The organism is Flavobacterium sp. S87F.05.LMB.W.Kidney.N, assembly GCF_004366435.1.
Lineage (GTDB): Bacteria > Bacteroidota > Bacteroidia > Flavobacteriales > Flavobacteriaceae > Flavobacterium.
The window spans coordinates 230,687-288,357 of sequence record NZ_SODX01000002.1; the positions used below are offsets into that span (position 1 = coordinate 230,687).

The following is a 57,671-nucleotide window of genomic DNA, read 5'->3' on the forward strand; positions in this document are numbered from 1 at the left end:
CCTCTTAATGAAACTTTTTCATTGTTGATCCCAGCTTTAATCATGGGAAATACAGTGATTTTTAAACCTGCGAAACATGGTGTTTTATGTATTACACCATTATTAGAAGCGTTTAGAAGCAGTTTCCCAAAAGGGGTAATTAATATTGTTTATGGCAGAGGACGTGAAGTGGCTTCTCCAATTATGAAATCTGGAAAAATTGATGTTTTGGCATTAATTGGAAATAGTAAATCGGCGATTGCATTACAAGATCAGCATCCAAACAAAAATAGACTACGTTTGATTTTAGGTTTAGAAGCTAAAAATCCAGCGATTATTTTACCAGATGCCGACTTAGATTTGGCAATCCAAGAATGTATTGCGGGAACTTTATCTTTTAACGGACAACGCTGTACGGCTTTAAAAGTATTATATGTTCACGAATCTGTTAGAGAAGAATTCAATAAACGCTTTTCTGAAAAAGTAGATAGTTTAATTTTTGGAAATCCTTGGGAAAAAGGAGTTTCTTTAACACCGCTTCCAGAAACCGAAAAACCAAGTTACATTCAGGGATTAATAGATGATGCAACTAGTAAAGGAGCGAAAATCATTAATGAAAAAGGAGGAAAGCATACTGATAATTATATTTTTCCAGCGGTTTTATTTCCAGTGAACAAGGAAATGCGCGTGTATCATGAAGAGCAATTTGGACCAGTTGTGCCGGTTCTTTCATTTAAAGATATTAAAGAGCCTTTAATTGATATGGCGGAATCTAACTACGGGCAGCAGGTGAGTTTGTTTGGTAAAGACATAAAAACACTTGCACCGCTTATTGATTCCCTGGTAAATTTAGTTTGCAGAGTAAACCTCAACAGTTCTTGCCAAAGAGGACCAGATGCATTTCCATTCACAGGTCGTAAAGATTCGGCTGTAGGAACATTAAGTATTCCAGATGCTTTGCGTTCTTTCTCAATTCGTACGTTTGTAGCTTCAAAAGATATCGATTATAATAATGAAATTCTGCAGGAATTGCTAAACAGCAAAGAATCAAATTTTATTAACACCGACTATATTTTGTAGTAATAAAGGTTATATATTAATTGTAGATACCGTCTGTTTCTTTTAGGGATAGACGGTTTTTTTTTTAATGTAAAATGTAAAATGTAAAATGTTAGATGTTAGATGTGAGATTTGAGATGTTAGAGCAGTCTTTTCACATCTAACATCTAACATCTCAAATCTCACATCTCACATCTAACATTTCACCATTAACAATTAATAATTAAATTTGTAACATTCGCAGAAAAGACACCACTAATCTGTTATCAAAAATTAATTTAAAAGATCTAAGAATAACTTATGGAAAAGAAAATATTGCAATTTGCAGTAATAGCATTTGTCTTTTTTGCCCAAAACAGCTTTGCCCAAGAGCTTTATATGCCAAGAAACATAAAAAAAGCTTACGCAGAAGGAACTCGTTCTAAAGACGGAAAACCAGGAAAAAACTATTGGCAGAATCACGGAAAATACAATATGGAAATTTCAGTTGATCCGAAAACTAAAATTGTAAGCGGAACAGAAACAATTATTTACGAGAACAATAGTAAAGACACTTTAAAAAACTTGGCTATTCGTTTTGTAAACAACCTTCATAAGCCATCTGCACCTCGCGGAAGCTCTGTAAGCGACGATTTTTTAAGCGACGGCTTGACTATCACTTCATTAAAAATAGAAAATGAAGTTTACAAAGAAGATGCAAGAAACTGGGGAACAGTTGGAAATGTAAAATTGAAAAAGGCAATTTTGCCACATTCAAAAACCATCCTAAATATTCAATGGAATTATCCTTTGTCTAAAGAAAGCGGAAGAGAAGGACAGATTGACGAAACTACATTTTTTGTAGCCTACAGCTATCCTCGTGTTTCGGTTTATGACGATTATAATGGCTGGGATAGGTTACCACATACAGACCGCCAAGAATTTTACAACGATTTTAATGATTACGTTTTCTCTGTAAAAGCTCCAAAAAACTATGTAGTCTACGCAACTGGAGATTTACTAAATCCAGATGAGGTTTTACAGCCAGAATTTGCCGCTCGATTAAAAAAATCCTACACGACAGATGAAATTCTGCATATTGCCAATGAACAAGAAATGAAAAGCGGTATTGTAACCAAACAATACGATTGGAATGTTTGGAAGTTTGAAGCCAAAAATATTTCAGATGTAACTTTTGGATTAAGCGATCATTACTTATGGGATGCCGGCAGTGTTGTAGTGGATAAAAAAACGAATCGCCGCGCAAGTGTTCAGGCAGCTTACGATATTAAAGGAACAGATTTCGTAAATTCAGTAAAAAACAATCAATATGCTTTAGATTGGTTTTCAAATAACTGGCCTGGAGTTCCATATCCGTTTTCTAAAATGACAGCCTTTCAAGGTTTCGCAGATATGGAATACCCAATGATGTGTAACGATTCGCAAATGGGAGATCCTGTTTTTGCACAATTGGTACAAGATCATGAAGTTGCACACACATATTTCCCGTTTTATATGGGGATCAACGAAACACGTTATGCTTTTATGGACGAAGGCTGGGCAACAACTTTTGAATATTTAATTGGAATTGCAGAACATGGTAAAGAAGCAGCAGACAAATTTTATCAGGACTTTAGAGTAAAAGGATACATAAATGATCGATCTACGGAAGAAGATCAGCCGATAATTTCAATGTCTACACAAGTTTCTGGAGCAGGTTACGGAAATAACTCTTATGGAAAAGCATCACTTTCATATTTAGCTTTAAAAGATATGCTGGGCGATGAATTGTTCAAAAAGGCGTTGCACGCTTATATGGATACTTGGAATGGAAAACACCCTATTCCGTGGGATTATTTTAATTCATTTAATACTGCAACAGGGAAAAATCTAAACTGGTTCTTCAACAATTGGTTCTTCACTAATAATTACCTTGATATTGCAGTAAAGAATATTTCTTCGGATAATAAAATAATTACAGTAGAAAACATTGGAGGTTTTGCTATTCCTTTTGATGCAATTATTACTTATGCGGATAATTCAAAAGCAGTATTGCATCAGACTCCTTCAGTTTGGGAAAAGAATCAAAAAACAGCTAAAATTATTTTAAAAAGTACAAAAAAAATTAAGCAGGTACAACTTGACGGAGGTATTTTTATGGATGCAACTCCAGAAAATAACATTTTGCAGATCAAATAATTAAACGTTTTTTAAATATATTACAACGCCTCTTTTCAATAGAAAAGAGGCGTTTTTTATTATTGAATTATTTAAGACAATGAAAAAAAAACAGAAAGTGTAAGAAAGTTTCTTTAAAATAAATTAGGTTTGCAAAAAATAAACCTACTAATTTAATGAAAAAGACCTTTATTCTAATTGTTTTGTTGAAGACTTGTCAGTTTTTCGGGCAGAATGATCAAAAAACCACATTTCAAAAGAATAAATACGAATTAGCCCTTTCGTATTATAAAAAAGCTGATTTTGCAAAAGCTATTGATTTATTTTCTTTAGTCGCAAAAATTAAACCTGACAATGAAATAGCGGAAGAAGCTATTAAAAAAGTGGACACCTTACGTGATGTTTTAAGAAAAAATATCTTAGACCATGCAATAGGAACTTGGAAGAAAACTGGAAGTCATCCAGTTTGGGCAACTACATCTGCTGGTTTCGATAATCAGACTGATTTTGATGAATTTCTTGAAATTAATGAAAATGAAATTTTGTTTTTCGAAATTGATAGAAAAACCAAACAAAAGAAAATTCTAAAAACTGAGAATTTAGTTTATAATGATCAGAAGAATACCGTATCATTATATTCAGAAATCATACTTTCAGACGGAACGATTTGGAATTGCAGTATTAACGAAAAATCAAATGTATTGCATGTAATCAACGTAGCTGTTAAAACAGAAGAAGGTATCGAAAAGATAAATGAGGATAACTTGGAAAGTTACTACGTTAAGATATAATAGAAAGGGAATCAATTGATTCCCTTTTATTTTTTACAAGAATTTAAAGCCAAGCGAAAAATTTGTAATTCCTGTTTTAATTTCACCATCAGAAGAATCGATATCTGTTAAGCCAGCAAGATATCGTACGTCAAAAGTCAATTTCCATACATCAACTCCAACTCCGCCAATTATACTATGATTGTTCTTTTCTAATGCTATAGAATTGAGGTTATTATTTTTACTAATATCCGAATAATTTTTCCAGTTATACCCAACAAAAAGCCTCACATTTCCAACTTTACCCAGTGGTACAAGCTTGTACCCGGCAATTAACGAAGCGTCTGTCCCAGCTAGTTTAAATTCGGTTTCACCAATGCCATCTTGATAAACACTGAAATTTGATTTCGAATAACCAAATTCGCCCTGACCATAAAAAAGTAAAAGATTTACTCGGGCAAATGCAGCAAAACCAATTCCTGTGTTGGTGTGATCTGAACTAAAATTTTTTGCATTTACAGAAGTTATATTAGTTGAAATCTGAGGTCCGATTTGTATTAATTGCGCAAATCCGTTGACACAAATACATAAAAAAGCAGCTAAAAAGAAATTTTTCATAACGGAAGATATTTGATGTTGGTACTATAAAAATAATGATAATTGATTTAAATTGAACGATTTGTCTGGTTTATTTTTGTTTAATTTTTGAAAGAATATTAACATTCATCTCTTTTTTGATTTTTCAAATTCATGATAAAATGCATTACTTTTGGTCAACTTCTAATGGACTAAAATGGAAATTAAAACAATAAATGCATTCGATACGTGGCAGATCAGACATGAGGTGATGTGGCCAGACCAGCCTTTTGAATTTGTGCAGCTCGAAGAAGATAATTTAGGATTGCATTATGGTGCTTACGAGAATGATAAATTACTTTCAATAGTGTCTTGTTTTATTACGGGAGAAGAGATGCAGTTTCGAAAATTAGCCACTTTAGCCGAATATCAAGGCAGAGGAATTGCATCGGCATTATTGAACCACATTTTTACGGCAGCGAGAGAAAAGGAAATAAAAAAAGTTTGGTGCAATGCAAGGGCAGAAAAAAAACAATTTTATGAAAAATTCGGTATGGTTGATACTGGAGAGCTTTTCACAAAGGCAGGACAGGAATTTGTAATTATGCAGATCGTCTTTTAAGTGATTGGTTTGTAGTGTTTTGACTGTGTTTTTGTTGTCTAAATATGTCCATTTTGATTTTATTTTAAAGTGAAAACGTTTTCGTTTACGATTACATGTTAAGACTTTCTTATTTTATTTTTTTTATTCCAATCTTTTATTACTTTCGCACCCAAATGAGAAAGTTAATAGTATTTTTAGTATTCATGAATATGCTTCTGTTCGGCGGAGGCCAATATCTTAATGCTAATACTTTTGGCTTACCTCAGCACCATAATCTTGAAAAGAAACACCGAGTTAAATTCACTAATCAAGATCGTGGATCTTCAACTATTGAAGATGCCGCAGATATTGATATTGAAGAGGAATTTCTAGGAAATGATGATGTTGATGGACTTACGAATAAATTTTTTGCATCGTCTTACAGTTTAGTAGACGACTTGTATCTGGCTTTGTCAGATCAATCTGCTGCAAATGATTCCAATCGTTTAAAAATTTCTACGCCTAACTTAGGGCATTCAAATCCTATATATATTACTCAGAGAGTATTAAGAATTTGATTTTAAAATATACATTGGTTGCCTAAGTTGCGATCCTGCATATCTTGCTGCTGTATATTTTTCTCTTACTTCCGCTTATATGACAATTAAGGTCAGACCAAGGCTTACTGATGTTTTATCCATCTTTAAGGAATCTTGTATTCCAAGCATTCAATCGCTTAATTTCCATTTAAAAATCATGAAAAGAATCATCTTGTTCGCGGGCTTTATGGCCGCGGTGTGCTTAACCAGTTGTACAGCAAAAAAAGAAGAAAAAGAAGAAGCGGAAAAGTTTACAGTAACTAATCCCGTAAAACTTGACACTTCATTTACAAAAGAATATGTTTCGCAGATCAAATCTGTACGAAACATTGAAATCCGCGCCCAGGAAAAAGGGTTTTTACAAAACATTTATGTTGATGAAGGACAGTTTGTAAAAAAAGGACAGCTGTTGTTTAAAATTATGCCAAACATGTATCAGTCTGAATTGCTTAAAGCTCAGGCAGAACAAAAATCAGTAGAAATTGAATTACAAAATTCAAAACTATTGGCAGATAAAAATATCGTTTCTAAAAACGAATTAAGTGTAGCTCAGGCAAAATTGCAGTCTGCAAAAGCTGAAGTTGCTCTTGCAAAACTTCATTTATCATTTACAGAAATCAGAGCTCCATTTGATGGAACAATCGATAGAATTCCATTAAAATTAGGAAGTTTAATTGATGAAGGCGAATTGCTGACAAGTCTTTCAGACAACAGTCAGATGTTTGCTTATTTCAACGTTTCTGAGCCAGAATATATCAGCTATGAAACAAATGTAAAAGATCGTGCAGATAATAAAGTGAATTTAGTTTTGGCTAACGGAGACATTTTTAAAGAAAAAGGAAATGTTGAAGTTATCGAAAGTGAGTTTAACAATGAAACAGGAAATATTGCTTTTAGAGCAAGATTCCCAAATTCTGGTAAATTACTTAGAAACGGTGAAACAGGACAAGTACAAATGCTGGTTCCTCTTAAAAATGCAATTGTAATTCCGCAAAAAGCGACTTACGAAATTCAGGATAAAAAATATGTTTTTGTTGTGGATAAAAATGATAAGGTAAGCTCTAGAGAAATCACTATTACAGGTGAAATCCCTGATTTATATGTGATTAAAAGCGGACTTAATGAAAATGATAAAATTTTACTTGAAGGTGTTCAGAAAGTAAAAGAGAATGATAAAATTAAATACGAATTTGAATCTCCTAAAAAGGTTATCAATAACCTGCGCTTAAAAGCAGAGTAAATTAGTGTTCAGTCGCAGTTTTAAGTATTCAGTTTATTTTGAAAGTACTAAAATTTGCAAGTAACTTATTGATTTCCTTTTAGTTTAATCATTAAAAAAAATAAAAATGTTTAATAAATTTATTCAAAGACCAGTATTGTCGATAGTGATATCGTTGATAATTGTCTTTTTAGGGATTTTGTCTGTATTGAATTTACCAATTACACAATTCCCTACCATTTCACCGCCAATGGTGAACGTTACCGCAGATTACCCGGGATCTAACGGTGAATTGATGGTAAAAGCTGTTGTTATTCCTTTAGAAAGAGCCTTAAATGGAGTTCCAGGAATGAAATATATGGCTTCTGACGCAGGAAATGATGGTGAAGCTACAATTAAAGTGGTGTTTAACTTAGGAACAGATCCGAATCAGGCAGCTATTAACGTTCAGAACCGTGTGGCTTCGGTTACTAATAAATTACCTCCATTAGTAATTAGAGAAGGTATCAAAATTACACGAGAAGTACCAAGTATGTTGATGTACGTGAACCTTTACAGTACAGACAAAAATACCGACATGAAGTTCTTGTATAACTATGCCGATATCAACGTTCTTTCAGAATTGAAAAGGGTAAATGGTATTGGTTCTGGAGATATCTTAGGAACACGTGAATATGCAATGCGTATCTGGTTGAAACCAGACCGTATGCTGGCTTATAAAATTTCTGCTGATGAGGTAATGGAAGCATTATCCAGTCAGAGTTTGGAGGCTTCCCCAGGTAAAACGGGGGAAAGCTCTGGTAAACGTTCTCAGGCATTTGAATATGTATTGAAATATTCTGGACGTTTTACAACAAAAGAGCAATACGAGAACATTGTAGTAAAAGCAAATCCAAACGGAGAGCTTTTGAGATTAAAAGATGTTGCTAAAGTAGAATTTGGAAGCTCGATGTACGATATCTATTCTAATTTGAATGGAAGACCATCTGCGGCTATTGTATTGAAACAATCTTTTGGAAGTAACGCGAATCAGGTTATTGAAGAAGTTAAAGCTAAACTGGAAAAAATCAAGCAAAGATTTCCTAAAGGAATGGATTATGAAATTTCGTATGACGTTTCTAAATTCCTTGATGCTTCTATCGAAAAAGTAATCCATACTTTGGTTGAAGCATTTATTCTGGTAGGTTTGGTAGTTTTCCTTTTCTTAGGAGACTGGCGTTCGACAGTTATTCCTGCAATTGCGGTACCAGTATCTTTGGTAGGAACCTTTGTGTTCATGACATTCTTCGATATTTCGTTGAACTTGATTACATTATTTGCTTTGGTATTGGCAATTGGAGTCGTCGTCGATGATGCGATTGTAGTTATCGAGGCCGTTCACGCCAAAATGGAAGAAGAACATCTTTCTCCATTTAAAGCAACCAAAAAAGCCATGCACGAGATTGCAGGAGCAATTATCGCAATTACATTCTTAATGGCTGCGGTATTCATTCCTGTTGCTTTTATGTCTGGTCCTGTTGGAGTATTTTACAGACAGTTCTCTGTAACTATGGCAACTGCAATTATCCTTTCTGGTATTGTGGCTTTGACATTGACACCGGCACTTTGTGCGATGATGTTAAAAAACAATCATGGTCAGCCTAAAAAGAAAACCCCTGCAAATAGATTTATAGATGCGTTTAACGATAAATTCAATTTAGCGCAAGGTAAATATCAAAATCTATTAGGTAAAATTGTTGACAGAAGAGTGGTTACTATTGTGGCACTTTTAGGTTTCTGTGCTGGAACATGGTTGATAAGCAGTTCTGTTCCTTCAGGATTTATTCCGAATGAGGATCAGGGAATGTTTTATGCCGTAATTCAGACTCCTCCAGGTTCGTCTTTAGAAAGAACTAATAATATTGCAGAGAGAGTTCAAAAAATTGCCGAAGATATTGATGGAGTAAAATCTGTTTCTTCTTTAGCAGGTTATGAGATTTTGTCTGAAGGTACAGGGGCCAACTCTGGAACTTGTTTGGTTAACTTGAAAGACTGGAGTGACAGAAAAGAATCTGTTGTTGAGATTATGCATGAAATGGAGGAAAAATGTAAAGATATTACAGGAGCGAATATCGAATTTTTCCAACCGCCTGCTGTACCAGGATATGGTGCTGCCGGAGGGTTTGAGCTTCGTTTGTTAGATAAAACAGGTTCTGTTGATTATAAGAGAATGGAACAAGTAAATAACGATTTTGTTGCTGAATTGAATAAACAACCGGAATTATCAAACGTATTTAGCTTTTACAGTTCTAGCTTCCCTCAATACATGATGAAAGTCGATAATGACTTGGCACAGCAAAAAGGTGTTTCTATCGAAAATGCCATGAATACTTTGTCAACTCTTGTGGGAAGTAACTACGAAATCAGTTTTATCAAATTTGGTATCAACTATAAAGTAATCGTTCAGGCTTCGCCAGAATATCGTGCACAGCCAGATGATATCTTAAAATTGTATGTAAAAAATGATCGTGATGAAATGGTACCTTTTTCTGCTTTTATGAAACTAGAAAAAGTGTATGGTCTTTCTGAAATTACACGTCATAATATGTATACCTCAACACAAATCAGTGGTTCACCAGCTGCGGGTTATAGTTCTGGTACAGCGATTAAAGTTATTCAGAAAATTGCGGCCGAAAAATTACCAAGAGGATATGACATTGACTGGGCAGGTATTTCTGCCGATGAGGTAGCTCAGGGAAATCAGGCAATTTGGGTATTCTTGATCTGTTTAGGATTCGTTTACTTAGTATTAGCTGCTCAATACGAAAGTTTTATCCTTCCATTATCGGTAATTCTTTCTTTGCCAGCGGGTATTTTTGGAGCTTTCCTTCTGTTAAAATTAACAGGATTAGAAAACAACATTTATGCTCAGGTTGCAATGGTAATGCTTATTGGTTTATTGGGTAAAAATGCGGTATTAATTGTAGAGTTTGCGATTCAGCGACACGCAGCAGGATTATCAGTTTTACAAGCATCAATGGAAGGAGCTAAAGCAAGGTTCCGTCCAATCTTGATGACTTCGTTTGCCTTTATTGCAGGTTTATTACCGCTTGCTTTTGCAACTGGTCCAGGTAAAATTGGTAACAGAACTATTGGTACAGCAGCTGCAGGAGGTATGCTTATAGGAACTATTTGTGGTGTATTCGTGATTCCTGGATTGTATTTCATATTCGCTAAGATTGCTGAGAAACACAAACTAGTAAAACATGAAGAAGAAAATCCATTAACAGAAGAAATTGATAACAATCATGTATAAATTCAAATCATATCAATATGGTATTGCATTAGGAATATGTCTTACGGTTGCAGGGTGTAAAGCCCCTGCACCTGAGGCAGCAATTACCACAAGCACACCAGTTCCTGAGTCATTTGGTACAACGGCTCAAGCTCAGGATGCAAACAATAATACGGCAGCGTTAAATTGGAAAGATTACTTTAAAGATCAAAATCTTATTGATTTAATTGATATTGCCCTGAAAAATAATCAGGAGCTGAATATCACTTTACAAGAAATTGAAATTGCTAAGAATGACATTCGAGTAAGAAAAGGACTTTTATTACCAACAGTTGGTGTTCGCGCCGGCGCTGGAATAGAAAAAGTAGGTAGATATACCAGCCAGGGTGCCGGTGATGCTACAACAGAAATTAAACCAGGTGTAGAAACACCAGATCCGCTGGGAGATTTTACGATTTCTGCTTATGCAAATTGGGAAGTAGATATCTGGAAAAAACTTCGTAATTCTAAAAAAGCAGCTTTAAACAGATATTTAGCTACTGTTGAAGGTAGAAACTTTGTTATTACAAACCTTATTGCAGAAGTTGCAGATTCTTATTATGAATTAATAGCTTTAGACAATCAGTTGGATATTGTAAAACAAACGATCAAATTGCAGACTAACGCTTTAGAAATTGTAAAAGTTCAGAAGCAGGCTGCAAGAGCAACAGAACTAGGAGTTAAGAAGTTTGAAGCAGAGGTTTTAACTTCACAGAGTATGGAGTTTGATATTTTGCAGCAGATAAAAGAAGCTGAAAACAAAATCAACTTTTTATTGGGAAGATATCCACAGGAGATTAAAAGAACAAGCAATACTAATTTCTTAAGTTTGCTTCCAGCTGCTGTAAGTTCTGGAATTCCATCTCAATTATTAGCTAATCGCCCAGATGTGAAACAAGCAGAATTGGAGTTAGTAGCTGCAAAATTAGATGTAAAAGTAGCGCGTGCTGAGTTTTATCCATCTTTGGATATTTCTGCTGCAATAGGTGTACAAGCTTTTAAACCATCTTATTTGCTTACAATGCCCGAATCTCTTTTATATTCTTTAGCGGGAGATCTTGTTGCACCATTGATTAATAGAAATGCAATTAAAGCGGAGTTTGCAAGTGCAAATGCAAGACAACTTCAAGCATTATATAATTACGATCGTACTGTTTTAAACGCTTATTTAGAAGTTTCAAATCAATTGTCTAAAATTGATAATCTTCAAAAAGGATATGATCTTAAATCGAAACAAGTAGAAGCTTTAAATACTTCTATTGACGTTTCTAACGATTTATTTAAATCTGCAAGAGTTGATTATTTCGAAGTTTTGATGACACAAAGAGATGCATTAGAAGCAAAACTAGAATTGGTTGATACTAAAAAAGAACAATTGAATGCTGCTGTCCATGTTTATAGAGACTTAGGCGGCGGTTGGAAATAATATTGCCAATTAATTTGTAGAAAAAAGGCCTTTTGGAAGTAAAATTCTGAAAGGCCTTTTTCTTTAAATTAAATTTGAATCTATTTACATTTCTAATTTTAATTTATTTTGGCATTGAAATCTTTGCTTTAAAACCTTTACCCGGTTCTGTATCAAAATCTATAGTTCCTTTAACAGCCTGAATGCGGCTTTCCATGTTTTGGAGACCATTTTTTATCATCTTAGTTTTTTCACAGCCTTTACCATTATCGGTATAGTTTATTAAGACTGATTTTGGGTCACTGTCAAATTTTATTACCACAAGGTTTGCCTCACTGTGTTTTTTCATATTGACCATCAATTCCTGTAAAATTCGGCTGATAGCGATCTTTTTTACATCATCTATAGTTTCCCAGTTTACACTTTCTAAATTAGTAACCATGATATTCCTTTCTCTGGTATTATAAGTAGAAAGCATTTCTTTTATACTTCTGGTAAAATCTACCCCGGTATCAATTTTATTGTTTTCTTTTGAAATTCCTCTCACGCGCCCGTAGATATCATCTAGTTTTTGTAATAGATTTTCTTTAGTATTTTCTTGAGATAAGGGTTGAGATTCGGCAAAAGCAATTACATGAAATACATCATTTGCCAATTCGTCGTGGATTTTTTTGGCAATTCTAGTTTCGGTATTGTATGAAGTTTTAAATTCTATAGCCTTGTTTTTATTTTTATAATAACGAATTAAAATTGCTATTAAAATCAGTAAAAAAACAAAAACGATAACAAATACAATTCGCATGTATTTGGCTCTTTGAAGAAATAATAAGTTTTCTGCTTTTTCTAAACGAAGTTTTTCGTTTTCATCTTTTTCTTTTTTAGAATCGTATTTAATTTTAGCAAACTTATTTTTAAAGTTATTTCTAATCTTAATAATACTGTCGTTTAGTGTAAAATATTTTTGCACATATTTAGTATCTTGAGAACTATGATTATTTGAAATTAGAATTTGAAGCGCTTCGAGTCTTTCGTCAACGCTGTTTAGTTTTGTGGCAATATTGTAAGCAGCAAGAGCATTTTCATCTGATTTTTGAAGGTCTTTTTTAGAATAGTAATCCGCAAGATGTAGATAACTTTCAATGCTTCCGTAAGTATCTTTAATTTCGTTTTTTAGATGGAGACCTTCATTCATTAAACGAAGTCCTTTTTCATCCAATCCTTTTTTTGAATAAGCATATCCTAAATTGTCTTGCATCCTGCCTTTTAGATATCCTTCAGATTTATTCTCTAAAAGTTTTTCTAAAATTGATTCTAGAAGATTAATTGCTTTATCATATTTTTTTTGGTGTATATAAAGTGCTGCAATATTATTTAGTGGGATTAGTTTTTCCTCCATATCTTTAGAATCTTTTATTGATTCTTTATAGTAAAAAATGGCATCATCATATAGAGAAAGTTCTTTGTCTGCGATCCCCAATGTATTATTTATGCAGCTTACATGGTTTTTATTTTTTATAGCATAAGGTAATGCCTCTGTTACTGTTTCTTTACTGCCATAATAGTCACCATTGATTTGCTGAATAGCAGCCATTTGAATAAGTATAAATGAGATATTGGCGCTGTCTTTTAAAGTTTCAAAAAGTAATTTTGATTTATTAAAATCATAAAAAGCGGTGTTGAAGTTTTGTTTTTGATAATCCTCATCTGCCTTATCTCTTAAACGAAGTGCCTCTTTCCGTACCGATTCAGTGTTAGGGTTGGCAGGCTTTTTTTCTTTACAAGAAAAAAAAGAAAGGAAGATAACAAAATAAAAAAACGGGGACCGTAACATATAAATTTACTTTCCCCGAAAATAGTAATAAATTAGACACTAAAAATATAATTTATTAAGCTTATGGCTTTACTGGAGGTCTAGGTACTTCACCAGGACCATCAGGATCTGCATCACCAGCTTGTAAAGGTTTAGTAACCTTTTCAATTTTCTTTTCTGTTTGAGTCTCGTATTCATCAGGAGTACAAGAAAATATCGTGAATATTAACGCAAAAGCGATAAACAGTATTAGTTTTTTCATTTTAATTTAATTTAGAAATTAGACATAGGTATTGCTGTCCAGAATTATCCAGAGTCTATTTATGACAATACCAAATTGATTTTGGGAAGTAGAGCGTGTAGGACTGTAAGATGTTATTTATACTTCCCGAATAGACTCGATCTTACGGTTTTTCCACACTGCTAATTAGAACTAGTTTATACATTTGTTTTAGTCTGCAGACAAAACTTGAACTAATTTCTATGGCAAAGTAAAGGCGTTTGTAGGCCACTGTAGATAAGGTATTCCCAGAATTCCCGCATTTCCCAGAGATTCCCGAGAATTCCTTAAATCAAAATACAAGGCATAGTAATTTAGGTTCGTTAGAACATGTTATTTCAATATAAAACCAATCTGACCTATATTATAATAGATGCAAAAAGTCCTGAAAAAGTTGCCTTGAATGATTAAAAAAAGATAGAAAATAGAGTATTGAAGAAATCAATAAATTGAGATTGATAGTTGAACAAGTAAAATCGTTGCAAAACAAGAAATAAATCATAGAATTACGTTTGGTTTTTGGGAAATGAAAATGAGGAGTCGAAAGAATATCCTAAAGAGGAAATCTTTTAAATTGTCAATTCTAAAATAATTAAGAAAGAAAGTGAAGCGGTCGCTTCGGTATATTCTGCACTTTTATGCTTGGTGCAGAAAAAAGATTAGAAAACAAAATTTCTAAATGAAGTTGGAAAGCATTTTTAAAAATAAAATGCGAAAAGAGATAAAAAAAATAATTTTTAAGGGAATAATTAAGGCGTTGAAAAAGTTTGTTTTTTGGCATATATTATCTGTTATTTATAGCTTAAAGATAAGAAAAAAATACCGATAAACCTAATGATTATCAATAAAATAACGATTTTTTTTGCTCAAAATCATGTTTTTTTTCTTGACTTTTTTAGTCGTCAATTATGAATTTTTGAGACACTTAAACTTGCCTTTTTCTTATAACTGAATTGTGATAAAATTATTTATATTTATAAAACATTACATTAGATTTAATTCTAGTAATTATCATTTAAAAAATATCTTTTATGAAAAAGCTTCTTATACTATTAATTGTTTTTTGCACATTCGGTTGTAAAAAATATGTTGTCTCGTTTGAACAGCCCACAAATATGAAACTTGATAACTTAAAGCTGGAAGTACTTCTTGATAAGCAGAAAGTTAAAGACATCACTTTAAAAGCATCAGATGCAATGCCTACTTATGAGACAGCGTCATTATCAGTATCTGATGATGGAAAACATCTGCTTCAAATAAAAGTAAAAGACACAACCTTTAGCTATGATATAAATTACCCTGAGGAAAAATATATTCTTGTAACGGCTCACTTAAAACAGAATGGTAAGATTCATATCGGAATCTTAAAACAAAATTATAAATATAGATTGCGTTGATTAATTCGATCATATTTAAATCAAAAAAAGCCTTTCACAGTTTAATTGCGAAAGGCTTTTGTGTTTTTTAAGATTAGGGGTTAAGATAAAAAATCTTTAAACCATAAACCTGAGTTTTTAATAGTCCGTTTTTGTGTTTCGAAATCAACGTGAATTAATCCGAATCTGGCATTGTAACCTTCAGCCCATTCAAAGTTATCCGTTAAACTCCACACAAAGTAACCTTCAACATTCAAACCTTCACTTTTAGCTTTTAAAATCTGTTCTAAATGATCTTGAATGTAATGTGTTCGTTTGATATCAAATACTTTTCCGTTTGTAACTGTATCTGGAAAAGCGGCACCGTTTTCAGTAATAATAATTTTTCTAATTCCTTCGTACTCGCTAAATTTCTTCAAAACATGATACAATGCAGGCGGATAAACTTCCCAGCCCATTTCGGTCGAAATCACATTTCTTTTCTCGGCGCTGACCAATTCGGCACCAATATACGGAATCAGCATGGCTGATTTTACGACTTCTCGGGTATAGCATTGCAGTCCGATGAAATCAAAATCGAAATCGAGATTGTTTAAATCGTCTTCAAGAATATAATTGTTGAGTTTTTTTAGCACAGGAAGATCTTTCTGCGGATATCCTAATCCTAAGATAGGTTCTATAAAAGTTCTGTTTAGTAAAGTATCGACACGTTTTGCGGCTTCGATATCTTTAGAACTTTCCGTTGCAGGTTCAATATGGGTGCATGAAAATGTAGTTCCGATGTTCGCATCAGGAACTCTATTTCGTAAGGTCTTCGCTCCTGCAGCCGTTGCCAAAGTAACGTGATGCATCGCTTTTAGATAATTTGTAATTCCTTTTTTTCCTGGTGCGTGAATTCCTAAAAAATAACCCGCTCCAGTAAAAACCGAAGGCTCGTTAATTACCATCCAGTTTTTTACACGATCGCCAAAATATTGTGCGCACACTTCAACATATTCTGAAAACCAAGAAACCGATTCGCGGTTTGTCCAGCCTCCTTTTACTTCGAGAGCGTGCGGTAAATCCCAGTGGTAAAGTGTAATCCACGGTTCGATTCCAGATGCAAGTAACGAATCGATAATTTTATTGTAGTAATCTATTCCAGCTTGATTTACAGGATGAATTCCAGTTGGCATAATTCTCGGCCAGCTGATCGAAAACCTAAAATTCGGAATATTTAATTCCTTAATCAGATTAATATCATCTTGATAAGAGTTATAAAAATCGCAGGCGGTTAGGGCATGATGTCCGTTTTTTATTTTCCCTTTTTGAGAAGTAAAAACGTCCCAGATAGAAGAACCTTTTCCGTCAGAATCATGTGCTCCTTCAATTTGGAAAGCGGCGGTAGAAACACCCCACAAGAAATCTTCACCAAATTGGTTTTTGTTCAAAAATGAGTTTTCAACTTTATTCATTCAATGGTACTTTCCTTTATTTTTAAATGATTTATTAATGAAGGAAAGAAGATTGCATAGCTCTTAAAAAAAGCCATTCTTTGAATGATACCAGGAATTTTAGGTTAAAGAATTTCATAACGATTAGTTTTATATCAAATTAATAAAACTAATGTGAATTTATTGTAAAGTGATTATTATCAAATAATTAAATAAAAAAAATGGGAAGATAGATTAATTTTCCCATCCACAAATTGTCAATCCAAGACCTTGTGCCTGTTTAAGCGTTTTTTTGACCATTCCATGACTGCAGGAACTTAAACCTCGACAATTTTCATTGAAATGATATTTTTTTGCAAAAACGGAGATGCAATAATTTGGTATGCAAAAACTGAAAATGGAGTCGACTTTTTTAATGGTCATGGAAGGCATCCAGAGAATAATCGTCCTTTAAAGCCTGTTACAAAGTATATTATATCAAAGTATGTAAAAAAATAAAATTTCGTTAAAATGCGATTTATGTAAGATTTTGTTGAAATCATAGAATTTTTTGTAAGTGTATCCCTGTAATTTAGCATTATTAAATTAATTCAATAAAAAAAACAAATCAACATGAAAAGTAGAAACATATTATTTGCAATGGCTTTAGGCTTAGGAATGTTTGCAACGTCTTGCAGCAGCGATGATAACGAAGGAGAAACAATTGTTCCATTACAAGGAAAATACAACTTAAGCAAAACAGGTACACTTGTTGGTACTGAAGAAGTATTGGTTGATGCCGCAGCAAACGCACCAGGATGCAACAGAGATTATTTAGATTTAAGATTAAGTAATGCAGCAGTGTATGGTGATTATAATGGAAGTAATTGTGCATTGGTAGAAACTACAGGAACTTATGTAAGATCTCATAATGATTTAACTGTTACTATTGGTGGTATTACTACAACTAGTGATATTATGAACCTTACAAACAAAGAACTTAAATTAAAAGATAAAGCAACTGGTGTAATTACTGTTTATACTAGATAATTAGTTTTCTTTTAAAAAAATAAAAACGGAAATAACTTTTAAAGTTATTTCCGTTTTTTTTATGAATTGAAATTAAAAGTTTTAGCTTACCGGAATATAAATATCGAAAGAAGCTCCTTCGTTTTGTATGCCAGAAGCTGAGATAAATCCGTTATGGTTTTCTACGATTTTCTTCACAATTGCTAAGCCAATTCCAGTTCCGTTATAATGGTCTCGGCCATGTAGTCGCTGGAAAACTTCAAATATTTTTTTATTGTATTGAGAGTCAAAACCAATTCCGTTGTCTGACACTTTAATATGGCAATAGTTTTTAGCTGGAATGAGTTTCTCATTTTTAAATTCTTTTCCAGTTTTAATTTCGCTGTTAATTTTAATGACAGTTGGAATTTCTGGATTTGAAAACTTTAATGAATTACTTATCAAATTGTACAACAATTGTTTGAATTGAAACGGAATAATATCAACTTCTGATGTTTGTCCCATTTCGATAATGGCACTTTTTTGTTCCAATTCTTCTTTTAAATCCTCTTTTACTTCGTTGATTATCTTAGAAAGTTCTGTTTTTTCAAATACACGTTCTTGAACATTAGTTCTAGAATAAGCTAGTAAATCATTAATTAAAGTCTGCATTCGCTGCGCAGCATTTTGCATTCTTCTAAATTTATCTTTTCCACTTTCAGATAAATTTTCAGATTCTTTTTCCATAATCTGAGAAGCAAAAGTCTGGATTTTACGAAGCGGTTCCTGTAAATCATGACTTGAAATATATGCAAATGACTGAAGTTCTTTATTCATTTCTTCCAGTTCATTGTTTTTTTGCTCCAATTCCAAAGCATTCATTTTTAATGTATCATCAGCTCTTTTTTTCTCTGTTAAATCATGCGTCACTTTCGAAAAACCAATAACCTCACCTTGTTTATTATGAACCGCTGTGATCACAACGCTTGCCCAAAATAAATTTCCATTTTTTCGTGCACGCCAGCCTTCATGAATTGCTTTTCCTTTTTCTCTCGCGATTTGTAAAAGTTTTTCTGGAAGGTGATTTTCTTGATCTTCTTTGGTATAAAAAATGGCAAAATATTTACCAACAATTTCTTCTGCTTTGTAACCTTTTATCTTTTCAGCCCCAACATTCCAATTTTCAACAATTCCTTCTGGATTTAAATATAAAATAGAATATTCCTGAACTTCTTCAACCATTAAATGATAACGTTCTTCACTTTTTTGAAGCGATTCGTTGATCTGAATTAATTCTCTTGTTCTAGCCGTAACTTGCTGCTCAAGTTCATGTGTAAATGCTTTTTCAGTATGAATATCTGTAAAGGCTCCCACCCATTTTATAATTTTATTATCTAAATCGTAAATTGGTTCTCCAATAGCTGTATGCCATCTATAACTTCCATCTTTTCTTCGCATTCTAACATCGCATCGATATAATTCTCCTGTTGCAAGCGAATGTTTCCAGATTTTGATATTTTCTTCAAAATCATCTGGATGTACCATAGACTGCCACGAGTCGTCGAGATCTGGGTGAATACCAGTATATTCCTGCCATCTTCCAGAAGTAAACAAAGAATTACCTTCTGCATCTGTTTCCCATATTAGCTGCGGAATACTTTCGGTTAGAGAACGGAATCTTTTCTCGCTTTCTTCGATTTTTTTTCGGGCTTCTACTTTTTCTGTAACATCAATAAGTGTCATTCTAATTCCAGAAATAGAATTATCGCTTTCGCGGAGCGGTGCAAATTCAAAATCAACATAAAACTGATTAACAGAATTTAGATCATTAATAAAAAGCAGCGATTCATATTCAGAATAAGTTTCTCCAGATTCGTAAACTTTCTTTAGTAATTCGGCGTATTTCTGTTCTTTAAGTTCTGGAAATAATTCTAAAATATTTTTTCCCTGAACATCAGCTTCTCCTTTTTTCCAAATATTATTTAGAAGAGCAAAATTGGCCATTTCGATTACAAAATTATTTCCTCTTAAAATGGCTTTAGGAACTGGAGACTGCATAATAAGATTGCGTAATTTTTTTTCGCTATCTTCAATTTTCTGCTGGTATTTTTTCTCTTCCGTTATATCTCTAACCGTTCCAATTAGTTTTTCGGGTTCATTATTTTCATCATAAAAAAGTTTGCCTTTTCCCTCAACCCAATGTATCGATTGATCGATCCAGATTACGCGAGCTTCATAATGCAGCAAACCATTAGTTAAAGCATCTTTAAATGCTTTGTTTCGAATATGCATATCATCTGGATGAAGATGTGCCAATAATTCTTCATGCGTTAAAGAAACATCTTCTTTGTAACCACCAATAACTTCAAGATAACGTTGAGAATAAGCAGGAACTCTAGTTTTGACATTTAATTCCCAAGTTCCAAGTTCACTGGCTTCAACAACAATTTTAAGCCGATCTTCGTTATGTTCAATTTTTTTACGGGTTTCTACTTTTTCACTAACTTCAGTTACGGTTACGATAATACCCGTAATTTCTCCATTTTCTTCTCTTAGCGGATGATAAAGAAAATCAAAATAGCAAATTTCTTGTTTTCCATATCGGTTTAATGGAATAGGCATTTCGTTTCCATAATAAGGAATTCCAGTAGTAAAAACATTATCTAAAAGAGAGCCAACAGTATCTTTTACTTCAGGTAACGAATCAAACAGAGGTCTGCCCACAAAAGTACTTTCTTCGCGTGCAACCAATTTTAGATAAGACTCATTCGCCATTTCTACCACATGCTGAGGTCCGCGTAAAATTGTAATTCCTACAGGAGCTTGTTTAACGGTGTTTCTAAAGCGTTTATCTGCTTCTTCAATTTCTTGTCTGGCAGTGACTTGCGCTGTGTTGTCTAGAACCCAAATTGCGATTTTAGTTACTTTGCCTTCTATGTTTTTTAGTGGAGAGTAAACAAAAGTTACGTATATTTTTTCTTTTTTGCCATGCCTGATTAATACCATTTCCACTTCATTGGCATGAAAAGGAATTCCTTCTATAATTACTTTCTGCAGTTCTTTTTCATAAAAAGGTTTAACTTCTGCAAAAGCATCCCAGTAATATTTTCCAGCAATTTCATCGTAAGTTTTTCCAGCGACTTCTACAAAACTGTCATTTACAATTTCGCTTATCAAAGTATCAGCATCAAGTAAACAAATGCCAATTGGTGCTTGATGCACCATGCTGCTTAAATTTTGTTCGTTTTCTTCAATTATTTGTTTGGCCAAATACAAATCTGTCAATTCTGCAGCAGTATTCATTACCGCATAAATTTTACCATTTGTATCGTACAGTGGTGTAAAACTATAATTGAAGTAGAATGGCTGCAATACATTATCTATTACAATATCGATTCGTGTATTTTTAGAATGGAAAGATTGTCCGGTTTCATAAACCATTGCGACTTGTTCAAATACAGATTGATTATGCAGCTCCGGAAGAATTTCTTTGTACGTTTTACCGATTACGTCGTTACCTTTTCCCCAAATTTTTATAATTGATTCATTGGCAAGTTCAATGCGCATTTCCTTACCAACATATACTGCAATAGGAAAAGGAGCATTTTCGACCAATTGTCTTATCTTTTGTTCACTTTCTTCGACTTTTGAACGAGCCAAAACCTGAGCCGTTACTTCGGTAGCAATTGCCACAACACCAGAAATAGTGCCGTCACTTTCCCTAAGCGCTTCATATACAAAATTGATATAAGTGTTTTCGGTTTGACCATTTCTATTTAATTGAACAGAACGTTCATTAGTCGTGATTTTTTTTCCGTTTTGATAAACGTTTTGAAGAATTTCATCGAGACCTTGCTCTTTAAATTCAGGAAAAGTTTCAAAAATAGGTCGATTGATTATTTTTTCTGCATTTGCTCCCCAGAGTTCGATCATTTGCTCATTGGCAATTTCAACCACATAATTATCGCCTCTAAAAATGCACATTGCAATTGGAGCCTGCATAATATTGTTTACAAATCGAGCATTGCTTTGCTGTAAAGCATCTGCAACAATTTTCTTGTCTGTAGTTTCGACTACGGTAACTAAAATACCGCCAATAGATCCGTCTTCTATTTTTATTGGACTGTATGAAAAATCAAAGAAGCATTCTTCTGTATACCCATTTCTAGATAGAAATACTTTAAAATCGGGATAGCTTACTGCTTTTCCTTTCATTACATCGGCGAACATAGGACCGGTAATATCCCAGATTTCGGCAAAAGTTACTTGAGGACTTCCACCTAATGCTTCTGGATGTTTGGTTGCGCCCAAAATTGGCAGAAAAGCATCATTATATAATTGAGTATAATTTTTTCCCCAAGCAATGTACATCCCAAAAGGATTATTAAGCATCATTGCCGTCATAGTTTTTAAACTTTGCGGCCATTTTTCAGGATCGCCCAAAGGCGTTTTGCTCCAATCCTTAGAACGTATCAAACTGCCCATTTCTCCTCCTTCGGACAGAAAATAATGTTCCTTTTTTTTTCGGTTCATTTCCAAAGAAGATTTAGGGTTGCAATATAAAATTTGCTCTTTCGGGCTGTTTAAAATTGTTCTCTGATGCGTTCGTCAGTGCGTTTTCGATAACTTTTTTTAATTTAGAAAAATCACCTGGTTTCCTAATATAAAATGATGCTCCTTTTTTATATAAGTTGTTTACAATTTCAGTATCCAAGGAGGTTGAGAAAATTATTATGGGCAGATCTTTCAGTTTTTCGTCTCCTTTTATTTCTGCTAAACATTCCAAACCGTTTTTTCGAGGCATATTCAAATCAAGAAAAAGAACATCTGGAAGGTTTAAAGCGTTAGTTTTTAAATAATCCATCAGCTGCACACCGTCATTAACTGTGGAAAGAGCGGTCTCAATGGGAATCTCATCGAGGGCTTCCTTAAAAAAATCGCAGTCATCTTCATCATCATCAGCTAATAAAAGATTGTAATGCTTTATATTCATTGCTTTTAGTCTCCTAAAATTTATTATTAATTTTTTATTTGGCTAAATTTAACTTTTTTAAGTAAGAATTCCTGTTTTTTTGTGAAGAATGTTTTTTGAAAAGAGAAAAAAAATAGCTCCTGCAATTTTATTTTAAATTTTACGTTATTAATTATTGTTAGATGTTTTTCACTCTACATTATTTTGAGTTTTGATTTCTTAATTAATCCTAAAAAGAAATCCTGTTAAAAGGGAGCAATAATACTCTTCAAGACCCTTTTTAAATCTGACTTTAAACTCTGAAATTTTCCGTTTTTCTGTATACTATATGCACAAAGTGTAAAATAATTATACACTCTTTTTTGGCCTGATTTCGCTAAAAGCCTCTACATCAGTTTTAAACCTTATTGGCACGACGCTTGCAAATTGTGTTTATGTCAAAATCTTTGATGCGTTTGTTTTTTATTATTTCTCTCCATACGAGAAACAAATAAAAGGAGAAGAAAAGATTTTACTAAAAGCCATATTAAAGAAATCAAACAGGAGTATAAGCATGGAAAGCGAAACAATTATCTCAGAACAATTTTACTCGAACAGCAGTTCGGTTATCAGCGAAAAAGCATTAAACAGTTCTTTTTTTGGAACTAAAGAAAAATCACAAAAAATACACGTAGAAAGGCCAACAAGTCCTTTTGGATTAGCAGTTCTTATTGCAACATTTTTATTAATGATTGCAGGTGTGTATTTGGTAGTTCAATTACAAGACGATTTTGAACAATTCCACTTTGAAAGAATTGCTTCAACTTGGGGACTGCCATTTTTAATCATAACTACCATTTTATTCTTATACCAAACAGGAGTTTTCTTGTACAGTTCTTATTTGTATTTAAGATATAAAGCAATTCCATCTGTATCAGACGATTTATTGCCAACTTGTACGATTATCGTTCCAGCTTATAATGAAGGAAAATTAGTTTGGGATACTTTAATGAGTCTTGCAGAAAGCGATTATCCAGCAGAAAAATTACAGCTTTTAGCAATTGACGATGGAAGTAAAGATGATACTTGGTATTGGATGCAGGAAGCAAAAGCAAAATTAGGAGATCGTGTAACTATTTTCCAACAACCTAAAAATGCAGGTAAACGCCATGCTTTATACAGAGGATTTAAATTAGGAACAGGTGAAATTTTTGTAACAGTAGATAGTGATTCTATCGTTAAAAAAGATACTTTAAGAAACTTAGTAAGTCCGTTTGTAGTAAATAAAAAGTGCGGTGCTGTTGCTGGAAACGTTCAGGTTTTGAATAATAAAAAAGCTATTTTACCAAAAATGCTGAATGTAAGCTTCGTAATGAGTTTTGAATTTCAACGTTCTGCAGAAAGTGAAGCAGGTGCAGTATTATGTACTCCTGGAGCTTTAGCAGCCTATAGAAGAGATGCAGTATTTAATTGTCTGCCAGAATGGATCAACCAAACTTTTATGGGACAGCCTTCAGATATTGGAGAAGATCGTGCTATGACAAATATGATCTTGAAACAAGGTTTTCATGTATTGTTTCAAAGAAATGCAGTTGTGTTGACTAATGTTCCAGAAGACTATAAAGGATTGTACAAAATGTTTATCAGATGGAGCAGAAGCAATGTTCGTGAAAATTTGATGATGGCTAAATATGCTTTTAAAGATTTTAGAAAAGAATCAAAATTTGGAGCAAGACTTTTCTTTTTAAATCAGTCTTTCAAAATTTTAATGACATATCCGTTCCTATTATTTATGTTCTTCTTTATTGCGGTACACCCAGTATTATTTTTAAGCTCGACCTTAATGGCAATTTTGATTTTCTCTAGTTTCACAATGCTATTTTATGCAAAAAGATATACGCTTGCAGAATCTTTCTGGGCATATTCATACAGCCTTTTTTACACTTTCAGTTTGTTCTGGATTGCGCCTTATGCAATAGCAACTGCTAGCAAAAGAGGATGGTTAACAAGAGGATTGTAATATTTCGTACACTATTTATATCACTATAAAAACTCCACCCAAGTGAAAGAGCCCGCTGTATTTTTACAGCGGGTTTTTTAATTATATGCCAATTCATTCTGAATGTCTGTATATAAATTAAAATTTGTTATGGTGGCATACGTTCCTTCGGAACGTTTCATTGGTAGAAAAAATATAGCAGTCATTAAAAATACGTTCCGTAGGAACGTTTGTTACGTCTGATGATTAAAAAGGATATTAAAATCAAACGTTTCTATGGAACTTTAAAAAATAATTCCAATTTAGAATTTGCTGCCGATGAAATGTTCCTCGCAACAAATAAAATTTGAGAATTTTTATTTGTTTTTATTTTGATTCTAAAGCAGCAATAATCTGCTTTTTCATCGCAGTATTAATGTAATCTAAAGCTTCAGCATAGGAAATAGCATAACGTCTTTCTATATTCTGAAAATGCTCTGGAAAAGTGTCTAAAATTTTATCGTAATAAATATTCAGCTGGTTTTCAGATGGCATTTCATATTTCAAACGAAGCTGAAATCTTCTTAATAAAGCGCTGTCGATTATTTCGTAATGATTCGTGGCACAAATCAGTAAACTATCAGAAGGGAAATAATCAAAAAGCTGAATTATAGTATTCACCAATCGTCTCATTTCGCCGACATCTTTATCGTCGCTGTCGCGACTTTTACCAATTTGGTCAAATTCATCTAAAAATAAAACAGCTCTTTCGCGAATCGCTTTATCAAAAATTGCCTTTAAGTTTTTAGAAGTTTCACCAATTCGAGAGTCGATTATAGTGCTGAGGTTGACAATTATAATCTTTTTGTTTAAAGTATATGCAATTGCTTTTGCCGTCGTAGTTTTACCGCAGCCTGAACTTCCATGCAATAAAATTTTATTGTCAACTTTAAGATTGTATTTCTTTAATTCCTCAAGATATTGATGCTCTTTAATAATCTGAAGCAGTGCAGATTTGTTTTCATTACTAAAGAATAAATCATCTAAAGCAATTTTTTCGGTATCGATTACGGTAAGATCATTCAGGTTCATCTGCTGTTTATTTTGCTGCAAAATTAAGGTTTATTCTGTTTTGTTCTAACGAATAAGGATGTTAAAGAAAATCCTTTGAAATAAATAAAATCATTACGTTTTAATTCTTTTCTAAAATTTGAACAGATAAAAAATCTGCTGTGGATTCTTCTGCAGCAGATTTTTTTTATTTCTAAAGCTTAAGCAGAGTTCAATTGAAAAAATAAGATAAAAAATTTCAATTTTAGATTTAAAGAAATTGGCTACGGCATTTTTTTGAAATTTAATAAAAATACAATTTTAACTTAATAATGGTTTGAATTTAATATTTTGTAAAATCCATTTTATTTTAATTGAAGAATTCATTTAAGTTGAAAAAAAGAATGTATTTTGTGTTTTAGATTAAACATTTTTTAACGTTTAGTTGTTTTTAAAATTAAGAATTATAGCAAATATAAAATTGTGTTGTCGAGAACAAATTAGGATTATTGGCTAAATTTATTATGTTTGTTGCGAATTATTCAATTTCAAAAACCATCATTCATTTGTCGACTCTTACCTTAAATCAAGATCAAATTTTAATTGATCGTCTTCGTGACGGCGATGAATCGGCTTTGACAGAATTGTATAATAAATTTTGGCAGGCGCTTTTTATGTCTGCTTATAATGTCATCAAAGACAAAGAATTGTGCGAAGATATTATTCAGGATATTTTCATGAATATCTGGCACAATCGAGAAAAAATTGAAATTCATATTTCTTTAAAAGGCTACATGTACGCGTGCGCCAGATATCAGGTTTTTAATCATTTAAGAAAAAATAAAGACAAAATACATGTCGAACTTTTTGATGATGTTGAAAAACGATTTCTAACAACTACTCCCGAAACGCAGTTAATGCACGACGAATTGGTTCAGCAGCTCAATTTAATTATCGAATCGCTTCCCGAAAAATGTCAGGCGGTTTATAAATTAAGCCGTGAAGAACAACTGAGTCATAAAGAAATTGCCGAACGACTTAATATTTCTACAAAAACCGTCGAAAACCATATTACAAAAGCCCTGCATACTATAAGATCTTCTATGGGCGAGAGTATGAGTATGGCGATGATTTTATGGCTTTCAAAAAATATCTTTTAGCAAAAAAATAATGCAGTGATTAGATTGTTGATGCGTGGTTTTTCTTCTTTTTTAGTTGTCTTTCAAAAAAAATCAAAAAAAATACGATTTGGACTAGGGGGTATGTGTCTTTTTGGATACTTACTTAATAACTCCCAGAATTAATATAAAAAAAATGAAAAAAGAGGATTTTTTAGTGCTGCTAAATAGATATCTTTCCGGTGATACCACTCTCGAGGAGAATAATAAATTATTGAATTATTACGAGAGTTTTCAAACCGCACAAGATTGGGACGATGCATTGGGTTCTAAAGAAGAAATGGAACTCAAAATGAGAACGCGTCTTCAAAATGCACTTCAATCTGAAGAAAATAAAATTATTCCTCTTCAGCCTTTTTATACTAAAACGACTTTTAAACTAATGGCGATGGCAGCATCACTATTATTGTTGATTTCGATTTCATTATTCATTAGTAAAACAAATCCGCTTAAAATAGAAACACCGGCAGTTGCCCACAAAGAAATTCTAATTGGCAGCGATAAAGCTACTCTGACATTAGAAGACGGTTCTGTAATTGCTTTAGAAAAAGGAAAATCGTATACGCAGGGGAATGCTTCTAGTAACGGAGAAAAATTGATTTACAATTCAAAAGATGCTAAACCTGCCGCAATTGCAAACAATTACTTAACGATTCCGAGAGGCGGACAATTTTTTGTTCAATTAGCCGACAGTACTAAAGTCTGGCTTAACTCTGAATCTCAGCTAAAATATCCAGTTGCATTTATCGATGGCGAAACCAGACAAGTAGAGTTGGTTTATGGAGAAGCCTATTTTGAAGTTTCGCCAAGCACCAAACACAAAGGTTCAAGATTTAAAGTAAAAACTCAAAGTCAAAATGTAGAGGTAATTGGAACAGAATTTAATATTAAAGCCTACAAAGACGAAACTACTATTTATACCACATTGGTAAAAGGGATAGTTGCGGTAAGTAATGCTAGTAAAAAACAAATTTTAGCGCCAAACGAACAATCTAGAATAACTGATTATAACGGAAATATTGCCGTTTCGGATGTGGATGTTTACAACGAAATTTCGTGGAGAAAAGGATTATTTGTGTTTAAAGGAATGCCTCTAAAAGATATTGCAAGAGTACTTTCTAGATGGTACGATGCTGATATTGTGTTTGCTGATCCAGCTCTTGGAAACGTAAAATTTAATGGAGTTTTAAATAAAAATCAAAAATTAGAAGACATATTAACGACCATCAAAAACATCAATTTTATTAATGCCTATGAGAAAAAAGACAATAAGATTATTATAAAATAAAAAGAAAAGGGATTAAAGTTTAGACCTCTCACCGTACTGCACTTCATCCCTTTCTGTGTATTAATCAATTAATCAGTTTTAACAACCAACCAACCAATTAACATGTAAATTTATGAAATTTAAATTAACCAGTGCCTATTTCTATTTGAGAAAGAGGCTAATTATTAACATTATGAGAACTTTTATCTTCTTGTTTTGTACTACAATTTTTGGTTTTTCTCCCGTAAATCTATTTTCACAAAACACAAAAGTTGTAATTGCCGCTGATAAAATGGTGTCTGTTGACGAAGTTTTTGACATTATCAAGCAGCAAACAAATTATACTTTTATTTATCAGGAAGATTTATTTAAAAAATTACCGAGAGTACAATTAAAAAAGGGAAAAATTAGGGTAAATGATCTTTTAAAAGCGACTTTTACAAGTAAAGATTTTGACTTTAGTTTTACAAATGGAAATACGATTGTTGTAAAAGAGGTTCGTCCAGAAAGAGTTGTAGTACAGCAGTCTAAAAATATAGAAATTTCTGGTGTTGTAACCAATCAGAAAAAAGAACCGCTGCCAGGGGTTAACGTAAAAGTTAAAGGTACAAATGCAGCTGCCCAAACAGATTTTGACGGGAAATTTAAAATTACAGCGCCAAATGATGGAATCTTATTATTTACTTATATTGGACACAGAGCCGAGATTGTTGCCGTAAATAACAGAAAGGTAATCAATGTTTCGCTTACCGAAGAGACCAAACAATTAGAAGGTGTTGTCGTAAATACAGGGGTTACGGTTCGTAAAAAAGAATTAATTACAGGAGCAGTCTCTACTTATAAAGGTGAGGAATTACGACAAGTTTCGACTCAAAACGTTGTTCAGGCCTTAAAAACGTTAGATCCTTCGTTTATGGTTTTAAACAATAACATTGCAGGTTCAAACCCAAATGTTTTGCCAGTAATCGAAGTGAGAGGACAGACCAGTTTATCTGTAAATCAAGTAAATGATCGTTTTAAAGAAGATCCAAATCAACCTTTGTTTATCTTAGACGGATTCCCGACTACATTACAGCAAGTTGTTGATTTAGATATTAATAGAATTGCCAATATTACGCTTCTTAAAGATGCTGCTTCTACGGCATTATATGGTTCACGGTCTGCAAACGGAGTTGTTGTTATCGAGACCAATAAACCAATTCCTGGAAAATTACAAATTTCTTATGTCTATAATTCATCTTATGAATTGGCAGATTTAAGTGTTTATAATTTAATGAATGCGGAGCAGAAATTAGAATTCGAAAGACTTTCTGGCGCTTATGTAATAAAGCGTCTTGGCGACTATGCTACACAATTTAAGTGGGATGAAATTTATAACCAGCGTCTGGCAAATGTGCGTCGTGGTGTTGATACTTACTGGCTGAATGAGCCTATTCAAATGGGAATTACTTCGGGACACAGTTTGTCAATTGGCGGAGGATCAGACGAATTTAGATTCAATCTTGCCGGAAATTACAAATCTTTATCAGGAACAATGAAAGGCTCTGAGCATAATACTTGGGGATACAATGCCAACTTGATTTATAAAAAGAAAAAAGTAAGTTTCAATAATAACTTCTTTATTTCAGGAGGTAATAATCAGGAATCTCCTTATGGCTCATTTGCTACTTGGGCAAAAGCAAGTCCGTATTATGAAAAATATAATGAAAATGGAGTTCCAACACGTTATTTAGATGGAACTAATATTCCTGTGGGAAATCCAATTGTAAACGATTATGTAAATCAGGCAGAGAATCCTTTATATAATGTTCGTTTAAACAGCTTTGACAAGAGTGTAGATTTTAATTTCACAAACAACTTTGCTATTAATTATGACATTAATCCTCATATAAAAACAACTGCAGCACTATCGGTTTCTAGATTGCAGACTACATCTACAAAATTCGTTTCGCCAGATAACACGCAATTCATTTCAGATATTCCAACAGAAAAAGGAAGTTATGAGAGAAAAGATTATCTGACTAATAAATGGAATGGAAATATTGGAGGGACATATTCAAATGTTTTTAATAATGTTCACTCTGTTACGTACACGTTGCGAGCTTCGGCTTTAGAAACAAGATATGGATCTTATAGTTCTATTTTAAGAGGATTCCCATTAGGAGTTGAAGGCAATCCTAGCTTTGCTTTTGGATTTGAGAAAGATTCAAAACCTGGAAATTACAATGAAATGGTGCGAAGCGTTGATTTAACCAATCAGCTGAATTATGCTTACAATAGAAAATATTTGCTTGATTTAACTCAGACAATTTCCGGAGCAACCAATTTTGGAACAAATAAAAAATATTCACCTTACTATGGTATCGGTATTGGATGGAATATGAACTATGAATTTAACATGAATGTGGATGTCGTGAATATCTTAAAACTTCGTGCAAATTTTGGTCAGACAGGAAATCAAAATCTTGTTGGTTTTGCTTCACATGATATTTATACTTATGATCCTAATACTAATATTTTTGGCGCCGGATTAAACGTTTCGCAATTGGCAAACATCAATTTAGAGCCACAAAAAACAAAAGATTTGTCTTTAGGATTAGACTTGGCAATGTTTAGAAACAGATTGACGGCAACTTTGGGAGCTTACAGACGTAGAACTTCTCCACAAATTGTTGAAATCGATCTTGCGGCTTCAACTGGAGTTACCGCTTATCCTTTAAATATTGGTTATATCACTACTCAAGGTTTAGAGCTTAAAGCCAATTATACTATTATTAATAATGCTAAATCTGATTTTTATTGGGGAGTAGGATTAACCGCGACTACAAATGAAAATGAATTAGGAGGCTTTAATAATGCTTTGGCTTCATTAAATGATGCGGCCAAAAAAACAACCAGTCTGACAAGATTTTATGATGGAGCCAGCACAAATGATCTTTGGGCAGTGCCTTCATTAGGAATTGATCCTGCTACAGGAAGAGAAGTTTTCTTGAAGAAAAATGGAGAAACTACATTTATTTTAGATAAAAATGATGAAAGAATCATGGGTAATTCAAGAGAAATTGCAACAGGTGTTTTTTCTACAAGTGTTAATTACCAAAGCTTCAGTTTAGGAGTATTCATCCGTTACAGTTTTGGAGCAGATCAATTCAACACTGCTTTATATGACAAAGTCGAAAATATCAGCTCAAGTAATATTTTTGATAATCAAGATGCCAGAGCGTTTACAGACCGATGGACAACTCCAGGACAAATCGCACAATTTAAGGCTATCAGCTTAACAAACGAAACACCGATTTCGTCTCGATTTATTCAAAAAGCAGATTATATATCAGGAGAATCGCTTCGTTTAGGATATCGCGTAACCAACAAAGCTTGGCTTAATAAATCAGGATTAGCTGGTTTAGCATTCAATGCTTATGCAAATGAGTTTTTTAGAGTTTCGACTATAAAAGCTGAGCGAGGAATTGAATATCCTTTTTCAAGAATTTATTCTTTAAGCATAAACGTATCATTTTAATACAGAAATTATGAAACAGTATTTTAATAAAATAGCATTAATCATCTTGATTGCATTGTTAGCGACAGGCTGCAGTGATTTCTTGGATGTAACGCCTCAGGATAAAATTTTAGAAAATCAAATATTTGAAAATGAAGCTGGAATGCAGAATGTGCATAACGGACTTTATTTAAGTCTGGTATCTGATGACCTTTACGGAAGACAGCTGACAATGGATGCCGTAGAAATTTTAGGGCAACAATATAATATGACAAACAATACTTCTAAAAGTAAAATAGCATCATATTCTTATACAGAAAGTCATCCTAAAGCAGTGTTCTCTAATATCTGGGAAACAGGATATAAAACTATTTTGTATGCAAATAAATTTTTAGAAAGCATGGATGAACATGCAGGAATTGTTTCAAAGGAAAAAGCCGATCTTTTAAAAGGAGAAACAATCGGGATTAGAGCAATGCTTCATTTTGATCTTCTTCGTTTATATGGACCAATCTATAAAGTTGATCCTTCGCTTCCTGCAATACCTTATTATGACACTGCCGTTACTGCAAATCAGCCTTTGATTTCTGCAAAAGATGTTGTGGCTAAGATTCTGGCTGATTTGGATAAAGCCTTAGAATTATTAAAAAAAGATCCAATTTTGACTTCAGGAAAATATAATGCTACTACTGATTTTGATGCTAATCCGTATTATTCTGCAAATAGAGGTTTACGAATGAATTATTTGGCTGTAAAATGTCTTAAAGCACGTGTATTATTATATTCTGGAGACAAAACGGGGGCTTCTGCAGTAGCAAATGAAGTAATTAACTTTACTAAATCGACGACGTTTTTTCCATGGACTCCATTTTTAGAAGCCACAAATGCTTCAAATCCAGATCGAATTTTTTCTTCTGAAAACTTTTTCGCTTTAAGTGATTACAGATTATATACAAAACAAAAAGCTTTATTTGATTATAATCTATCCAATGAAGCTATTTATTCGCCTTTATTGAGCAGATTAACAGCTGTTTTTGAATCAAATGATAATGATTACAGAAGCCTGCCAAGCTGGAAAGTTCCTGCTGTTGGTGGAAAAACGCAAAAAACTTTTTACAAATATGAAGATGTAGAGACAAAAACAAAGCTATTTCGTCTGCAGATTCCTATGATAAGACTTTCAGAAATGTACTTGATAGCTGCAGAAACCGCACCAGTACCAGCCGACGGAATTGCTTTTTTAAATACACTTCGTTTTAATCGCGGTTTGACAAATTTGGCTGCAACGGCAAATGTTACTACAGAAGTTACAAAAGAGTATAAAAAAGAATTTATTGGCGAGGGACAGCTATTCTTTTACTATAAAAGAATAAATAGTGCTACAGTTCCTAATGGCTCAGCAGCTTCTGGAAACATAACTATGGGAGCACTTCAATATGTTGTGCCATTGCCAGACATTGAAGTTAATTTCCAATAATTTTAAACAAAGTATCATGAAAAAAATATTGATTTTAAGCATATTGTTTTTATCATTTTTAGGACTTGCTTCATGCGATCAGGAAGGAATAGAAACATATAGTGGAAGTGACAGCATTTATTTTGCACCTTCTGTTTATGGAATTTCTGACGGTGCAACTATAACAGTAACAGATAGCACAGGGATTACTTTCGCTTTAGACAAGGCTGAAATTGCTGGTAGAATTTATAATATTCCAGTTCGAGTGCAAGGAAAAAGCAGTGATGTGGACCGAAAAGTAAAAATTACCATAGATCCCAAAAGTACTGCCGTATCAGGAACTCATTTTAAAATTCCTGAAAATTTTGTAATTCCTGCAGGAACGGTAGTGAATGATCTGCCAGTAACTGTTTTCAGAACTGCAGACATGAAGAAAAATGGTTTTTTGCTGATTTTAAATTTAGAGGAAAACGAATCGTTTAATACGAATATGAAAAGTAAAGTAATAAATAATCTGACGAATAAAAAAATCAGCTTTATTACTTTCAAACTTTCTTTTGATGATAAATTAACGCAGCCTATCGGATGGTATGCACCATATTTAGGTGTTTTTTCGGCAAAGAAATTCTTCTTGATGTGCGACTTGATTCATTTAGAGCCAGCAATGTTCAATCAGAAATTAGGTTCAGTAGGACTTGCTATTTCTGATATTATGTATTATCAAGCTTTTATGAAACGTTATCTGGCTGACCAAAAAGCATCTGGCAATACTGTTTATGAAGAGGATGGGAAAGAAATGGTCTTTCCTTAAAAATCATTTAGTAAATTTTAAAAATAGAACATTATGTTAAAAAATATAAAGATTCAATTTCTTTTGTCGCTGTTGCTGGTTTTAACTTATAGCTGTGCTGAGGATGAAGGAAATTACAATTATAGTGCAATAAATGAAATACACGCGACTGGTATTGAAGAAGCGTATACGGTTTATACGGGTGATAATTTTAAAATTACGCCTGATTTGAATGAAACTTTAATTGACGTCAACAGTACAGATCGTTACAGCTACGAATGGGTAGCGCTAAATCCTGCTAAACTTTTATTAGAATCACGAACATTGCTTGCAACTACCAAAAATTTGGATGGAGTCATAAAGTTAGCACCAGGAAGTTATAATATCTACTATTTTGTAAAAGATAAAGTTACAGGCGTTACTTGGCAGCAAGAACCTTTTAAGCTAAATGTAGTTTCGGCTATTTATGAAGGCTGGATGGTGATAGGAAATGTAAACGATAAAGCACGTCTCGATATGGTTTCAATTGTGCCAGGTGTTGCACAACCAAGAATTATTACAGATGTTTTAGATGCTTCAGGTTCTGCTTTAAAATTAACTGGCAAAGCTGTAGAGGTTTCTTGTTTTGGAAGCGCCGTTTCTACTACTTCGGCTTATGGGATTTATGTAACTACTACAGAAAATGGTACCGCAAGACTTGATCCAGATTCTTTTGCGTGGACTCAATCACAAAATTTGGCTTATGAAACTTTGGGAGGTTCATTTCCTACCAATTTTGGGGTTGATTTTATGGAAACTCCTGGTGCCGGAGGCGAAAATTTTATTTACAGCAAAGGCGATATATATTATTATTACCGCGCTTTTAATATAAAATACGGTTTGCCTCAAAACATATTAGAGACAGCTACAAAAACTTTTTATGCAGCGCCTTTTATAGCTTCTAATAATGGCTCAAGTGCAGCGCCGGTTTTCTTTAATAATGAGACTAGCAGTTTTGTTCGTTTTAATTATTCAAAAGGAAATTGTTCGGCGATGCCACCTGTCACTGGAACTGCATCAACTTTAGATTGGAATAATACGAACTCCGATTTAATCTACATGACTACTTCTGGATTTAATGGTTATGAAAATTTTGCTGTTCTAAAAAATCGATCAACAGGAAAATACTATTTACTGCGTTTTTCTCGAGGTTTGATTCAAAGTTATTACAAAGAAATTTTGAATGCGCCAGAATTTGACAAAGCAACAAAATTTGCTGTAAGCCCAGATTCAGGGTATTTATTTTATGCAGTTGGTGGTAAAGTGTATGAATATGACAACGGAACACAATCGGCTAAATTGATGATTAATAAAGGTGCTGAAGAAATAACTTATATCGCTTTTAATTCTCTAGCAAAAAATGCTGACAAAAAATTAATTGTGGGCAGTTATGGAACTTCAGGCACATTAGAGCTTTATACAGTTCCTCCGGTAAACGGCGATTTAGTATTAACTGACAAATATGAAGGCTTATGCAAAATCGTCGATGTTGCATACCGCCGAAGATAATTTTAAACTAAAAAAAACCGGATGAAGCATGAAATTCATTCTTCATTCGGTTCTTAACAATCACACTTTATGAAACGATTTATTAGAATCGCAAGCGCAGTTTTGCTGCTTGCCTGTCCATCTATTGCCTTAAAAGCACAGGCTCAATCTACCGAAGAAAGCTGGGCGCAGGCCAAAAAACAAGCGCAAACGGAGAAGAAATTAATCTTTGTCGATTTGTATTTTACGGGCTGTGCGCCGTGTGCACAAATGGACAAAGAAGTATTTCCAGATCCAAAAGTTGCTACTGTTTTAAATGCCGATTTCGTCACTTTCAAGTCTGATATTTTAAAAGAAGAAATTGGTAAAAAATTATGCATGAAATACGGCGTAACTGGTTTTCCAACATTTTTATTTATGAATGCAGATGGAAAAGTAATTGATATTGCAGGCGGATTTCAAAACGTTGAGCAATTTACAGCCTTGCTTCAAAATGCAAAAGAAGCAGCTAAAAAAGGAATCTTCAAAAAGTATAGTCCAGAAATCCAGGAAAAAGATTATCCTGATTTTTACAAACAAGCTTATTTAGATGGAAAAAGAAATGTTCCGTTTGAGGTTATCGATACGTATTTAAAATCCAAAGATGCTTCTGAAGAGGTTTCTTTTGTGATTATTACCGGATTAAGAGTGGGTAAACAATATGATGATCCATTTCTTTTGACGAGTAAAAAATTAGCGAGTGATTACGGAAAATGGAGTGTTAACAGTCATGTATTTACAATTTTACAGCGCAAGAAAAAAGAATTTGAAAAAAAGAAAGATTTGAAAGGTTTTAAAGAATTAGTAAATGATGCTAAAGAACTATACACGCCAGAAGAATTTGCCAAATACTCGGGTATTTTACTGAAAGATTTTGGAGTAGAAAAAGTGGTTGTGAATCCGTATTCTGTACAAAAGTAAATCGAAATGAAAAATATATTCTTGTTTTCAACCCTGATTTTTGGATGCTCCATTTATGCTCAAAACAGCATTCAGAAATCTATTGAAACTTTCGAAAAAGCCTTTAAGGATAAAGATTACAGTGCAATTAAAAACCTAATAGCGCCAGAATTTACTGTGGGTTCTGGAGATTCATCTTCGAATGAATTTTATTTCAATACTATTTTTAAAGCATATCCAAACTTAGATTCAATACAAGTTGGAAAATCAAAAGTGGAGAAGAACCAAACCAAAACAGCGGTTAATTTTTTCTTTACAGGAAAAGAAAAGAAGCCGTCTGAGATTGTTTTCAATTCAGAGAATAAAATGGTTTATGTTACTTTTTTCGATGGCTTATATCGAGTAGATCGAAATGCAGAAGTCAAAAAACTGGCAAGTATTCCGTTTCAAATTGTCGAAAACGGAATTGCAATTAAAATAAAACTAAATAAAGCAGATCGCGAGTTTTTAATGCTTTTTGATACAGGCGCCGACGGAATGGCTTTAAATCCCGACAGCGCGTACAAAGCGGGAGTTGTTCTGACGAAAACCAAATCGGCTTCTGTAGTTGGCGGAAGTCAGGAAGTGAAATATTCTGCGGATAATACGATTTATATTGGCGATCAGGTTCTAAAAAATCAAGGATTGGTAATTTTTCCAAAGCACGGCGTTTATGACGGCTTATTTGGTGCCAATTTGCTTCGAAATTATATCACTTCTGTCAATTTTGATACCATGACAATTGATTTGTACAACTTCGGAAATTTTAATTATTGGGGAAAAGCAAAGCCGTTGGTTTTTGATTATAAATCGGGACTTCCGGTAGTAAAAATGAATCTGACTTTTGAAGATAAAAAAACAGTAGAAGGCAGTTTCACTTTTGATACTGGAGCAGGTTATGATCTTATTGCTTACGGACCTTTTAATCATAAAAATAATCTCGAAGCAAGTTTAAAAACCGAGTACACATCTGTCAATTACAGTTTAGGAAAACAAACTAAAATTGTTGGCGGCGCCATTCCGAATATTTCTATTAACGGAAACAATTTTTCAAATGTAACCGTGGCACTTCAAGAGTATGACGAAGCCAATAAAAACTGGGCTTTCGCCGATGGGTCTTTGGGAATTGATTTAATAAAACGTTTCAATTTTACAATCGATTTATTACACAAAACCGTGTATTTAGAACCCAATAAAAATTTCAATAAAACACCTTCTTTTTATTTGAGCGGACTCGATTTAGATTTTGATGAAAAGCAGCATCTTTTGGTAAAAAGAGTTTTAGATCAGCAAAATGAAGATTTAAAGAAAGTAAAAGTTGGAGCAAAAGTTACTCAGATAAACGATTTCGAGGCCAAAGATTTAGCAAAACCAGAAAATCTTAAAAAGCTGAAAGAAACTAAAGAAAGCAAAGATATTATTATAGAACAAGACGATCAATCGATGCGAATTTCAATTTAATCTATCAAACAAAAAACAAATATACTATTATGAAAAAACACATTTTTTATTTCATTTTAACCTTCATTACGGTTCAAATGAGTTTTGCTGCAAACCTATCTGAATATGCAGTAATTAAAGGAACGATTTCGATTCCAGATAGTAAAGTAAAAGAAGTTACACTTTACAATGTCGAAGAAGGAAAGCCAGTCGTTGCAGCTACCGCAAAAGTTAATTCGCTGGGGGAGTTTGGCTTTATGACACCAGTTTCAGCTGCTGGCTTTTATTATGTCGATTACGGACAATTTAAAAGCAGAAACCAATTAATTCGTTTGTATTTAGAACCTAAATTGGATATCAATCTTGTTATCAATAAAGAAAGTTACGTTTTAAGCGGAAAAAATATCGGACAAAATGCCTTGGTTCAAAAAGCCAATGAAATTTATAACGAATTTGCGCCTTTCGCTAGACTTGGAGGAAATGTAACTTATGTGGAGTTTTATCCTTTCATAGATAAAGGTGTGGCTAAAGCAGAAGAATTTTCGAATTCAATAAAAACGAAAGATGCTAGCTTTAATAAGTTATTAAAATTAGCCGTTGCAACAGATGTTGAAGAATTGACGTATACTTTTTTCAGAATGCCTAGAAGTGCATTTCCAGATAAAGATGATCGTCCTGCGGTAATCAAAACTTGGCAGACCAATAAAAAGTTTACAGATCCAGATTTATTAAAATTGCAAAATGGCGTTTCATTAATGTCACATTATTTCTTTTATGTAACAATGAATTCTGGTGGCGGGCCAAAACGTCTGGATTTAGCAGAAGCAATTACTCACATTACAGATCCAGTTTTAAAAGATGTTTATCTTCGTGATGCAGTTGCAACATCAAGAATGAAAATTGAAGAATATGAAAAAATTGCACCAAGTATAAAACCTTTTATGATTTCTGATGCAAGTAAAACATTTTTAGTAGAATACGAAAAAGTATTGCATAAAAGCGTAGGTCAAAAAGGATTAGATTTTACGTATAAAGACATTAATGATAAACCGGTTTCGTTTTCAGATTTTAAAGGTAAATTTGTTTACATCGATTTATGGGCAACTTGGTGCGGACCATGTAAGGCCGAGATTCCTCACATGAAAAAAATCGAAGAAGATTATCACGGAAAAAATATTGTTTTTGTAAGCCTTTCATTAGATAAACCAAAAGATGCACAAAAATGGAAAGATTACGTTATTAAAGAACAATTAAAAGGAATTCAGTTAATGGCAGATAAAGATTTTGGTTCAGATGTGGCTAAAAATTACGAGGTAAATGCCATTCCGAGATTCTTATTGTTTGATCCAAAAGGAAACATTATCAATGCAGATGCGTTTCGTCCTTCAAATCCTGAACTAAGAGAACAGCTTGACAAATTATTGAAAAGTTAATAAACCAGCTTTATGAAATACAGCAAAAAAATAGCGATCTTACTGCTCTTCGTTGGATGTTTGTCATTCGCGCAAGCGCAGCATTATAAAGCAAACGATCCAATTGCGGTCAACCAAAAAATAAAAAAAGGAGTGCTGCCAAATGGAATGACGTACTATATTTATCCTACTGAGGTCAATAAAAATACAGCAAGTTATTACATCATTCAAAATGTAGGTTCGATTTTAGAAAACGACCAGCAGAAAGGTTTGGCGCATTTTCTGGAACATATGGCCTTTAACGGAACCAAAAATTTTGAAGGAAAAGGAATCCTGAATACGCTTCAAAAACAAGGTGCTGTTTTCGGAAAAAATATCAATGCGTATACCAGCACAGACGAAACAGTTTATAATTTAGACAATATTCCGTCAAAAGATGGAGGAGTAGTCGATACTTGTTTATTGGTTCTGCACGATTGGTCTAATTTTTTATCGCTGACGAATGAAGAAATCGATGCCGAGCGCGGTGTAATTACCGAAGAATGGCGTACGAGACAAAACGCACGTGCTAGAATTTACAATCAGTTAGCACCTTATTATTACAACAATTCGCTTTACGCAGACCGTATGCCGATTGGCGATATGGAAATCGTTAAAAACTTCAAATATCAAGTTTTAAAAGATTTTTATAAAGATTGGTACCGTCCGGATTTACAGGCAATCGCAATTGTTGGAGATATTAATGCAGATGAAAGTGAGGCAAAAATCAAAAAACTTTTTGCAGATATTCCAACACCCGTAAATCCGAAAAAAAGATTTGAAGTTGCTATTCCAGAAAAAGCAGAACCTACTTTTAAACTGGCTCTAGACAAAGAAATTTCAGCATCGAATATCAATTTTATGATTCGTCATAAAGCTGAGAAAGCAACTGGAACTTATGCCGATTTAGAAAAATCTACACAACGAAGCATTGCGTTTGGAATTATAAACAATCGTTTGAGCGAAATGGCTCAAAAACAAGAATGTCCTTTTAAAGGAGCACAAATTGGATATCAAAAATATTCCCGTTTGAACGATGTTTTTGTAGTAAGCATAACGCCAAAACCAGATAAACAAGCCGAAGCTTTAACAGCAGTAATGAACGAATGGGTTCGAGCTTATAAATTTGGTTTTTCAAAAGGAGAAATCGAAAGAGCAGTTACAGAAACGATTTCTAGATATGAGAATTATTTAGACAAACTAAACGAGATTTCGCACAAACAAGTAATCGGAATGGTAAAAGATGATTATTTGAACCACGAAGTAATTGCAGATCCTAAAGCAGAATTTGAAATGACGAAAAGCATTTTGAAGAATATTGATACTAAAACGCTTCAGGACGAAATCACTAAATTATACACAAAAGAAAATCGTGTAGTAACCGTAACAGGCGTTGAAAAAGAAGAAAACCTAACACAAGAAAAAGCTTTTGATATTATTGAGAAAGCTGAAAATGACACTTCGCTACAGGCGTATGTAGATACTTTTGAAGGAAAAACACTTTTAGGAAATCTGAAAATTAATCCAGGAAAAATTGTTTCTGAGAAAAAAGAAACCGCAATCGATGCCACAACTTTTGTACTAAGTAACGGTGTAAAAGTGCATTATAAGTTTGCAGATAAAAACAAAAAACAGATAAACCTGCAAGCAGAAAGTTTGGGTGGTATATCCATGTATAAATCTGAAGACATGCCTTCAGCATATCGTTCTACAAGTCTGGCAATGATGTCTGGCGTTGGTGAACTTTCTAATGTTGATTTAGAAAAGGTTTTAAAAGGAAAAATTGCAAATTCATCTGTAAGTTTAAATTCTATAAAGGAAACAGTTTCGGGTTCTGCAAATGTTAAAGATATCGAAACGATGATGCAGCTAGTGCATCTGCGTTTTGTACAGCCAAGATTTGATACTAAAATGTACGAACTTTTAAAGCAGAGACTTCAAAACTCTTTAAAAAATAGAGAAAACGACATTAATGCTAAGATGCAGGATAGTCTGTCTAACATTGTTTACGGAAAAAATAACCCTAAAATTCGTCCATTAGATCAAAAATATATCGATGATTTATCTTTTGATAAAATGAAAGCGATTTATACGGATCGCTTTGCAGATGTTTCAAATTTTGATTTTTTTATTGTTGGGGATGTTACAGCAGAAGTTTTAAAACCATTACTAGAAAAATACATCGCAAGTATAAATGGGATTAAACGAAAGGAAAAATTTAATACCGAGATTCCAAAATGGACGTCGAATAAAATTGATAGAGATGTTTTCATAAAAATGGAAACTGCAAAAAGTTCTGTTCGAATCACATTTGTAAAGGACTATGCTTATACTCAGCGAAACAGAATTTTAGCTTCTTTCTTAGGAGATATATTGACTTTGCGTTACACAGAAAGTCTTCGTGAAAAAGAAGGTGGAACTTATGGCGCAGGTGTGGATTCAGGAATTGACAAATTACCAATTTCAAAAGCTAGTCTAGAAATTAACTTTGACTGCGATGCTAATAAAGTAGAGCATTTACTTCCAATTGTTTATCAAGAAATTGATAAAATTAAAAAAGGAGATATTGTAGCTGAGGATTTAGAAAAAACAAAAACAAACTATTTAAAGGAGAAAGAAGACAGCAAAAATTTTAATATGTATAGCAGTTATTTGCTTTACAGTTATTTTATAGATGGCAAGAATATGAATGATCCTAATAATTACGAAAATATTATAAAAGGTATTACAGCAAAAGATATTCAGGACTTTGCGAATTCGTTTTTATACAAAGCCGATTCATATGAAATCGTTTTCAAACCACTACAATAATCTGAAGAGTTTTTATTACTAGAGTTTAATTTGTATTTCCCTATCAATCAATTATTTTGAATTAGTAAGCAATTTAGTTTGAATAGCGGATTTAATAGAGGGTTGTTTTGCTATTCAACCCTCTTTCTAAAGTTTTTACCCATGAAAAAGAATATTTTTTTACTGGGCTTTTTCCTGCTGTTTTCCATATTAGTAAAAGCTCAGATATATAACCCAATAAAATGGAAAACCAGTATTGCGAAAATTTCTGATACTGAATATGAATTGCAGGCAAAAGCCATTATAGAATCGGGCTGGCATTTATACAGTCAGGAAGTTGCAGACGGAGGTCCGTTGCCTACAACTTTTAGTTTTAGCAAAACTTCAGATTTTCAATTAGTTGATAATGTAAAAGAAGAAAAAGGAAAAAACATTAATGATCCCGTTTTTAAAATGCAGATCAAGTTTTTTGAAAAAGAAGCAGCTTTTACACAACGCATTAAAATACTTTCGTCCAAACCTTTCAAAATTAAAGCTCAAGTGGAGTTTATGGTTTGTAATGATGAAAATTGTCTGCCGCCAAGTTCTGATGAATTAGAATTTAATATTAGTCCTTCCGCGAAAGCGAAAACTTTAATAGAAACAACCGTAAAAGAAAATAATAAACCAATTGTTTTTGATTCTTCGGTTTTAGAATTAAAAGAAAAAGCATCAATAGTTTCAAAAGAAATAGTTGAAACGCCAAAAGCAGCAGTAAAAAAAATCCAGCCCAAAACAGCATCAAGAAGCTTGTGGACTATTTTTCTTTTATCATTTTTCTCTGGATTTGCTGCATTGCTGACGCCTTGCGTTTTCCCGATGATCCCAATGACGGTCAGTTTTTTTACCAAACAAAGCAAAACCAAATCGCAGGGAATTAGAAAAGCCATTTTTTACGGAATTTCGATTATTGCCATTTATATTTTTCTAGGTGCCGTTGTAACTTGGGTTTTTGGAGCAGATTCATTAAATGCGCTTTCCACAAATGTCTGGTTCAATCTGATCTTTTTTGTGCTGTTAATGGTATTTGCCTTTTCATTTTTGGGTGCATTCGAAATTATGCTGCCGAATTCATGGGCAAATAAAGTTGATACGCAAGCAGACAAAGGCGGAATCGTCGGGATATTATTTATGGCTTTGGCCTTGGCAATTGTTTCCTTTTCGTGTACTGGGCCAATTGTTGGAACGTTATTGGTGGAAGCCGCTTCACGCGGAGGAATTGCACCTTTTGTGGGAATGTTTGGTTTTTCTTTGGCTTTGGCTTTACCCTTTACACTATTTGCTGCTTTTCCCGGCTGGCTGAATTCACTTCCAAAATCTGGTGGATGGTTAAATTCGGTAAAAGTGTTTTTAGGATTTTTAGAAATGGCTCTAGCGTTCAAATTTTTATCAAACGCCGATTTGGTTCTGCAGCTGCATTGGCTGGAAAGAGAAGCTTTTTTAGCCATTTGGATTGCCATTTTCGGAACGCTGACTTTTTATTTATTCGGAAAAATTCAGTTACCGCATGATACGCCGAGTTCAAATATCAGCGTTGGAAGACTTGGACTTGGTGTTGTAGTCCTGGCTTTTACCATTTATTTAATTCCCGGAATTTGGGGTGCTCCGCTAAAAATGATCAGCGGTTTTCCGCCGCCAATGCATTACAGCGAAATTCCAAATGGATTGAATAATTCAAGTTCGTCGCAAATAATACAGAATCTTCCAGAAGGAGCAGAGCTTGGGCCCCATAACATTATGGCCTTTACCGATTACGATTTAGGAATGCAGTACGCCAAAAAAATAGGAAAACCAGTTATGATCGACTTTACCGGCCACGCCTGCGTAAACTGCCGAAAAATGGAAGACAATGTCTGGTCTGACGAAAAAGTACAGAAAATTCTAAAAGGCGATGTAGTCTTGATTTCTTTATACGTTGACGACAAGAGAGAATTGACGCAAAACGAGCAGATTACCTCTAAGCTGACAGGGAAAAAGTTAAAATATATTGGTCAAAAATGGAGTGAATTTCAAACACTAACTTACAAAACCAATGCACAGCCTTTTTATGTTTTGGTAAATCATAACGGAGAAAAGCTCAATGAAACTTCAGCCTACAATCCAAATATTGAAGAATATTTGAACTGGCTGCAAAAAGGCGTTTCTAATTTTGAGAAAAGTTCATAAAGAGATTTTTATCTTTAATTTGTAATTATATTGTTGATGAAAGAGACTATCTAAAAGTGATAGTCTTTTTTTTATATTTTTTGTTCCGTAGGAACATTTCATCGGTAGAAAATTATTGTTAGCATATTCATCGTTCCATAGGAACGTTTCATTTTGACATTGTTTTTTAACAATTTACCAATTTCAAACGTCCTACGGACGTGAATATGACGGGGCATTATTTTGTCTACCAATGAAACATTCTTACGGAATGACGTTAGCTATATAAACGTAAAAAAAAGCGGTTATCTCAATTTTGAGATAACCGCTTTTTTTAGAATCCTAAGAGAGAGTATTAAGAAAGAACAGCTTCTGGCTGTTTAACGGCTTTTTTAGTAAAGTTTAAAGTCATTTGATCTAAATGTCCGTAGAAAAAAGTATCCAGAACTTCTTGAAAAACAGGATCTGCATTTTCTACCTGAACAAATAAACTCATTGACGAATGCAGTTTTCTTGCGCCAAGTTCGCCCAAAATACCTTCTGCTGACTTTTTCTTTAAAGTCAAAAGCAATTTTGAGATTTCAATTAAATGTTTTGCTAAAATCGGATGATTTAAAAATTCAGTTGCTTCTTTAAGATCTGCAACCGCATAATAATCAGAGAGCGCGCTTTTTCCCAATCCTTTTATCTGCGGAAAAATAAACCACATCCAGTGTGTTTCTTTTTTTCCTTTTTTAATCTCAGAAAGAGCAGTCAGATAAAGTTTATTTTGTGCATCTAAAAATCGGGTCAAATCATTTTTTGCGTAGATCATCTCTTGATTATATATTAAATGGTTTATAAATCGGGTTTGTTTAATCGGTAACACTTGTTTAATCTTTTATTATATTTTATCGAAATTTTCGATTATCAAAAGTAGAATTCCTATCTATTTGGGAGTTATAGAATTATAGCGTGGTGTTATATAATTTCGATAATCTTTAAGTGTAGGAATGTCCTGTTAATTTATTTTTAAAGTTTTAAAAAGAGCTAAATTCTAATGTTATTTTAATGTTCTGCAAAAAAAATGGCGCTAAATTGCGCGCTCCTAAAAATTAGGATCACTGCTCTAAATCACTGAGGTTTTGAACAAAATCGAATGTGATTTTTAGACTGAAAAGTAAATTTAGAGGCAAAAAAGACTTAGGAAATATTAAACTGTTTTGTGGTTAAAGTCTTTCAGGGATTTTATTGGTGATGTAACTTTTATTTTTTAGAAAATGTTGAATAAAATTAAAAATAGCTTTTTTTGCAAATGCCTCCAGGTGTTACTAGTCGGTTATTTTTTAATCAGCAGTTTAAATATCTCCAATAGTTTTGGCAGAATTATAAGTGACAATGCCGAAACTTATACTGTAAAAGGTATTGCATGCAATTTTCTAAAGAAAGTTTTTAAATGCGACGGAATTCCAGAAGAGTTGGATGATTACGAAACAAAAGACACGAAAACAGCGAAATTAGCCAAAGGAATTCCAGCAATGGAATATTTGATTTCGATAGAATCATCAATGCCTAATTTTTATTTTCACATAGAAACCAAAGGAAAAAACTACATCAATAATCCAATGTTTTCGTTTGGATTTCATGGTAAGATACATTTACCGCCTCCTCGAATGAACTCATAAATACTTGTTTTTTAGGGATTGGAAGAAAAATCTTGATCTCGAATACGGTTTTTGCCGTATATTTATTCTATGTAATAATCTCGTATTTATACTTACATTCATGACACCATTAAAACGTTTTTATACCTTATTGCAGCTCGATAAGCGCGATGTATATCAAATTATCTTCTATGCTGCTTTTGGAGGGTTAGTAAACCTTTCACTGCCTTTGGGAATCCAGGCTATTATTAATTTTATTCAAAGCGGACAGCTCAGCGTTTCTTGGATTGTTCTCGTAGTTTTAGTTACAATTGGAGTTGGTTTTGGCGGTGTTTTAACAATCTTACAGCTTCGTATAGTCGAAAACCTGCAGCAGCGAATTTTCGTTCGTTCTTCATTTGAATTTGCATACAGAATGCCTTTAATTAAATTTAAAGAAATGTATTCTGAATATGCGCCCGAAAAAGCCAATCGTTTTTTTGATACCTTAACGGTGCAGAAAGGAACGGCAAAATTACTGCTTGATTTCTGTACAGCATTTCTTCAAGTGGGTCTGGGTATTATTTTACTGGTTCTTTACCATTCTTTCTTTATGGTTATCGGACTTCTTTTCATTGTTATTTTATATGTCATTTTTAAATTTTCTTACAAAGATGGTCTAGAAACCAGTTTGAACGAGTCGAAGTTTAAATATAAAGTAGCCGCATGGCTTCAGGAAATTGCCCGCAATCGAGAAAGTTTCCGTAGAAAAGGTGCTTTTGAATACGCTTTAGACAGAAATGACGGCTATGTGAGTCAATATGTTAACTACCGTGAAAAACACTTTCAGGTAATGAAAAAACAATATATACAGCTGACTATTTTTAAAGTAATTGTTACCGCTGCCTTATTGTCGATCGGTGGTTTTCTGGTAATTCACCACCAAATGAACATAGGGCAGTTCGTAGCAGCTGAAATTGTAATTGTATTATTGATTAACTCAGTTGAGAAAATTATTTTCGGATTAGAATCTTTCTATGATGTTTTGACTTCCCTTGAAAAAATTGGACAGATTACGGATATGGAAATTTCATGCATTCCGCAGACTTCTGATAAAACAGAAAAAGGAATTAATATAGAAACGGAAAGCATCAGTTATAATTATCCAGAACATACCAAAAAATCGCTTAAGAATATTAATTTAAAAATCTCTCAGGGCGAAAAAATTATTCTAACCGGAACAAACGGAGCTGGAAAAAGTACTTTGTTAAGACTTCTTTCCGGAGTTTTGGAGCCAGAAAGCGGTGCCATGTATGTTACCGATAATTATATGAACCGTCTTAACGAAGACACTTACAGAGCTCAGGCAGGAACTTTTTTGCAAGGTGATACACTTTTTGCAGGTACAATACGCGAGAATATTGTTTTCGGAAACGAAACATTAAACAGTGATGATTTAAAATGGGCTTTAGATAATGTTGGTTTGACACCCTATATTAAAACTTTTGAGAACGGACTCGAGAATCAAATTCATCCAGGCGGGCGCGAACTTTCTGCTTCAGATGTTCAAAAGATTCTTTTGGCCAGAAGTATTGTCGGGAAACCGAATATTTTATTCTTAGAAGATCCGGTTGATAAAATGGACGAATTAACTTCGAACAAAATTGTTGATTTTTTACTTTCTGATGAAAACGACTGGACTGTAATTGTAACTTCTAAAAGTGACATTTGGAAAAGCAAGTGCAGCCGTATGATCACGATTGATGACGGAAAAATTATTAACGACATAAAGCTTTAATCATGCTCAATATATCTAAAGATAATAACGTACTTATAACGCCGGGCAAATACAAATCGATTACAAGCGTTGCCCGCAGGCCACATTATAAAATTTTAAATAAAGTCATAATCGGATTCTTGATTTTTCTTATCTGCTGTCTTTTTCTGCCTTGGACACAGAATATATCTGGAAGCGGTTCTGTAACGACTTTAAAACCAGATCAAAGACCGCAGACCGTGCATAATGCTATTGCTGGACGTATTGAAAAATGGTTTGTGAAAGAAGGAGATTATGTAAAAAAAGGAGATACTATTCTTTTTATTTCAGAGATTAAAGAAGATTACCTGGATCCAAATTTGGTTGCAAATACCAAAGAACAAGTTGATGCCAAAAAAATGGCTGCAGAATCGTATAGTGATAAAGTAGGTTCTCTTGATGTTCAGGCACAGTCGCTTACAACAGAAAGACAATTGAAATTGCAGCAGGCGCAGAATAAAATTCGTCAGGCACAGCTGAAAATAAAAAGTGACAGTATGGATCTTGTTGCGGTAAGAACACAATTGCGAATTGCAAAAACACAATTTGATCGTTCTACAGCATTAAACAAAGAAGGTTTAAAACCAATGACAGATGTCGAGCAGAAAAGATTAAAACTGCAAGAGTCTGAAGCTTATATTATTACACAGGAAAATAAACTTTTGAGCAGCAGAAATGAACTGATAAACGCCAAAGTTGAAATCAATAGAATTACGGCCGAATATGCTGAAAAAATATCAAAATCAAGAAGTGATAAATTTACAGCGTTAAGTACACAGTACGATACAGAGGCTCAGGTAAATAAGCTGGAAAATCAATACACCAATTATAAATTGAGAAACGGTTTATATTACATTACAGCACCTCAGAGCGGTTATGTCAATCGTGCTTTGCTGGCTGGTCTTGGAGAAACTATTAAAGAAGGAACTCCAGTTGTAAGCATTATGCCGTCTAAATATGATATTGCTGTAGAAACTTACGTAGATCCTATCGATTTACCGCTTGTTCACCGCGGTGCAAAAGTTCGTGTCTGGTTTGACGGATGGCCTAGAATCGTATTTTCTGGATGGCCAGGATTATCATATGGAACTTATGGAGGTAAAGTCGTTGCGATAGAAAACTTTATTAGTCCGAATGGGAAATATAGAATTTTGGTATCGCCAGATGGAGAAGATCGTCACTGGCCAAAAGAATTAAGTATTGGTGCCGGAGCACAAAGTATTGCTTTGCTCGAAACGGTTTCTGTAGGGTATGAAATTTGGCGAAACTTGAATGGTTTCCCGCCAAACTACTATAATTCTGGTGATAAAGAAGAAAAAGGAAAGGAGAAAAAATAAAATGAGAAATCTTGTAAAATTGCTTTCTTTCTTATTTCTGCTGAGTTTTTCTTCGCTTCAAAGTCAGAACTTTAATGAAGAAGAGCTGAGTTTCAGCGAGTTTTTGGGATATGTCAAAAAATACCATCCGCTCGTCAAACAAGCCAATCTTGAAGTAACCAATGCACAGGCGAGATTAATGGCGGCGCGTGGGGGCTTTGATCCAAAAATTGAAGTAGATTACAATAAGAAAGAATTTAAAGGAACCGAATATTATTCTATATTAAACAGCAGTTTCAAAATTCCGACTTGGTACGGAATTGAAGTAAAAGCTGGTTTTGATGATACAGACGGACAATATTACAATCCGCAGAATCGCACACCAGAAGCGGGTTTAACATCGCTCGGAATCAGCGTGGCTTTAGGGCAGGGAATGTTTATCAATCAGCGAATGGCTGATGTGAGAGAAGGAAAACTTCAGGTAAAATTAAGTGATGCCGAAAGAAAACTGAAAGCTATCGCCGTTTTGTACAAAGCAAGTGAAGCTTATTTCGAATGGAGAAAAAGCTACAACGAAGCCGAATTGTATAAGAATTACTTAGGCTTTGCAAGTACGCGTTTTTCTGGTGTTAAAAAATTAATTGAATCTGGAGATTCGCCTGCAATTGACAGCGTTGAAGCTAGAATTACGGTAAGAAACAGAGAATTAAATGTAGAAAATGCAAATTTGAAACTAGCTAAAGCAAGACTTAATCTGGCTAATTATTTGTGGATTGAAAATATCCCGGTTGAATTAGGAGATTTTGTAAAACCAGAGCAGAATTTAGGTCAGACGATTGAAGAAACTTTAAGAACAGATGCCATGATGGTCGATGTTGAATCGCTGGATTCTCATCCGAAAATACAATCGTTAGAAACTAAAATGTCTATTTTGGAAGTGAACAGGCAGTTAAAGGCAAATTCACTGCTTCCTAAAGTAAATGTTGGTTACAATTATATTTCAGAACCGCAATATTGGAACACTTTTAATGCCGATGACTATAAATTTAATATCGATTTTAGTTTTCCTATTTTCTTAAGAAAAGAAAGAGGGAATTTAAAAATGGCTAAAATTAAAATTCAGGATCTGCAGTTCGACATTGGGCAGCAGCGATTGGAACTTAAAAATAAAATAAAAGCACAGCAGACAGAAATCGCTTCTTTACGAAGACAGAAAACCGTAATTGATAATCTTGTTAACGATTATATGACAATGCTGAATTCAGAAGAGAAACTGTTTTCATTTGGAGAAAGTTCCATTTTCTTAATTAATTCTAGAGAAAATAATCTAGTAAGTGCCAAATTATCTCAAATTAGTTTAGAAAATCAGTTTTATCTTTCTAATGCCGAGTTGTACAAAATATTGGCAAATCCAGATTAAAACAAATCAAATATGCAGTTTGCAATGACTGTAGTATATTAATTTTCAGAATTTAAATTCAAAAAAGCTTCAGATTTTTTCTGAAGCTTTTTTATTTAGAGAAATAATACGACCTTTCTCTTTTCATTTCTGAATTAAAATTAAAAGAAATAAATTAAACATGAAACAAGCAATTGTAAACGCTGTTGTGCATACTGGTGAAGAAATAATTGAAAACGGTGTCGTTATCATAGAAAACGGAATTATTATTTCGGTGCAAAGTGAAATTCCAAGTGATATTGAAAAAATTGATTTAGGCGGCAATCATCTCGCAGCTGGTTTTATAGATATTCAAATCAATGGCGGCGAAAAGTATTATTTCAGTCAGACTCCAAACGAAGAAACCATTCAGGATATTTACGATTCGAGCTTGAAATACGGCACAACACATGTTTTACCGTGTTTGATTTCTTCTTCAAGAGAAACCATTTTAGAAGGAATTCAAGCCGTTCGCAATTACATGAAAAAGCATAACAATGGTGTTTTCGGAATGCATTTAGAAGGGCCATTTTTAAATCCCTTAAGACGGGGCGCCCACAGTATCGATCAGGTGCGAAAACCAACAAATGAAGAACTTAGGGAAATTATCGAAAAAGGAAAAGATGTTATTAAAGTAATTACAATTGCTCCAGAATGTTTTACAGAAGAACAATTAAATATGTTGATTGAAAGCGGAATTACCATTTCAATCGGGCATTCGACCATAACCCATAAAGAAGCGCAACCTTATTTTGCTAAAGGAATAAATCTGGTAACGCACTTATTTAATGCCATGACACAGTTTGGACATCGTGAACCAGGATTGGTTGGGGCAGTTTTTGAAAATGAAGAAGTTTATTCTCCAGTTATTCTGGACGGCGTACATTGTGATTATGCCGCGGCCAAAGTGGCTTATAAACTAAAAAAAGACAAATTCTTTCTAATCAGCGACGCAACGTTTTTAGGCCGAAAAGTATCCAATTTTAAATGGGACAATTTTGATGCTCATTTAGAAAATGGTTTTTACAGAAATGAAGACGGTAATTTGGCAGGAGCTTCAATATCAGTGGCAGAAGCAGTACAAAACGCCTATAATCATCTTGAAGTTTCTGCAGATGAAGCAGTAAAAATGGCGGCTTCAAGAGTTGCAGCAGCAATTGGTCTGCAAGATAAAATCGGAAAAATTAAAGCTGGATTTCCTGCATCTTTTGTAAAATTCAATGCTGATTTATCTACAATCGAAACGTTAGATTTAACGTAAAATACAATTTTTTAAATCTTAAAATATAACTTTTAAGTACTGTAGTGACTGGATAATTTTACTTTTAGTACAATTTAATTTCATACTTTTCTTTCAATCTGTTTGTTTTTAAAAAGCATATTGATAGTTTTGTGTGCATATTTAACCCCCAAACCTACTTACTTAAAATGAGAAAAAAAACTCACTACATTGTACTTGCGTTACTTTCAAGTATAATTTTTGGCTGCAGTGACGATGGAGATTCGTACAAACCAAATTACCTTCCGAGCATTGATGCTACAGCTTTACCCGCAGAAAATCATCCAATGACCATGTTTGCTGATGACGAAGATCCAGCAAGAATGTACGATAAAACAGATCGATGGTTTAGAGTAAATGAGCCGCTGCAGGTTATTCAAAAAGGAAAAGATTCTGTACAAATTTCGCTTTATTCGCCTGTTGGACTTAACGATGTAAAAATTTATGCAAAACTGCCGAATTACGATAAGCGATTTTTGATTTACAGTTTTTCAAAAATTCCTGCTTTTCACCGCTCGTTTCATAAAATACCTTTAACAGATCAGAAAAATGATTATTTGTTAGAAACAGGAAATACGGTAACAATTGACAAAATCGAAGGATTCTCTTCTGGTGCAATTGAATTCTCTGTTGAATCTGAAGATCCATTATTTCAAAAAATCAAAAAAATCAAATCCAATCATTTAGTGCAGTTTAATGATTCGTATCATATTAACGATTTAGGTAAATACCTTCCAATGAATCCGGCTTTGGCAAAAGAAGCAATAACAATGATTATCAATTATTCTTACGCCTTAAGCCATCCGTTATATTACAGCACTTTTACCAATTTTGATAAATACAAGCAAGAGCAGGCTGCTTTGGCAGGAACTGCTGTAAATGGGGCATTGAATTGGCACGGAAATGCTGATGACGTTGACGGAGTTTACGATTATATTTCAAAAGAAGAAATTGAAAAAATATATTGGAATTATCTAGATAAAAGAACGCTTTGGATAGCAATGGTTGGAGGTGATTCAGCCTGGGGCGGAGGAAATCTGGCATCACAATGGGAATCTGGATATGTTACCGGACATTGGTTAGGAGAAATGTCAGTTTGGTCGCATGAGTATTCGCATCATATTGGTTTTAGCCACAGCAGTAATTTAGCTAATAGCGGCGAAGGCGGCGGACAGCAGGAAATGCTGACTCATTTTTATAAATATTTGATTTATTTAAATGACCTTCCTTTTACAGATCCAGAGGTTTTACAAACTTATACAAAGACAAAATACCTTAACGGAACATACAAAAAACCAGTATTTACCATTAATCCAAAGAATCCATTTTTGCTGAAATATAAAGGCGAAGGAAAATGGAATTAAAATATAAAATAGATATGAAACATATTTTGACCTTAATTCTTGTACTTTGCTTTTTTACCAATTGCAGCAAAGACGATATTGAATCTAAAAATTACGATTACTATTATCCAACAGAACAAGCGACTCTAACCGCAGAAAATATTCCTGGAAGCACAGAAGCATTTGATCCTAAAGGAATAGCCGTTTCAAAAGATAAATTATACGTTGTTAATGGAAACGTTTTGGAAGTTTTTGATGCTCTTACTTTTACTCATATCAAAACCATTAAAGAATATGTAAAAGGAACAACTACAATCCCGCTAACGAGTTTGACTTCTGTTGCGGTTGACAATGGCCGTATTTATGTTGGAAGCACCGAATCCAGATTATTTGTTTTTGATGAGACCACAAATGCGGGAATCAGTACTGTTGGAAACGGACAATGGTGGAAGACTTTTGTACACGTTTTTGGCGTAGTTGTAAAAGATGGATTGGTATTCGTAAAAGAAAAAGAAAAGTCTATAAAAGTATTTGAAACCTCTCAGATTACAGAAACAAGCGATTGGGATTTACAGCCTCTGGCAAAATTAAACACATTAAATGGTTATACAGAAGTATATTCAATGGATGTGTATGGCGGTAATCTTGTGGTAGCAGGAAGAGATGCAAAAAGCTATTTGTACTATAATATTGCCAATATTAAAGCAAATGCTGCGGCATCTTTAACAACTCCAATCGAGCCTCAGAAAACACAATTTGTAGATATAAAACCAATTGCTGTTTCTTTCAGCAAAGATTGGGCAGTGACTTCAGAAAATGTTGGAAGTGCTTCTTATTTAAGATTATACCCAAAAGAAGATTTTATCAAACAAAATTACAAAGCAGTTGTAAACGCTTCAGATATTTTGGGACAGAATTCATTCGGAACTATTGTGGGAACGGCACAGCTTAATGATTTTATTTTTTTATCGGACAATACCAATAAAAAAATCAGAATTATAAAACTGAATAAATCTACTATTGCAGAACAGAATAATTAGTATTTAAATTCCAAAATAAAAAAAACAAATTCCAAATTCCATAATCAATTGGAGTTTGGAATTTTTTATTTGGAGTTTCTCCTAAGGATTTTTTATTTGAAATCAAAAAGTCTATTAAATTGATAGGTTAATAAAAGTTTTAAGAATTTATAGCTAAAAATTGGAAATAACTATTTAAATTTGCACTCGCTATGAAGAAATGTAACCAGAAAATGAATAATTATTATCATTGCAGCATGATGTGCTGTGCTGTTGTAATGGTATTTATTGATCTGGCTTAATATATAAAATGATAAAATTTATTTCCAAAAGCCTTTCATAACTATTTGAAAGGCTTTTTGATTTTAAAACGTAATTAAAGAATGATTGAATTAAAAAATGTTACCAAAACATTTCATCAGAAAGACAGAATTGTGGCTGCTTTATCTGATGTCTCGCTTAGAGTTCCTCCAGGGAAGATTTTTGGTGTAATTGGAACTTCTGGTGCTGGAAAAAGTACTTTAATTCGCTGTGTGAATTTATTGGAGAGACCAACTTCAGGAGAAATTATTGTAGACGGCAAAGCGCTTATGCAGTTATCAAATTCGGAACTGGCGATTGAAAGAAGACAAATCGGAATGATTTTTCAGCATTTTAATCTGCTTTCTTCACGAACTGTTTTTGAAAATGTTGCCTTTCCGCTGGAATTAGCTGGAACTTCAAAAACGGAAATTAAAACGCGTGTTTTAGAACTGCTTCAATTAGTTGGTTTAGCAGAAAAAGAAAATGATTATCCTGCAAGTCTTTCGGGAGGCCAGAAACAAAGAGTTGCAATTGCAAGAACTTTAGCCAATAATCCGAAAGTTCTTTTGTGTGATGAAGCTACAAGCGCGCTGGATCCTGCAACTACCAGATCTATTTTAAATTTATTGAAAGACATTAACAAACGTCTGAATATTACTGTTTTATTGATAACGCACCAAATGGAAGTTGTAAAATCTATTTGTGATGAAGTTGCGGTAATAAGTCACGGAAAACTAATAGAGCAGGGAAGTGTAGGCGAAATCTTTGCCGATCCGAAACATGATTTGACTAGAGAGTTTATTTCATCTTCTTTACATATTGATATCCCATCCGTTTATCAGGAAAAATTAAAACAAGAAGATGACGGAACTTTGAATCCGTTATTGAAATTAGAAATGACTGGGAAATCTGTAAATGAACCTGTTATTTCTGAAGTTTCAAGACTTTTTGATACTGATTTTAAAATTGTCAGTGCACAAATGGATCAGGCAGGCGATGTAAATTTTGGTGTAATGCTGATTGAATTATCAGGAAAGCGTGAAAATTATAGTGCCGCGATTCAATATTTTAATTCAAAACATATTAAAACAGAAATTATAGGTTATGTCTGATTCCATTATAGAATTATTGTTAAAAGGAACATGGGAAACCATTGTTATGACTTTTGTATCGGGATTTTTCGGTTTTTTACTGGGGCTTCCAACAGGAATTTTACTTTTTCTTACTCGTAAAAATCAAATTTTAGAACAGCCTGCTTTAAACAGGACATTATCTGTTTTAGTAAATATTTTTCGTTCGATTCCATTCATTATTTTAATCGTTTGGATGATTCCGTTTACACGCGCCCTTGTAGGAACTTCAATTGGTGTCAGTGCGGCATTAGTACCGTTAAGTATAGGAGCGGCTCCATTTATCGCCAGATTAGTCGAAAACAGTTTGTTAAGTCTTCCTTCAGGATTAATTGAAGCGGCACGAGCTTTAGGAGCAACTCCACTTCAAATAGTTTACAAAGTATTACTTCCAGAGGCTTTACCTTCATTAATAAACGCTGCATCAATTACCTTAATTACGCTTGTAGGTTATTCTGCAATGGGCGGCGCTGTTGGTGCGGGCGGACTTGGACAAGTGGGCTATCAGTACGGATATATTGGTTATGATGCTGTTACAATGAATTCGGTTCTGGCATTATTGGTAATTTTAGTATTCCTGATTCAGTTTGCAGGAGACAGATTATCAAAACGATTTGATCACAGATAATTATCAATTAAAAAATTAGAATTAAAAATTTAAAAATAGAATTGTCATGAAAATAAATTTCTTGAAAACAGCCGGAATTTTAGCTTTAGCACTTGTTGTAGCAAATTGCGGAAAAAGTAAAAATAATGATCCGCATTTTATAAAAGTTGGAGTAGCTTCTGGCCCAGAATTAAAAGTAGCCGAAGCAGCTAAAAAAGTAGCAAAAGAAAAATACGGCTTAGAAGTGGAATTGGTTTCTTTTAACGATTATGTGATTCCAAACGAAGCTTTAAGCCAAGGAGATATTGATGCGAATGCATTTCAGCACAAACCATATTTAGACGAACAATCGAAACAACGCGGTTACAAATTGGCAATTATCGGAAAAACATTTGTTTACCCAATTGCAGCTTATTCTAAAAAAATAAAAAGTCTTTCGGAATTGAAAAACGAAAGCACAATCATTATTCCGAATGATCCAACAAACGGCGGGCGTTCTTTATTGCTTTTGCAGAAAAACGGTTTATTGAAATTAAAAGACGGCGTTGGTTTACTTCCTAAAGTTACAGACATTGTTAGTAATCCTAAAAATTTGAAAATTTTAGAATTAGAAGCACCGCAATTACCTCGTGCCTTAGACGACGAAAATGTTTCTATCGCTATTATCAATAATACTTTTGCTTCTGCAGCAGGATTAGTTCCTTCCCACGATGCTTTATTTGTTGAAGATAAAGATTCTCCTTATGTGAATTTGGTAGTAAGCCGTGAAGACAATAAAAACGAAGAAAAAGTAAAACAGTTTTTACAAGCATTTCAATCTGCTGAAGTAGAAAAAGCTGCTGAGCAAGAATTTAAAGGTGGAGCTGTTAAAGGCTGGTAATTAATTGTTAATTATGAATTATTAATTATGAATTATGAATTATGATTTCGCCCATAACTCATAATTTATAGCATAACTCATAACTTTATAAAATAACGGGTTGATTTTGTAACGTTTATAGATTATTCCTTATTTAATTTAGGGAGATATTTCTAAAACAATAATCATGAGATCAATTTGGACAGGTTCGGTAAGTTTTGGTTTAATTAATATTCCAATTAAAATGTTTTCGGCGGTTGAGGAAAGCAGTCTTGATATGGATATGCTGGATAAAAAAGACCATGCAAATATCAAGTTTAAGCGTGTGAATGAAAGCACGGGTAAAGAAGTCGATTTTGCTAATATTGTCAAAGGATATAAAATTGACGATAAATATGTCATTTTAGACGATTCAGACTTTGAAGCTGCAGACGCCATCAAAACGAAAACTATTGACATTGAAAGTTTTGTTCTCGAAAAAGAAATTCAAAGTATTTACTATGAACAGCCGTATTATCTTGAACCAGACAAAGGTGCAATGAATGCTTACGGACTGCTTCGTGACGCGCTTCAGGCTTCAGGAAAAGTCGGGGTAACACGTTTTGTTTTAAGAAATAAAGAAAGCCTTGCGATTTTAAAACCTTATAAAGATGTAATTGTTTTAAATCGAATTCGGTTTGAACAGGAAATTAGAAGTACAAGTGAATTAAAATTACCGCCAATGTCGAAAAAATCTACAAAAGAAATGGATATGGCCGAAAAACTAATCGATCAGCTTACTGAGAAATTTGATATTACAGGATTTAAAGACGAATATACTGCCAAACTTTTGGACATTATTAAAAAGAAAGCCA

Annotated in this window: 41 protein-coding genes (2 of these 41 running past the window's edge); 33 read left to right on the plus strand and 8 right to left on the minus strand. The window is 33.5% G+C overall.

From position 1 onward, the window contains the following. The 3 genes from EDB96_RS06870 to EDB96_RS06880 all read left to right on the plus strand — a co-directional run. On the plus strand, positions 1–1,059 hold the 3' portion of the coding sequence (locus EDB96_RS06870; RefSeq protein WP_134139867.1) for an NADP-dependent glyceraldehyde-3-phosphate dehydrogenase. Its footprint begins 522 nt before the window's first position; the window shows 1,059 of its 1,581 coding nt (coding positions 523–1,581); its start codon lies beyond the left edge, outside the window; it ends in the stop codon at positions 1,057–1,059. 279 nt (positions 1,060–1,338) lie between these two features. Beyond that, positions 1,339–3,216: a M1 family metallopeptidase gene (locus EDB96_RS06875; RefSeq protein ID WP_134139868.1), complete on the plus strand. Its 1,878-nt coding sequence runs from the start codon at positions 1,339–1,341 to the stop codon at positions 3,214–3,216. 155 nt (positions 3,217–3,371) lie between these two features. Continuing rightward, positions 3,372–3,986, plus strand: a complete 615-nt coding sequence (locus EDB96_RS06880) for a tetratricopeptide repeat protein (RefSeq protein WP_134139870.1) — start codon at positions 3,372–3,374, stop codon at positions 3,984–3,986. 33 nt (positions 3,987–4,019) lie between these two features. Here the strand turns inward: EDB96_RS06880 and EDB96_RS06885 are convergent, their stop codons facing one another. Next, entirely contained in the window at positions 4,020–4,583 is a 564-nt protein-coding gene (locus EDB96_RS06885; protein WP_057116771.1) for an outer membrane beta-barrel protein, read from the minus strand. A 175-nt stretch (positions 4,584–4,758) separates the two neighbouring features. Here EDB96_RS06885 and EDB96_RS06890 point away from each other — a divergent pair, with 175 nt between their 5' ends. The 5 genes from EDB96_RS06890 to EDB96_RS06910 all read left to right on the plus strand — a co-directional run bounded on the left by EDB96_RS06890 (position 4,759) and on the right by EDB96_RS06910 (position 11,681). After that, positions 4,759–5,163 carry a GNAT family N-acetyltransferase gene (locus tag EDB96_RS06890; protein ID WP_134139871.1) on the plus strand — a complete coding sequence of 135 codons (405 nt, stop codon included), beginning with the start codon at positions 4,759–4,761 and terminating at the stop codon, positions 5,161–5,163. Positions 5,164–5,318: 155 nt separating this feature from the next. Further along, the gene (locus EDB96_RS06895; protein WP_134139873.1) at positions 5,319–5,702 is read left to right on the plus strand and encodes a hypothetical protein; all 384 of its coding nucleotides are present in this window, start codon (positions 5,319–5,321) and stop codon (positions 5,700–5,702) included. 178 nt (positions 5,703–5,880) lie between these two features. Next, a complete protein-coding gene (locus tag EDB96_RS06900; RefSeq protein ID WP_057116769.1) occupies positions 5,881–6,963 on the plus strand; it encodes an efflux RND transporter periplasmic adaptor subunit in 1,083 nt (360 codons plus the stop codon). Between the two features lie 106 nt (positions 6,964–7,069). Further along, positions 7,070–10,237 (plus strand): efflux RND transporter permease subunit, encoded by a 3,168-nt coding sequence (locus tag EDB96_RS06905; RefSeq protein ID WP_057116768.1) that lies wholly within the window; start codon positions 7,070–7,072, stop codon positions 10,235–10,237. After that, a complete protein-coding gene (locus EDB96_RS06910; RefSeq protein ID WP_057116767.1) occupies positions 10,230–11,681 on the plus strand; it encodes a TolC family protein in 1,452 nt (483 codons plus the stop codon). Before EDB96_RS06905 ends, EDB96_RS06910 begins: the two co-directional genes overlap by 8 nt. A 103-nt stretch (positions 11,682–11,784) precedes the next feature. Here EDB96_RS06910 and EDB96_RS06915 read toward each other — a convergent pair whose 3' ends face one another. Then, on the minus strand, positions 11,785–13,491 hold the full coding sequence (locus tag EDB96_RS06915; protein WP_057116766.1) for a tetratricopeptide repeat-containing sensor histidine kinase: 1,707 nt from the start codon (positions 13,489–13,491) through the stop codon (positions 11,785–11,787). Positions 13,492–13,552: 61 nt separating this feature from the next. Next, entirely contained in the window at positions 13,553–13,732 is a 180-nt protein-coding gene (locus EDB96_RS06920) for a hypothetical protein (protein WP_057116765.1), read from the minus strand. Positions 13,733–14,781: 1,049 nt separating this feature from the next. On the opposite strand from EDB96_RS06920, the gene EDB96_RS06925 reads away from it, so the two are divergent. Further along, a complete protein-coding gene (locus EDB96_RS06925; protein ID WP_057116763.1) occupies positions 14,782–15,147 on the plus strand; it encodes a hypothetical protein in 366 nt (121 codons plus the stop codon). Between the two features lie 80 nt (positions 15,148–15,227). Here the strand turns inward: EDB96_RS06925 and EDB96_RS06930 are convergent, their stop codons facing one another. Then, positions 15,228–16,580 carry a GH1 family beta-glucosidase gene (locus EDB96_RS06930; RefSeq protein ID WP_134139874.1) on the minus strand — a complete coding sequence of 451 codons (1,353 nt, stop codon included), beginning with the start codon at positions 16,578–16,580 and terminating at the stop codon, positions 15,228–15,230. A 591-nt stretch (positions 16,581–17,171) separates the two neighbouring features. Here EDB96_RS06930 and EDB96_RS06940 point away from each other — a divergent pair. Continuing rightward, positions 17,172–17,588 carry a lipocalin family protein gene (locus EDB96_RS06940; RefSeq protein ID WP_057116761.1) on the plus strand — a complete coding sequence of 139 codons (417 nt, stop codon included), beginning with the start codon at positions 17,172–17,174 and terminating at the stop codon, positions 17,586–17,588. 81 nt (positions 17,589–17,669) lie between these two features. On the opposite strand, the gene EDB96_RS06945 is transcribed toward EDB96_RS06940, so the two are convergent. Continuing rightward, entirely contained in the window at positions 17,670–22,079 is a 4,410-nt protein-coding gene (locus EDB96_RS06945) for a PAS domain S-box protein (protein ID WP_134139878.1), read from the minus strand. Positions 22,080–22,092: 13 nt separating this feature from the next. Beyond that, on the minus strand, positions 22,093–22,539 hold the full coding sequence (locus tag EDB96_RS06950) for a response regulator (RefSeq protein ID WP_057116760.1): 447 nt from the start codon (positions 22,537–22,539) through the stop codon (positions 22,093–22,095). A 532-nt stretch (positions 22,540–23,071) separates the two neighbouring features. Here EDB96_RS06950 and EDB96_RS06955 point away from each other — a divergent pair. Continuing rightward, complete coding sequence (locus EDB96_RS06955; RefSeq protein ID WP_057116759.1) at positions 23,072–24,517, plus strand: glycosyltransferase; 1,446 nt, start codon at positions 23,072–23,074, stop codon at positions 24,515–24,517. Between the two features lie 345 nt (positions 24,518–24,862). On the opposite strand, the gene EDB96_RS06960 is transcribed toward EDB96_RS06955, so the two are convergent. Beyond that, positions 24,863–25,567 carry an AAA family ATPase gene (locus tag EDB96_RS06960; RefSeq protein ID WP_134139880.1) on the minus strand — a complete coding sequence of 235 codons (705 nt, stop codon included), beginning with the start codon at positions 25,565–25,567 and terminating at the stop codon, positions 24,863–24,865. Positions 25,568–26,034: 467 nt separating this feature from the next. Between EDB96_RS06960 and EDB96_RS06965 the strand changes: the two genes are divergently transcribed. The 11 genes from EDB96_RS06965 (at position 26,035) to EDB96_RS07015 (ending at position 44,106) form a co-directional block, all read left to right on the plus strand. After that, on the plus strand, positions 26,035–26,685 hold the full coding sequence (locus tag EDB96_RS06965; protein WP_134139882.1) for an RNA polymerase sigma factor: 651 nt from the start codon (positions 26,035–26,037) through the stop codon (positions 26,683–26,685). Between the two features lie 154 nt (positions 26,686–26,839). Beyond that, positions 26,840–27,991: a FecR family protein gene (locus tag EDB96_RS06970; RefSeq protein WP_134139883.1), complete on the plus strand. Its 1,152-nt coding sequence runs from the start codon at positions 26,840–26,842 to the stop codon at positions 27,989–27,991. A 172-nt stretch (positions 27,992–28,163) separates the two neighbouring features. After that, a complete protein-coding gene (locus tag EDB96_RS06975) occupies positions 28,164–31,490 on the plus strand; it encodes a SusC/RagA family TonB-linked outer membrane protein (RefSeq protein WP_166669276.1) in 3,327 nt (1,108 codons plus the stop codon). A 10-nt stretch (positions 31,491–31,500) separates the two neighbouring features. Next, on the plus strand, positions 31,501–32,946 hold the full coding sequence (locus EDB96_RS06980; protein WP_134139887.1) for a RagB/SusD family nutrient uptake outer membrane protein: 1,446 nt from the start codon (positions 31,501–31,503) through the stop codon (positions 32,944–32,946). 16 nt (positions 32,947–32,962) lie between these two features. Continuing rightward, positions 32,963–33,736, plus strand: coding sequence for a DUF4843 domain-containing protein (locus tag EDB96_RS06985; protein WP_057116753.1), 774 nt, complete (start codon positions 32,963–32,965; stop codon positions 33,734–33,736). A 33-nt stretch (positions 33,737–33,769) separates the two neighbouring features. Then, positions 33,770–35,263: a PKD-like family lipoprotein gene (locus EDB96_RS06990; protein WP_057116752.1), complete on the plus strand. Its 1,494-nt coding sequence runs from the start codon at positions 33,770–33,772 to the stop codon at positions 35,261–35,263. A gap of 69 nt (positions 35,264–35,332) precedes the next feature. Further along, entirely contained in the window at positions 35,333–36,202 is an 870-nt protein-coding gene (locus EDB96_RS06995) for a thioredoxin family protein (RefSeq protein WP_134139889.1), read from the plus strand. A gap of 6 nt (positions 36,203–36,208) precedes the next feature. Next, positions 36,209–37,681, plus strand: coding sequence for a retropepsin-like aspartic protease (locus EDB96_RS07000; protein ID WP_134139891.1), 1,473 nt, complete (start codon positions 36,209–36,211; stop codon positions 37,679–37,681). Positions 37,682–37,710: 29 nt separating this feature from the next. Next, positions 37,711–39,093, plus strand: a complete 1,383-nt coding sequence (locus tag EDB96_RS21185) for a TlpA family protein disulfide reductase (protein WP_243839314.1) — start codon at positions 37,711–37,713, stop codon at positions 39,091–39,093. Positions 39,094–39,105: 12 nt separating this feature from the next. Further along, a complete protein-coding gene (locus tag EDB96_RS07010) occupies positions 39,106–41,922 on the plus strand; it encodes a M16 family metallopeptidase (RefSeq protein WP_134139892.1) in 2,817 nt (938 codons plus the stop codon). Positions 41,923–42,063: 141 nt separating this feature from the next. Further along, positions 42,064–44,106: a protein-disulfide reductase DsbD family protein gene (locus tag EDB96_RS07015; RefSeq protein ID WP_134139893.1), complete on the plus strand. Its 2,043-nt coding sequence runs from the start codon at positions 42,064–42,066 to the stop codon at positions 44,104–44,106. Positions 44,107–44,440: 334 nt separating this feature from the next. On the opposite strand, the gene EDB96_RS07020 is transcribed toward EDB96_RS07015, so the two are convergent. Next, positions 44,441–44,899 carry a DUF1810 domain-containing protein gene (locus tag EDB96_RS07020; RefSeq protein WP_057116746.1) on the minus strand — a complete coding sequence of 153 codons (459 nt, stop codon included), beginning with the start codon at positions 44,897–44,899 and terminating at the stop codon, positions 44,441–44,443. Positions 44,900–45,389: 490 nt separating this feature from the next. Here EDB96_RS07020 and EDB96_RS07025 point away from each other — a divergent pair, with 490 nt between their 5' ends. The 11 genes from EDB96_RS07025 to EDB96_RS07075 all read left to right on the plus strand — a co-directional run. Further along, the gene (locus EDB96_RS07025; RefSeq protein WP_241774351.1) at positions 45,390–45,749 is read left to right on the plus strand and encodes a hypothetical protein; all 360 of its coding nucleotides are present in this window, start codon (positions 45,390–45,392) and stop codon (positions 45,747–45,749) included. A gap of 100 nt (positions 45,750–45,849) precedes the next feature. Beyond that, positions 45,850–47,505 (plus strand): peptidase domain-containing ABC transporter, encoded by a 1,656-nt coding sequence (locus EDB96_RS07030; protein WP_057116744.1) that lies wholly within the window; start codon positions 45,850–45,852, stop codon positions 47,503–47,505. 2 nt (positions 47,506–47,507) lie between these two features. Beyond that, complete coding sequence (locus EDB96_RS07035) at positions 47,508–48,860, plus strand: HlyD family secretion protein (RefSeq protein ID WP_134139895.1); 1,353 nt, start codon at positions 47,508–47,510, stop codon at positions 48,858–48,860. A gap of 1 nt (position 48,861) precedes the next feature. After that, entirely contained in the window at positions 48,862–50,259 is a 1,398-nt protein-coding gene (locus EDB96_RS07040; protein WP_134139896.1) for a TolC family protein, read from the plus strand. 160 nt (positions 50,260–50,419) lie between these two features. Then, the gene (gene nagA / locus EDB96_RS07045; protein WP_134139897.1) at positions 50,420–51,538 is read left to right on the plus strand and encodes an N-acetylglucosamine-6-phosphate deacetylase; all 1,119 of its coding nucleotides are present in this window, start codon (positions 50,420–50,422) and stop codon (positions 51,536–51,538) included. 167 nt (positions 51,539–51,705) lie between these two features. After that, positions 51,706–52,920, plus strand: a complete 1,215-nt coding sequence (locus EDB96_RS07050) for a hypothetical protein (protein ID WP_134139899.1) — start codon at positions 51,706–51,708, stop codon at positions 52,918–52,920. 14 nt (positions 52,921–52,934) lie between these two features. Next, positions 52,935–53,939 carry a PQQ-binding-like beta-propeller repeat protein gene (locus tag EDB96_RS07055; protein WP_243839315.1) on the plus strand — a complete coding sequence of 335 codons (1,005 nt, stop codon included), beginning with the start codon at positions 52,935–52,937 and terminating at the stop codon, positions 53,937–53,939. 362 nt (positions 53,940–54,301) lie between these two features. Continuing rightward, positions 54,302–55,333, plus strand: a complete 1,032-nt coding sequence (gene metN, locus EDB96_RS07060) for a methionine ABC transporter ATP-binding protein MetN (protein WP_134139903.1) — start codon at positions 54,302–54,304, stop codon at positions 55,331–55,333. Beyond that, positions 55,326–55,979, plus strand: coding sequence for a methionine ABC transporter permease MetI (locus EDB96_RS07065; protein ID WP_057116737.1), 654 nt, complete (start codon positions 55,326–55,328; stop codon positions 55,977–55,979). Before metN ends, EDB96_RS07065 begins: the two co-directional genes overlap by 8 nt. A gap of 46 nt (positions 55,980–56,025) precedes the next feature. After that, positions 56,026–56,838 carry a methionine ABC transporter substrate-binding lipoprotein MetQ gene (metQ, locus tag EDB96_RS07070; protein WP_134139904.1) on the plus strand — a complete coding sequence of 271 codons (813 nt, stop codon included), beginning with the start codon at positions 56,026–56,028 and terminating at the stop codon, positions 56,836–56,838. A gap of 166 nt (positions 56,839–57,004) precedes the next feature. Then, positions 57,005–57,671, plus strand: the 5' portion of a protein-coding gene (locus EDB96_RS07075) for a Ku protein (RefSeq protein WP_057116735.1). It continues 113 nt past the right edge of the window; 667 of the gene's 780 nt are visible here — the first part of the coding sequence; it begins with the start codon at positions 57,005–57,007; the stop codon falls past the right edge of the window.

Bases quoted from the DNA above. Each gene is read 5' to 3' on its own strand.
- EDB96_RS06885 (WP_057116771.1), bottom strand. From the start codon at position 4,583: ATGAAAAATTTCTTTTTAGCTGCTTTTTTATGTATTTGTGTCAACGGA.
- EDB96_RS07040 (WP_134139896.1), top strand. From the start codon at position 48,862: ATGAGAAATCTTGTAAAATTGCTTTCTTTCTTATTTCTGCTGAGTTTT.
- EDB96_RS07020 (WP_057116746.1), bottom strand. From the start codon at position 44,899: ATGATCTACGCAAAAAATGATTTGACCCGATTTTTAGATGCACAAAAT.
- EDB96_RS06875 (WP_134139868.1), top strand. From the start codon at position 1,339: ATGGAAAAGAAAATATTGCAATTTGCAGTAATAGCATTTGTCTTTTTT.
- EDB96_RS06915 (WP_057116766.1), bottom strand. From the start codon at position 13,491: ATGTTACGGTCCCCGTTTTTTTATTTTGTTATCTTCCTTTCTTTTTTT.
- EDB96_RS06925 (WP_057116763.1), top strand. From the start codon at position 14,782: ATGAAAAAGCTTCTTATACTATTAATTGTTTTTTGCACATTCGGTTGT.
- EDB96_RS06905 (WP_057116768.1), top strand. From the start codon at position 7,070: ATGTTTAATAAATTTATTCAAAGACCAGTATTGTCGATAGTGATATCG.
- EDB96_RS07010 (WP_134139892.1), top strand. From the start codon at position 39,106: ATGAAATACAGCAAAAAAATAGCGATCTTACTGCTCTTCGTTGGATGT.
- EDB96_RS06970 (WP_134139883.1), top strand. From the start codon at position 26,840: ATGAAAAAAGAGGATTTTTTAGTGCTGCTAAATAGATATCTTTCCGGT.
- EDB96_RS07000 (WP_134139891.1), top strand. From the start codon at position 36,209: ATGAAAAATATATTCTTGTTTTCAACCCTGATTTTTGGATGCTCCATT.
- EDB96_RS06900 (WP_057116769.1), top strand. From the start codon at position 5,881: ATGAAAAGAATCATCTTGTTCGCGGGCTTTATGGCCGCGGTGTGCTTA.
- EDB96_RS07065 (WP_057116737.1), top strand. From the start codon at position 55,326: ATGTCTGATTCCATTATAGAATTATTGTTAAAAGGAACATGGGAAACC.
- EDB96_RS06985 (WP_057116753.1), top strand. From the start codon at position 32,963: ATGAAAAAAATATTGATTTTAAGCATATTGTTTTTATCATTTTTAGGA.
- EDB96_RS06880 (WP_134139870.1), top strand. From the start codon at position 3,372: ATGAAAAAGACCTTTATTCTAATTGTTTTGTTGAAGACTTGTCAGTTT.
- EDB96_RS06890 (WP_134139871.1), top strand. From the start codon at position 4,759: ATGGAAATTAAAACAATAAATGCATTCGATACGTGGCAGATCAGACAT.
- EDB96_RS06920 (WP_057116765.1), bottom strand. From the start codon at position 13,732: ATGAAAAAACTAATACTGTTTATCGCTTTTGCGTTAATATTCACGATA.
- EDB96_RS06955 (WP_057116759.1), top strand. From the start codon at position 23,072: ATGGAAAGCGAAACAATTATCTCAGAACAATTTTACTCGAACAGCAGT.
- EDB96_RS06975 (WP_166669276.1), top strand. From the start codon at position 28,164: ATGAGAACTTTTATCTTCTTGTTTTGTACTACAATTTTTGGTTTTTCT.
- EDB96_RS21185 (WP_243839314.1), top strand. From the start codon at position 37,711: ATGAAAAAACACATTTTTTATTTCATTTTAACCTTCATTACGGTTCAA.
- EDB96_RS07050 (WP_134139899.1), top strand. From the start codon at position 51,706: ATGAGAAAAAAAACTCACTACATTGTACTTGCGTTACTTTCAAGTATA.
- nagA (WP_134139897.1), top strand. From the start codon at position 50,420: ATGAAACAAGCAATTGTAAACGCTGTTGTGCATACTGGTGAAGAAATA.
- EDB96_RS06930 (WP_134139874.1), bottom strand. From the start codon at position 16,580: ATGAATAAAGTTGAAAACTCATTTTTGAACAAAAACCAATTTGGTGAA.
- EDB96_RS06980 (WP_134139887.1), top strand. From the start codon at position 31,501: ATGAAACAGTATTTTAATAAAATAGCATTAATCATCTTGATTGCATTG.
- EDB96_RS07035 (WP_134139895.1), top strand. From the start codon at position 47,508: ATGCTCAATATATCTAAAGATAATAACGTACTTATAACGCCGGGCAAA.
- EDB96_RS07015 (WP_134139893.1), top strand. From the start codon at position 42,064: ATGAAAAAGAATATTTTTTTACTGGGCTTTTTCCTGCTGTTTTCCATA.
- EDB96_RS06940 (WP_057116761.1), top strand. From the start codon at position 17,172: ATGAAAAGTAGAAACATATTATTTGCAATGGCTTTAGGCTTAGGAATG.
- EDB96_RS06910 (WP_057116767.1), top strand. From the start codon at position 10,230: ATGTATAAATTCAAATCATATCAATATGGTATTGCATTAGGAATATGT.
- EDB96_RS07030 (WP_057116744.1), top strand. From the start codon at position 45,850: ATGACACCATTAAAACGTTTTTATACCTTATTGCAGCTCGATAAGCGC.
- metQ (WP_134139904.1), top strand. From the start codon at position 56,026: ATGAAAATAAATTTCTTGAAAACAGCCGGAATTTTAGCTTTAGCACTT.
- EDB96_RS07055 (WP_243839315.1), top strand. From the start codon at position 52,935: ATGAAACATATTTTGACCTTAATTCTTGTACTTTGCTTTTTTACCAAT.
- EDB96_RS06990 (WP_057116752.1), top strand. From the start codon at position 33,770: ATGTTAAAAAATATAAAGATTCAATTTCTTTTGTCGCTGTTGCTGGTT.
- EDB96_RS06950 (WP_057116760.1), bottom strand. From the start codon at position 22,539: ATGAATATAAAGCATTACAATCTTTTATTAGCTGATGATGATGAAGAT.
- EDB96_RS06960 (WP_134139880.1), bottom strand. From the start codon at position 25,567: ATGAACCTGAATGATCTTACCGTAATCGATACCGAAAAAATTGCTTTA.
- metN (WP_134139903.1), top strand. From the start codon at position 54,302: ATGATTGAATTAAAAAATGTTACCAAAACATTTCATCAGAAAGACAGA.
- EDB96_RS06995 (WP_134139889.1), top strand. From the start codon at position 35,333: ATGAAACGATTTATTAGAATCGCAAGCGCAGTTTTGCTGCTTGCCTGT.
- EDB96_RS06895 (WP_134139873.1), top strand. From the start codon at position 5,319: ATGAGAAAGTTAATAGTATTTTTAGTATTCATGAATATGCTTCTGTTC.
- EDB96_RS06945 (WP_134139878.1), bottom strand. From the start codon at position 22,079: ATGAACCGAAAAAAAAAGGAACATTATTTTCTGTCCGAAGGAGGAGAA.